Source organism: Mycoplasmatota bacterium, assembly GCA_018394295.1.
In the GTDB taxonomy this organism is placed as follows: Bacteria; Bacillota_I; Bacilli_A; order Haloplasmatales; family Haloplasmataceae; genus JAENYC01.
On record CP074573.1, the window covers coordinates 865,070 to 922,740 of the forward strand.

Genomic DNA, 57,671 nt, shown 5'->3' on the forward strand with positions numbered 1-57,671 from the left:
ACACGTGTTCAAGTAGAACATCCAGTTACTGAACTAGTGACTGGAATTGATATTGTCAAAGAACAAATTAAGATTGCTTACAAACAAGAACTATCTTTTCGACAAGAAGATATAAAAATCAAAGGTCACGCGATAGAGTGTCGTATCAACGCAGAAGATCCTACCAATGATTTTCGACCTAGTCCGGGATTAATTAAGGATTTAGTATTACCTGGAGGTAATGGCGTAAGGTTAGATACCCATCTATACAGTAATTATCAAGTGCCTCCTTATTATGATTCGATGTTAGCTAAAGTGATTGTACATGGTCACTCTAGAAAAGAGGCCATTAGAAAAATGCGCTGTGCCTTAGAAGAATTTATTATTGATGGAATTAAAAGTAATATTGAATTTCAATATTTAATTATGCATAATCCTGATTTTGTTAGAGGTATTTATGATACGAGTTTTATCAAACAGTTTATAAAATTAGGTAAGGGTGATTAGGATGGAAAATTTCTTAGAAGATAGAAAATCCAAATTAGATATTTTTAAGAAAAAAATACGAAAAAAAACTTCGAAATTGTCTAAAGTTGATATTCCTGATGGTTTATTTACTAAATGTAGCGAATGTGATGAACTGATTTATATAAATGATTTATTAAAAAATAATCATGTGTGTCCCAAATGTCAATATCATTTTCGTATGAATGCTCGTGATAGACTTAAACTTGTTTGTGATAAACACAGTTTTAAAGAGCTTTTTACAAATATTTACACTGTAAATGTTTTAGATTTTCCTGATTATTTAGAAAAGATAGAAAATTATCAAGCAAAATCAAACGAAACGGATGCCTTTATCTGTGGTGAAGCGAAAATTAACCATATAAAAGTAGCTATTGGGGTATTAGATAGCTATTTTATGATGGGGAGCATGGGGAATGTTGTTGGCGAAAAAGTTACAAGACTCATTGAATATGCTACTTTGAATGAATTACCTTTGATTATTTTTTCAGCATCAGGTGGTGCGAGAATGCAAGAAGGAATTTTTTCATTAATGCAAATGGCTAAAACCAGTGCTGCTTTAAAATACCATCATAATGCAGGTTTATTATATCTTAGTGTCTTGACAAACCCTACAACTGGTGGAGTAGCAGCTAGTTTTGCTTCACTAGGTGATATCATTATTAGTGAGGCAAATGCACTAATTGGTTTTGCTGGACAACGTGTCATTAAACAAACCATAAGACAAGATTTACCAGAAGGATTTCAAACTGCTGAATTTCAACTTAATAAGGGCTTTGTGGACATAGTATGTGAACGAAAATCCTTAAAGAAAACAATACAGAAAATCCTTTCGTTACACAAGAAGGTGGAATAAATATGGAAAGATTAACAGAAGAACAAGTTTGGAATAAAGTGATGCTTGCTCGTCATCCCAAAAGACCGACTGCTAAAACATTAATCGATCTTTTAATTAAAAATTTTATTGAATTACATGGCGATCGATTGTATCGTGATGATTCAAGTATAATAGGTGGAATTGGTTATTTAGGGAAAATGCCTGTAACCATAATCGCACAGGAAAAAGGGGTCACAACAAATGAGAAAATTGAACATAATTTTGGTATGCCCCATCCTGAAGGGTATCGTAAAGCATTACGGTTAATGAAGCAAGCAGAAAAGTTTAATCGCCCCATTATATTTATTATTGATACACCTGGAGCTTATCCTGGAATAGGAGCAGAAGAACGAGGTCAAGCAAGTGCTATCGCCAATAATTTGATGGATATGATTGATTTAAAAGTACCATTAATTTCACTTGTTTTAAGTGAAGGTGGAAGTGGTGGCGCACTAGCTATTGGCGTAAGCGATGAAGTGTGGATGTTTGAAAATGCCATTTATTCAGTTTTATCTCCAGAAGGATTCGCTTCTATTTTGTATAAAGATGCATCACTTGCCAAAAAAGCTGCATTAAAGATGAAGTTAACGAGTGAAGATCTATATCATTATCAAATTATCGATAACATCATACCTGAAGTGAATGAAGGATTACATGAGAATGTAAAATATTCTGTTGAGATATTAAGAAAACAATTAATAAGTAAGATTAAAGATTTACAATCAATTGATAGAGAACAATTATTAGCATCACGTTATCAAAAATACCGTCAAATGAGTGTTTATGAGGAAAAGTGATTTTACGATTAACAGTATTGGTGATTTATTTTTTGAGTTACAATCAAAACTACAATTTTTTGAAAGAAAATTTTTAAAGGAATATGGTATTGTTGATGTGACGCCTAATGAAGTAAAAGTTTTATATATCATTGGGATATCAAATATAAAATCAATGAGTGAAATAGCTGATAAATTGAAGATAACCCATGGGACACTATCGATTACGGTTAATAGTCTCGTTAAAAAAGGGTATGTTATTCGTACAAGAAACAAACAGGATAGAAGAATTATTATTCTATATCTAACTAAAAAAAGTTTAAGTGTAATTAAACATTATGGTATATTTTATTATGAATTGATTAATAAATTAATTCAAACTATCGATAAAGATAAAGCGATGGTATTAAATGAGATTTTAGTAAAACTTAATAATATTATCGAAACAAACTTTTATGAAGGAATTGAGAAATATGAAGAAGATAATGAATAATGTCAAAGTTATTTCAACAGGGAGTTATGCTCCTAGTAAAATAATGTCTAATAAAGATTTTGAAAAAATAGTAGATACAAATGATGAATGGATTGTTCAACGGACAGGAATAAAAAATCGTCATTTTTCTACTGGTGAAAACACTTCTGATTTAGCTTATCAAGCAGCTTTAAATGCGATACAAAAAGTAGATTATGATACAAAAAAGATTGATTTAATTATTGTAGCTACTTTTACACCGGATTATTTAAGTCCAGGTGTTGCTAATTTAGTTCAAGCTAAATTAGGTTTAAGTGAACAAGACATTACTTGTTTTGATTTAAATTCAGGTTGTACAGGGTTAATTTATGCATTGAATGTTGCTGGATCTATGTTAAATAGTGGAAAGTATCAAAGTGCTTTAATTATTGGGGCAGAAGTGATTACTAAAGTAATTGATTTTAATGATCGAAATACTTGTGTCTTATTTGGTGATGGCGCAGGATGTTTAATTTTAGAAAATACAGTAGAAGATAAGTTAGCTTATTTCTATTCAACTAGTCAAGGTGAGTTAAACAAAACTTTATATGTTGATGAATTTATTCATATGGATGGTAAAAGAGTTTATCAATTTGCTGTTGGTGCTGTAGAAAAAGCAATTAATAAAGTTTTAGATGATAGTGGTATATCATTGGATGAGGTAACAAGAATTATCCCACATCAAGCAAACATACGAATTATTCAGAGTGTTGCAAAAAGTTTAAAAATTGACATGGATAAGTTCTTCCTTAATATTGATCAATATGGAAACACATCTGCAGCTTCTATTGCGATTGCTTTAGATGAATATATAAATAGTAAAAAAAGTGTAGAAAATGAAAAATTATTACTCGTAGGTTTTGGCTCAGGCTTTACCTATGGAGCAGCTTTAATAACATTATAGGAGGAGTTTATGAAAAATATTTGTGAGTTACTAAACATTAAGTATCCAATCATTCAAGGAGGAATGGCTAATATTGCAACTCATGTTTTAGCATCAGCAGTATCAAATGCTGGGGGATTAGGATTGATTGGGGCTGGTGGAAATGATGCAGAAACAGTACGCCAAGAAATCATTAAATGTAAACAACTAACTGATAAACCATTTGGTGTAAATATTATGTTAATGTCACCTCATGCGAAAGACATTGCCCAAATGGTAATTGAAGAAGGGGTTCAAGTTGTTACAACTGGTGCAGGAAACCCTGGACCTTATATGGAAAATTGGAAACAGGCTGGAATCGTTGTTATTCCTGTTGTACCAAGTGTAGCGTTAGCGAAGCGAATGGAAAGAGCAGGAGCTGATGCGGTAATTGCTGAGGGTACAGAATCAGGAGGACATGTAGGAGAATTAACAACGATGGCTCTTGTACCTCAAGTAGTAGATGCTATTTCTATACCAGTTATTGCAGCTGGAGGAATTGCTGATCAAAGACAAGTTCTAGCAGCATTTGCATTAGGTGCTAAAGGTATACAAGTAGGAACAATCCTTCTAGCAAGTAATGAATGTCCTATTCATGACAATTATAAAATGAAAGTAATAGATGCAAATGATACGAGTACAGTTGTAACAGGTCGCAAGGCAGGGGCTCCTGTACGTGTTTTAAAAAATAGAATGGCAAGAGAATATTTGCGCATGACCGATAAAGGGGCTACCTTAGAAGATTTAGAAAAATTGACATTAGGGTCATTAAGACGAGCTGTTTTTGATGGTGATGTTGATAAAGGATCATTCATGGCAGGACAAGTGGCAGGGATGATTAAAGAAGTGAAATCAATTAAACAAATTATTGAAGATTTATTTTTAGAGGTAGATAATTATAAAAATAAATTAGAAATCTTATAGGTGAAGATATGAAAACGTTAGCGATTTTGTTTTCTGGTCAAGGATCTCAATATATTGGTATGGGACAAGACTTTTATGAAAAATACGATGAAGTAAAAGATTTATATAAAAAAGCTAATCAAGTTTTAGGTTATGATTTAACCAAAATTTGTTTTGAAGAAAATAAGTTAATAAACCAAACACAATATACTCAACCAAGTGTATTAGTAACATCACTTGGAATTTATACTGCCATATTAAAAGAGATGAAGATAAATCCCAAGGTTTTAGCAGGATTTAGTTTAGGAGAATATAGTGCCTTATATGCATCAGGAATTTTTGATTTTGAGAAGATTGTGTATCTCGTAAAACAAAGAGCGAATTACATGGAAAAATGTGCAACCGCATATCCAGGTAAAATGGCAGCGATTATTGGTATGAAACAAGATGTTTTAACAAATATTTGTGAGGAAGTTGCCAAAACACATGGCATAGTTCAAATCGCAAATTATAATTGTCCTAATCAATTAGTCATTGGAGGAAAAAAAGAAGCAGTTGAAATGGTATGTGCACAAGCAAAAGAAAAAGGTGCAAGACGTGCCGTTGTTTTAAATGTAAGTGGTGGTTTTCATACATCACTCATGAGTGATGCAGCTAATGAAATGTATGAAGAAGTGATTAAGACTCCTTACAATAAACCAGCTATTGATATCATCATGAATGCAACTGCTGATTATCTACCGTTTAATCAATTACCACAATTAATGAAAAGACAAATTGAATCCTCAGTTTATTTTGAGGATACCATAAAAAAAATGATTGCTGATGGGATCGATACCTTTATTGAAATTGGTCCTGGGAATGTCTTAAGTGGATTTGTTCGAAAAATAGATCGGACTAAAACCGTTATTTCAATTGATAAATTAAGTGATTTAGAAAGGGTGAAATCATGGATTTAACTAACAAAATTGCGATTGTCACAGGTGGCGCAACCGGTATTGGTCGTGAAATCAGTTTGAAATTAGCATCTTATGGTGCTACAGTTGTTGTCAATTATAATTCAAGTAGTAATGCTTCAGAATCTTTAGTTGAAGAAATAAAACAAATGGGAAAAGAAGCATATGCGATAAAAGCCAATATCTCTAATTATGATGAGGCACAGATGCTCATTAATTCAACTATTGAAAAATATGGTAAAGTAGATATTTTAGTAAATAATGCAGGAATTACAGCAGATTCTTTACTATTACGGATGAAAGAAAATGATTTTGATAAAGTCATAGATGTGAATTTAAAAGGTACATGGAATTGTTGTAAACATATAGCAAAGCATATGTCAAAACAACGTAGTGGTAAAATTATTAATATTTCAAGTGTTGTTGGAATTATGGGGAATATCGGTCAAACAAATTATTGTGCTTCAAAAGCAGGGATTATTGGTTTAACAAAATCACTTGCTAGAGAACTAGCTAAACGCAATATTTGTTGTAACGCTGTTGCACCTGGATTCATTGAAACTAAAATGACAGAAAGTTTAAGTGAAGAAATAAGAAAAGAATATACACGAAATATTCCATTAGATAGATTAGGAAAAGCAAGTGATGTGGCTAATTTAGTTGCTTTCTTAAGTAGCCATTTATCAGATTATATAACTGGGCAAGTCATCAATTGTGATGGTGGACTTGTAATGTATTAAAAGGATAGGTGATAAAAATGAAAAGACGTGTTGTTGTGACTGGTTTAGGAGCTGTTACTCCTGTTGGCAATAATGTTCATGATATGTGGAATTCAATTAAAAGTGGTAAAAATGGAATCACTCCGATTACTCAATTTGATACATCTAATATGAAAGTAAAAATTGCTGGTGAAGTTAAAAATTTAGAAATTGAAAAATATCTTGATAAACGATCTGCTAAACGTTTAGACCGTGCGATTGTTTTGGGTTTAATAGCAGCAGGTGAAGCATATCAAGATGCAAATTTAGAAAATGCTGAAATTGATCCTTACCGTTTTGGGACATTTGTATCAAGTGGTATTGGAGGATTAGGTACAATTAATGATGAATCAAAAAAAGCACATGAGAAAGGTGGAGACAGGTTATCGCCATTTTTTATCCCAAATTCAATTGTGAATTTAATTGGAGGAAATATTGCGATAAAATATGGTGCTAAAGGACCTGCTATACCTGTTGTTACAGCTTGTTCAGCAGCAACAAATTCAATTGGTGAAGCATTCCGTTATATACGTGATGGGTATTGTGATATCACTTTTGCTGGTGGAGCTGAGGCAGCAATTAATGAGTTAGGTGTCGGTGGATTTACGACAATGAAAGCACTAAATACATCAAATGATGTTAATAATGCCTCTATTCCATTTGATAATAGACGTAGTGGATTTGTGATTGCTGAGGGAGCAGGTGTGATTATATTAGAAGAATATGAACACGCTAAAAAAAGAGGGGCAAAGATTTACGGTGAAATGGTTGGTTATGGAACAACTTGTGATGCCTTCCATATTACAGCTCCAGATGAAACTGCTTTAGGAATAGCAAATTGTATTAAAATCGCATTAGATGATGCTAATATTAGCCCAGAACAAGTTGATTATATTAACGCACATGGGACATCAACACCACATAATGATAGATTAGAAACACTAGGAATAAAAAAAGCATTAGGTGAGGCTGCTTATCAAATAAATGTTAGTTCAACCAAATCAATGACAGGGCATGCTTTAGGAGCAATTGGTGGAATAGAAGCTATAATAACGGTTAAAGCAATTGAGAATAATCTTGTACCACCAACTATTAATTATCAAGAAAAAGATGAAAATTGTGATTTAAATTATACTCCAAATCAAGCAGTTAATAGAGATATTAATTATGCTTTTAGTAATAGTGCTGGTTTTGGTGGACAAAATGCTTGTATTGTTTTCAAAAAATTTGAAGATTAAGGTCGTGAAATGATGGTATTAAATAGTAAAGAAATTCAAGAAATAATTCCTCATCGTTACCCATTCTTACTTGTTGACCGAATTATTGAACTAGAATCAGGAAAAAAAGCGATTGGGATAAAATGTGTATCAAATAATGAAATGCATTATTTAGGACATTTTCCAGAAGAACCAGTAATGCCAGGGGTTTTAATTATTGAATCATTGGCACAGGTTGGAGCTGTTGCGATTTTATCATTACCTGAAAATAAAGGGAAAATTGCCTATTTTGCTGGAATAAGATCAGCTAAATTTAGATATAAAGTTACCCCAGGCGATGTTTTAAGATTAGAAACAGAATTAATTAAGGTTCGTGGAAGTATGGGAATCGGAAAAGCGATTGCTTATGTAGGAGATAAAGTTGCTTGTGAGGCAGAATTAACATTTGCGATTGGTAAATAAAGATGAGAATAGAATTTTTACAGTATTTAATTGAATTTGAAATAATTGACTCTACGAATGAATATTTAAAACACAATTATCAAAAATTGCCTAACTTTACGACAGTTAAAGCAAATTATCAGACAAAGGGTCATGGTCAATTCGGACGAAATTGGGAGTCTAATTATAATGAAAACTTAATTTTTTCACTCCTAATTAAAAAGGATTTACCTTTTATGTCGGATGATATTAATCCAATTATCGTAAGTGCGATTTTTAATACACTAGATGAATTTGATATAGATGCTCGTTACAAAGAACCAAATGATATATATATTGGAAATAAAAAAATTGCTGGTATCTTAATTGAAACAAAATATGATAATAAACAATTAGAATATATGATTATTGGTGTCGGTTTAAATGTTAACCAAGAAAAATTTGAAACCCCAACTGCCATCTCATTAAAACAGATTTTAAATAAAGATATAAATATTGACCATGTCTTTAGCAGATTGTTAAAACATTTATCTAATAATGTTTTATTAGCGAATTTAATGAAAATAGGTGATTAAGATGACTGTTAGGAGATTGACCACTATACCGCTATTTACTGCATTGATGATTGTATTTACCATTGTATTCTACATCCCAGTACCTATATTAAATATAAATGTGACGTTACAAACCTTTGTAGTTATACTCGCTGGGTTGCTCTTACGTCCAATAGATGCTTTTATAAGTATACTTTTATATGTATTGATAGGTGCTTTAGGATTCCCGGTTTTTACTGGGTATAGAGGAGGACTTGAAGCAATATTTGGTCCTACTGGTGGATTTATTCTTTCTTTTCCCATTGCTGCTTATTTAATTAGTTTGTTTCATTTTGGGAAGCATACATTTTCTAAAAATTTGATAATATCAACAATCTTTGGGATCATTCTAATCTATTTTATAGCAATCATGTGGTTAGATTATTACACGAATAGATCACTTGGGAAAATTCTGTATGGAATGTTAATCTATATACCATTTGATATTGTAAAAGTTGTATTGGCTTCAATCATTAGTTTACGAATTGAGTCAGTTCAGATGTCTATGACAGAAACTAGTATTAATAGAGCTATCTAATCAAGATAGCTCTTTTTTACTCTATTAAGGGATTACTTTAAATTTATTTACATATAAATTACCTTTTTGACGTTTGTTTAATCACTAATCAATAATGTAATTTTTATGTTTGTATATTTTCAAAAAAAATCTAAAAAATCTTTACTTTTTAAAAGAAAGCGTATAAAATTTAAATGAAAATAATATTCATTTTTTAGTAAAAAATGAAATAAAGTTTCGAAGTGTAAGTAAATTTTATGGTTAAAAAAAAGAGATGATTTCGATTAGATGTTAGATAAAATTTATCTAATTGCAATTACAAACATTACCACATATTAAATAACTAATATAAAATTGTTGAGGTGTTTAGGATGAAGAAAATTATTTTTATACCATTAGACGAAAGACCATGTAATTATCATTTTCCTTCAAAATTGTTTGACCAAGAGGAATTAAATATTGTAAAACCTGATATATCAATGATGGGAAATAAAAAGGAAAGTGGTGATACAGATAAAATAGCACAATGGCTTTTAAATGAAGTAAAGGAAGCAGATGGATTAGTACTTTCAATAGATACGTTACTTTATGGTGGAATTGTACCATCACGCTTACATCATTTATCTGTGGATGAAATTAAATCTAAATTATCAATTTTAGAAGATATAAAAAAAGTTAATCCCAAATTAATAATATATGCATTCCATCTCATTATGAGATGTCCACGTTATTCAAGTGATGATGAAGAACCAAGTTATTATGAAACTTATGGAAAAGAGATTTTTTCATTAGGATATCTAAATCATAGAATCTCTCTAGGACTTGAAAAAGATGAGTCAGCAAAACAGAAAGTAATAGAATTAGAAAATTCAATTGATAAAGATGCTTTAGATGATTATTTAACACGTCGTAAAATAAATCTTTTTGCGAATAAAATGAGTATAGATTACTTAAAAAATAATGTAATAGATTTCTTAATTGTTCCACAAGATGATTCAGCACCATATGGTTACACAGCAATTGATCAAGAAGAGATAAGAAAATATATTTTTGAAACAAAACAACAATTAAATGCCTATATGTATCCAGGAGCAGATGAAGTTGGAATGACTTTAATTATGCGTTTACTTAACCAACTCAATCAAAGAAAACCATTAATCTATGTTAAATATTCAAGTACTTTAGCAGATGTAGTGATACCGAATTATGAAGATCGTATTTTAAATGAAAGTGTTAAGTATCAAATATTAGCAAGTGGTGGCTTATTGATTGATAATATTGAGATGGCTGATATAATATTAATGATAAATGCCCCAGCAGATTACATAATAGGTGCTAATCAATTTTTCCAGAGACATCAGGGATATACTGTCAAAAGAAATTTAGTTGAATTTGTTGAGTTTATTGATTATGCTATTCATGTGTTGAAAAAACCAGTCGCAATTGGTGATGTAGCTTTTGGAAATGGATCTGACATAGAATTGATTCAATTATTAAATGATAGAGAGTTATTAATGAAGTTGGCTAGTTATGCAGCTTGGAATACTTCATCAAATACATTAGGAACAAGTATACCGCAAGCGATGTACTATTTATTAACTCAAAAAATAAATAAATCATTTTTAGCACTCCGCTATGTTGAAGATGCAGGTTATTGTGGTTTTGTTCGACAATACGTTTGTGATCATGACTTAGAACCATTAGGTTTTAATTATTTTGATGTTAAAGAAAAGAGTGGGATAGCATCAAAGATAGTCCAAAAAAGGTTAGAAACTTTTGTACAAGAACATTTATCAACCATCGAGAAAAACATTAAGATTAAAAGATGTTATATGCCTTGGAGTCGTATGTTTGAGGTTGGTTTGGACGTTGATTATATTGAAAATGAACGGTAAAGTAATTAATTAAATACAAATAAAGATTAGGAAGTGATTATTATTAAAGTTATAGGAATTGATATAGGTGGTACACAGATAAAAGGAGCTATCATCGATAATAGCGGGAATTGCAATTATATTACCAAAGTAGATACAAATACATCTCAAGGTAGAGAAGGACTATTAAATGGATTGAATCAAGTTATAGAAACCTTACTATCTAAAAACGAATTAGTAGAAGGTATTGGGATAGGTTCTGCTGGTAGAATTGATTATATAAACGGTGTTGTGTATTATGCAACAGATAATTTACCAGGATGGAGTGGATTTCATTTACAGGAATATGTTGAAGAGACTTACCATCTACCAACAGTTGTTGAAAATGACGCTAATGCAGCTTTAATTGGTGAAAAGTGGCAAGGAGTAGGTAAAGGTTATAAGGATATCATCATGATCACTTTAGGGACTGGTGTTGGTGGAGCAAGTATTTTAAATGATCAATTATATCAAGGATCACATTTTAGTGCGACTGAATATGGTCATGTAATATTGTATCCAAATGGATATCCATGTAATTGTGGGCAATCAGGGTGTGTTGAACAATATATATCAGGAACTGCTTTAGTTAAACGTGTAAAGAAAGCTGGTATTTCAATTAACCATGGTAAAGAACTATTCGATCATATTAAACAGGGTAATGAAAAAGCAAAAGATGTTCTAAATGAGTATGTTAATGATATAGCAATAACTATTCATAATATTAATTTAAGTTATGACCCTAAATTAGTTATCATTGGTGGAGGGGTTGTTGATTCAAAGGATGAATGGTGGCATCTATTACAAGAAAAACTATCATTAAATCCTCAAATACAATCAGATGTAAAACCAGCCATTTTAGGAAATAAAGCTGGTTTATACGGTGCTAGTAAACTAGCAATTGACCGATTAACTGAAGGTAAATAACCTTAGATTAGGAATATTATGATGAAAGTATGGTGGTGAAATGGTTAATAGTATAGCTAGTAGAATAGATGCAGTACAAGATAAAATGACTAAAACAGATAAAATATTTTTAGAATATTTGAAAAGCAGCAATTATAGTGACATTGTTTATCTATCTATAACGGAACTATCAGAATTATCTGGTGTGGGAGAGGCGACTATTTTACGTTTTTGCCGTAAATTAGGATTAAAGGGTTATCAAGAATTTAAGTTGGTTTTAGCACAAGAATTACCAAAAAATCGCTCCACTGAAAGTGAAGGATTTTTTGGAATAATAGCTGATAATATGATTTCTGTGATAACAGAAACAAAGGATATTATTGATGAAAAATATATAAATGAGGCTGTTGAAATGTTGGTGAATAGTAGAAGAAAATATTTCTTCGGACTTGGGAATTCAAGAATTGTAGCAATGGAAGCAAAAGCAAGACTTATGAGAATAGGTTTTCATGTAGATGCACTTTTGGATTCGCATTTTATGTCTATGACTACATCAACCTTAACCTCTGAAGATGTAATTGTTTTAGTAAGTTTATCTGGAAGTACAAAAGATATTTTAGAAGTCGCAGAAATCGCAAAAGAAAATGGTGTTAAGATTATCGTTATTACTAATTATTCTAAATCACCAGTCATTCGATATGCAGACATTATTTTATACACAGTTAGAAAAGAGGGACCTTTAGAAGGTGGGTCTTTAATTTCAAAGATTTCACAACTATATCTAATTGATGTTCTGTGTACAGGTATTACTTTATATATTAATAGTGATGCTAACAACATGCTTGAGAAAACAGCAAGAGCTGTAGTCAATAAAATACTATAGAAATAAAGAACTCTTGTTAGAACAGCTCTACCATATTTATATATATTTAAAAAGTTGGAATTTTCATTAAGAAAGTTCTAACTTTTTTTTAAAACAGGAATAAATTAAAAGAGTATTCTTTTGTGAATAGTTGATTTTTACTATGGAGATTATATCCATTATTTTGGAAATAATTAAGAAATTATTTCCAAAATGATTGACTAAATGGATGAAAACCTTTACAATTTAAGTATGTTTCTTATTTAATGTATTTTTATAGGTTTCAGATGAGTGGTAGGTAATATCTGAAATTAATAAATTATTATGATTAGAGGGGATAAACCCTCATCTTTGTTGAGATACTTTGGGAGGTATAAGAATGAAATATTTTAAAATTTGTATTATTTTTGTTGCATTATTTCTTTTAAACATCATGATTGTTTCTGCTAGGCCTTTTGATTTAGGCGATCTATTAAATAAAGAAACAAAGGATGTAAATGGTATTACTTATAAAAGTATAGAGCTAGTAGATTCGAATAATTACCCACAAAAAATATTTTATGCGGATTTTTTATCAGGACTTAGCAGTAAATATAAAATGGTTATTCATCACGTTGAAAATAATAATGATAATTTTGTAGGTTCTACAGTCGTGGATATCGCAAATGATTATGAAACCAAAACTGGTAATAAGGTAATGGCTGCGGTAAACGGTGACTTTTTTATGGGTGACCATACACCATGTGGGTATTATATCAAAGATGGTGTTATCATAAGAGATGCACCAAATTCTTATATGCATGAAATTGGGTTTGATAATTTAGGAAATGTAGTGGTTGGAAATATTGAAGGTTTTGAATATCAAATCAAAGTATATACAGAAGATGGCGTTGAAAATTTTGTAGTTGATAAGTATAATGAGATTCCAGAGGATGGAGAAATTGCCCTTATGGAACCTTCTAAATTTTCTTCAATGGATGAGCCTAATTCAGCGAAGTATCTAATTCAGTTTGAAGATCAACAAGCAACTGAATTTTCATATCCAATGAATGGGATTGCATATCGTTTAGCACGAGGTAAAGTTGTTAGTGATGAATCATTACCATTACCAGCAGGTCATTTAGGAATTAACATTAAAGGTGATAATGAAATTTCTCAATTCTTTTTTAATAATTTCAAATATAACACTCAAATTGAAGTAGTCAAAGTTCCAAAAGGTGATTTTAATATGCCATGGGTAATTGGTGGTCGTCATATATTAATGCAAAAAGGAACTCTATTACCAAAAGGAGCACCTTCAGCAGATCAATTAGCACCACGTACAACAATTGGTATCACTACCGAAGGAAAATACTTTGTAATGGTTATTGATGGAAGACAACCTGAATATAGTAAAGGAATTACTATCGCTCAACAAGGCCAATTAGCTAAAGATTTAGGCGCATATACTGCGATAGAGATTGATGGAGGCGGTTCATCTACGTTCTTATTACGACTTGATGATGTATTAACTGTAATGAATAAACCTTCAGATGGTCATTTGAGAAATGTGTCTAATGCGGTATTGATTGTTGAAAAAGATGAAGATGAAATTATTACAACGACAACAACAGAAGAAACAACGACAACAGAAGAAACGACAACAACAGAAGAAACAACGACAACAGAAGAAACAACAACTGAAGAAATAACAACAACAGAAGAATCGACAACAACAGAAGAAACCACGACAACTGAAGAAACGACCACAACAGAATTGTTGACAACGACAGACAGTACTAATTTAAATGATGATACTAATGATAAAGATTTTAATGTATTATATATTATCATCCCTCTTGTTGTATTAGGTGGGGTATCACTAACAGTTGGTGTTATTCGTCATAAACGTGTATAATGCTAGAAGGTAAAATTTTCTTTTCTAAATAGTTTTATAAATAATAATATAAATAATCCAATCGCTTGAATACGATTGGGTTATTTATTTTGATGTAATCTCTATACAAATCTATAAAAGATATATTTTAAATATATTTGGATAATGGTAGAATTAAGGTAGGGCCACAATAAAATAATAAATAAATATGAGATGAACAATTTTATGAGTATTAATAAATTATAGTAGATTTGAATACCGGTTCTTTTTTATAGTGTGTGTGATATATTGAATATATAAGATTCTATTTTATGGTTATAAAATTGTCGATAGATTAAGTCTGTAGATTTTTCTAATCTACTTTTTTTTACTAAAATATGTTATAATAATTATCATAAGAGTATATATAGGTGACCAAAAGTAATAGGGATGATAAGATGAATAAATTAAAAACAATAAGGATTGAACAGATTAAAGGAATAAGTAAAAGAATGATTGAACATTTACATAATCAAGGGATAGATTCGGTTTATGATTTATTATATTATTTTCCTTATCGATATGAAAACTATGAAGTTATTAATCTGCACCAAGCTGAAGATAATGAAAAGGTGACGGTAGTTGGTCAAGTGGTGACAGAACCTGTTTTTTATACCTATAAGAGAAATCATAGTCGTTTGACTTTTTGTATATTAGTAAATGATTTAGTAATCAAAATCGTTGCATTTAATCGTGATTTTTTACGAAATAAAATAAGTAAAAGTATGTTTGTAACTGTTACTGGTAAATATGAGCAAAAAAAAGCACAGATTATTGCCCAAAAATTATCGTTAAAATCACTTGATAGTGATCGAATCGAACCAGTTTACTCACTAAAAAATTTACATAAAACTTATTTTCTAAATATCATGAAGAAAGCTTTACAACAATATCATCATTTAATAGATGAAGATTTACCCTTATCTTTGATGGATAAGTATCGTTTAATTGGTAATCAAGACATGATTTCTTTTGTTCATTTTCCGATAAACCATGAGCAAATTAGACAGGTATATAGACGCGTAAAATATGAGGAGTTATTAAAGTTTCAATTAAAAATCCTATATTTAAAGAATCGAGAACATAAAAATCAACAAAAAAAGCCCAAATCATTTAAAGAGGAATTAATTAAACAGTTCATTAGTCTTTTACCATTTGATTTAACAAATGATCAACATAATGTTACAAAAGAAATATTAAACGATATGAAAGAAACTTATCAGATGAATCGTTTAATTCAAGGAGATGTAGGTAGTGGTAAAACTGTGGTTGCTGTGATTAGTTTATATGCTAATTATTTAAGTGGCTATCAGGGTTGTTTAATGGCTCCTACTGAAATCCTGGCAGAACAACACTATCATTATTTAAATGAAACATTTAAAGATTATTCCCTCAAAATTGAACTTCTAACAAGTTCTATTACAGGTAAGAATAGAAAACAATTACTAAATGCATTAGCGATGGGTTCCATTGATATTTTAGTAGGAACTCACGCCTTAATTAGTGAGGGTGTTAACTTTAACCATTTAGGTTTAATAATTATAGACGAGCAACATCGTTTTGGTGTTAATCAACGTAAAATATTACGTGAAAAAGGACAAACACTCGATGCATTATTTTTAAGTGCAACACCGATTCCTAGAACACTTGCTTTAACTGCTTTTGGTGATATGGAAGTATCAAGTATTAAAGAAATGCCAAAAGGAAGAAAGCAGATTAAAACTTATTTAATTAAAAGTCAGTTAGAAGAACGGTTGGTACAATTTATCGATAAAATTATTCAAGAAAACCAACAAGTCTATATTATTACACCACTTATTGAAGAATCAGAAAAAATTGATTTAGAGAATGCAATAGATATTTATGAAAAATATAAAACTTATTTTAAAGATAAATATAAGGTAGGATTGCTACATGGAAAAATGATTAGTAGTGATAAAGAACAAGTGATGAATGATTTTATGGAGAACAAGACACAAATTCTTGTGTCAACTACTGTTGTTGAAGTTGGTGTCAATGTACTAAATGCAACCTTAATGATTATTGTAGATGCTCATCGTTTTGGACTTGCACAACTTCATCAATTACGAGGACGGGTCGGAAGAAGTGACAAACAATCTTATTGTATTCTAGTCAGTGATTATGAAAATGATAAAACAAAAGAACGTCTTGATATTTTAACAAAAACAAATAATGGATTTGAAATTGCGGATGAAGATCTACGATTACGTGGCCCGGGTGATTTTTTTGGCTCAAGACAGTCAGGATTACCTGAGTTTAAAATGGCGGATTTAGTAAATGATTATCATATATTAGATGTAGCTAGAGAGGATGCTAAAATGATAATTGAAACCAATGAATTATTCACAAATCCTGAATATTTTGCCTTAAAATATTATATTGAAAATGAATTAATTGATAATAATGAATTATTTGATTAAAATTGTTAAAAAATATTAAATATTAAGCCTAAGTTGTGTATAATGAATCTAGGGTAGAAATAGGTGATGTTATGAAATTTATTGTTCGAGAAATAATACGAGCAGATTTACCAATTTTATATAAATATGTTTCAGATCGAGAGATTGCCTATCTAACGAATAATTATTTATTTGAAACATTTGAAGATTTTAAATCCACTTATGATTTATATTTAAATGGTAATAGTGAAGATTTAAAGATTTTTTCAATCCTTTTAGGAGATACTGTTATTGGAAAAATGGAAATTGGTTATGATTTGAGAGATAAAATGGGTTCATTTGATATAATGATTGGCAAGAAAGAACTTTGGAGACGTGGATTTGGGGTAAAGGCCCTTAATGTATTATTTAGTTATGGATTTAATAATTTAGGATTAAACCGATTATCGTGTGAAGTTTATCGATTTAATGAGAGTTCAATACACTTAATGCGTAAGATGAATATGCATGTTGACGGAATGCTTCGTGAGGCACAGTTTGTACATGGAAAATTCGTTGATATATTTATTTTTAGTTTACTGAGAAAAGAATATGAAGGAGATGTTTATCATGATTAAAATCGCAGTAGATGCTATGGGAGGAGATAATGCTCCTAAAATAACTGTTGAAGGCGCAATGCAAGCTATTAGTAAATTTAGCGATATAGAAATCGTTTTATTTGGTGATGAAAATCAAATCAGACCATTATTAACCGATAGTACAAGAATAACAATCGAGCATTGTGAAGATTATTTCAGAATGGATGAAAAGGACTTAGCTGCTGGTGTACGGAAAAGAAAGGAAGCCTCTATGATTAAAGCAATGAAAGCTTGCTTTGATAAGCAATGTGATGCAATTGTTACAGCAGGGCCAACTGGTGCTGTTATATCAGGTGGAACTTTAATTGTTAAAAGAATTCCTGGATTTTCACGTCCTGCCTTAGGACCTACTATTCCTCAAATTAATGGGGAATATATGATTTTACTTGATTCAGGTGCTAATGTTGAGTGTAAACCTGAATGGTTACTCCAATTTGCGCAAATCGCTTCTATTTATAGTGAAAAAGTATTAGGGAAAAAACAACCACGTATTGGTTTATTAAATAATGGTGAAGAAGAAAAGAAGGGTAGAGAATTTGAAAAACAAACCTATGACTTACTAAAGGACTCTGATTTGAATTTTGTTGGTAATATCGAAGGAAAAGAAATATTAATGAATGCTTGCGATATATTGGTTACTGATGGTTTTTCAGGAAATATCGCATTAAAGACGATAGAAGGTACCGCTAAAGCATTTGGTGCAATCCTAAAAAAAGAATTAATGGCTAACTTTACTGGGAAGTTAGGGGCAATCATTGCCAAAAGAAATTTAAAAAATATTAAGAAGAACTTCGATGCAAGTGAAGTTGGTGGTGCTGTATTATTTGGTTGTAATTCTGTTGTTGTTAAAGCACATGGGTCTAGTGATGGATATGCTTATATGAATGCTATCCGTCAAGCAAGAAAAACAGTAAAGGAAAATGTGATTCCTAAAATTAGAGAAGTACTAATGGAAACACAAGAAAAAAATAAAAATTAGTGGGTGAAAATATGAATAACCGTCAATCATTACAACAATTTTGTAGACAATATCACCTTCATTTTAGTGATTATCGTTTACTTGAGACTGCTTTAACTCATTCTTCTTACGTAAATGAGCATAAGACAGATGATTTTGAAGATAATGAACGACTTGAATTTTTGGGTGATGCAGTTTTAGAACTGGCAATGTCAGAGTTTCTGTTTAAAAATTATGCACATTTTGCTGAAGGAGAAATGACAAAAATGCGTGCTCAGCATGTGTGTGAAACAGCGCTTGAAACTTATGCGTTAAATATTAATCTTGGTGACTATCTTCGATTAGGAAAAGGAGAAGAAATTAGTGGTGGACGAAATCGACCTGCCCTTTTAGCGGATGCATTTGAAGCAGTATTAGGAGCTATTTATTTAGAGTTAGGTTATGATAGTGTCTATCAATTTCTTAGTCAAGTTATCTTTCCGTTAGTAATAGATGGTTATTTTAGTAATGTTGATTATAAAAGTAAATTACAAGAATTAGTTCAAACCGATAATAACCGTTCAATTCGTTATGAAATAGTTAGTGAAATAGGACCTGCTCATAATAAAACATTTATATCAGAAGTTTATATGGATGACATCAATATGGGAACAGGGGAAGGTCGCTCTAAAAAAGAGGCAGAACAAAACGCTGCTAAAGTTGCACTAGATAAAATGGCCTACGAAACTGTTAAAATTGATAAATAAAATTATACCTATAAAATGGATTGGTAATCATTCCGTATATCCATTTTATAGGTTTTTTTATAAGAACTGTATTTCTTTTTTTCCTTGACCTTTTCTTATGGTGTCAAATATTGTATAATTTAATAGTATGAAAATGAAATAGGTGGTAAATATGTTATTAAAAAGAATTGAGGCAATTGGTTTTAAATCGTTTGCGGAAAAAACAAAAATTGAATTTGAGGCAGGAATTACAGCGGTTGTTGGTCCGAATGGTTCTGGAAAATCAAATATTTCTGACGCTATTAAGTGGGTACTTGGTGAACAATCTAGTAAAAGTTTACGTGGAAGTACAATGGCTGATGTAATATTTAATGGAACCACTGAAAGATCCCCTCTTAATATCGCTGAAGTTACCATTGTATTAGATAATAGTGATAAAGCATTACCAGTTGATTACGAAGAAGTATCGATAACAAGACGCTTGTTTCGTTCTGGGGAAAGTAACTATTATATTAATAAGCAAAAGGTTCGTTTGAAAGATATTAGAGAAATGATTTTAGACTCTGGAATTGGAGCTGATTCATTATCAATTATTTCTCAGGATAAAGTTCGTGCAGTAATTGAAGGAAAAAGTGATGATAGAAGATCAATTATTGAAGAAGCAGCGGGTGTTTTAAAATATAAAAATCGCAAAAAAGAAACTGTTCGTAATTTAGAACATACGGAAAATAATTTACTACGTGCAGCTGATATTTTGAACGAATTAGAATCTCAATATCAACATTTGGAAAAACAAAGCGTTGTTGCTAAGGAATATCTTCAAATTAAAGGACAGTTAGAGAATATTGAAGTGGCATTATATGTAAGAGACATTGAAATAGCCTTAACAAAAATTAAGGAATTAGAAAAATCAATGAAAGAACAATCCATTCAAATCTTTAATTATGAACAAATGGAAAAGAAAAATAGTCAAAAAATTGAAGAATTAGAAACTTTGAAAAAAACACTAGATGAAGATATAACAAATGAGCAAAATTCATTGATTGAAGTTACTTCAAAGATTAGTTATACAGAGGGACAACGACGTGCACTAGTTGGAGATAATGAAGAATATCTACCTTTTGAAGAAATATTTAAAGAAAATTTAAATGAACTTAAGCAACTTGAGGGAAAATATCAGAATTTAAAAAATAAGGTTACAGAGAATCAACAAGTTTTGGCTTCTAATAGAAGTGAATTGACGAGATTACAAAATTTGTATTATAATAAAAATTCACAAAAACATGCGCTAATCTCAAAAATACAAATGTTAAATGACTTTTCTAATAGTTATTATGGTGGCGTTAAAAATGTATTAAATGAACGTTTATTAAAAGGTATTCAAGGCACCGTTGAATCTTTAATTAATACCGAAGAGAAGTATGTCAATGCGATTGAAATTGCCTTAGGTGCTGCGATGCAACATATTGTTGTTGATAAGGTAGAACATGCAAAAGCTGCAATTGAATTTTTAAAACGAGGAAATTTAGGACGAGCTACTTTCCTACCAATTGAAGCAATGAAATCTCGTTTAATTGATCAAAAAATGCTCAGTTTTTTAAACGGACAAACTGGATTTATTAACTTAGGAGTTAATTTAATTCAGTTTGATGATAAGTACTCACGAGTAATGAATAATTTATTAGGAAATGTGTTAATTTGTGATAATCTAAATCATGCTACTGAGATTTCTCGAAAAATTAATAATGCTTATAGGATAATTACTTTAGATGGAGATGTCATTCATGTAGGGGGTAGTATGACCGGGGGACGTCAAAAAAATAAGGCTCCAAGATTACTACAACAACGTATAGCCCTAGAGGAAGCTAATGATAAACTATCTAAGTTAGAGATTGAAGTTAAAGATTTATCAAAACAAATTGATCAAAGAGAAACAGAGGTTAAGGACATAGATCAATTATTTTATAGTCAAAGAATTGAACTCACTCGTTTAGAGGAATATTTGCGTTCAAAACAGCAAGTAATTAATCAATTAAAACAAAGTTTAGACCAAGAAAATATACAAGAATTATATCATGAACGTGAAAATATAAATGAGGTATTGCGTGAACTTAGATCGAAAAACCTTGATTATTTAGAACAAATACAACATTTAGAACGTGAAAATAATGAAATCAAGCGTTTCGTTCGTACGACAACTAATAATTTACATGAAGTAGATGTTGAAAAGAATCGTATTGATGTTCGCTATAGTAATTTGATGGATTTCTTAATTGATGAATATCATGTAACGTTTGATTATGCAAAAGAAAACTTTTCATTAACCATGGATTATGAAGTGGCTAAGATTAGAGTAAGAAACTTGCGACGTCATATGGATAGTTTAGGAAACGTAAATGTGAATGCAATTGAGGAATTTGAACAAGTAAAAGAACGTTATGAAACGTTAAAATCGAATTATGAAGATTTAATAAAAGCAAAAGAAAACATCCTATCTTCTATTAAAGAATTAGATGAAGTCATGGTTGAAAGATTTAAAGAGACATTTGAAAAAATAAATATTGAATTTAACCAAGTTTTTCAACAATTATTTAATGGTGGCTGTGCTGAACTAATCTTAGAAGATGAAACAGATTTATTAAACACTGGAATTGAAATAAATGCTCAACCTCCAGGAACGCGATTATCAAATTCTAATTTATTATCAGGTGGACAAAAAACTTTAACATCCATTTCTTTATTATTTGCGATTTTAAGAGTTAGAACAGTTCCATTCTGTGTATTAGATGAGTGTGAGGCAGCACTTGATGAAGCGAATGTTTTACGTTATGCTGAGTATCTACGTAAATTTAGTCCCCAAACTCAATTTATAGTAATAACCCATCGAAAAGGAACAATGGAACAGGCTGATATTTTATATGGTGTTACCATGCAAGAACGTGGGGTAACAACGATTGTTTCAGTTCGTTTAGAAGATACTGATCAGTATATTGAAAATACACCTGATGGATATGAATCTTTAGATTAAGGCACTTAAATTGTGCCTTTTTTAAATCTATTAAATAGCTTTTGTATATTAATATGTTATATGGTATAATATAAAAGTTATAGAGTTATAATTAGGAGTGTGCCAAATGGGATTATTTAATAATATTAAAAATATATTTAATAAAAATAAAAATCAAATGTCAAATGAAGAAATACAAGTATTAGAAAAAGCAGAAAAATATAAAAAGGGAATGGAAAAATCACGTGGTACAATGATGTCACGATTAAAAGCATTATTTGAATCTTATGATGTTATTAACGATGACTTATTTGACGAATTAGAAGAAATTTTTATTATGGCTGATATTGGGGTTAATACTGTTTTAGAAGTGGTTGATCAATTAAAATCAGATGTCAGACTACGTAATATAGAAGATATGAAGACCTTTCAAAGTATTATCATAGATAAGATGTTTGAAATATATGTTAAAGATGAAATCGTTAATACTAATTTAAATCTAAATGAAGAAGGGTTAACTGTTTTACTCTTTGTAGGAGTTAATGGTGTTGGTAAGACGACATCTATTGGAAAAATAGCTCATAAATTACAATTAGAAGGAAAAAAAGTTATGATGGCAGCTGGCGATACATTTAGAGCTGGGGCTATTAATCAATTAAAGGTTTGGGCTGAACGTGTCGGATGTACTTGTATCTCTAAACCAGCTGGAAGTGATCCTGCCTCTGTTATGTATGAAGCAATTCAAGAAGCAAAAAAAGAAAAAGTAGATGTGCTATTATGTGACACCGCAGGAAGGTTACAAACAAAACTTAATTTAATGAAAGAACTTGAAAAAGTATATCGTGTTATTAATCGTGAGGTACCAAATGCTCCACATGAAACATTATTAGTAATTGATGCAACAACTGGTCAAAATGGCATGAATCAAGCGAAGGCCTTTGCTGAAGCCACCAATGTAACTGGGATTGTATTAACAAAATTAGATGGTACTGCTAAAGGTGGAATTGTCCTCGCAATTCGTAATGAATTAGGATTACCAATCAAATTTGTTACAATGGGTGAAGCAATAACTGATTTAGAATATTTTGATATTGAACAATATATATATGGATTATTTTCCGATATGTTTGAATAGATGGTGATTCCATGATTGATTTTGATAAAACCATTCGAATTAATATGTTACTTGATTTTTATTCAGCATTACTAACAAAAAAACAACTTGATTATATGCTGTTGTATTTTAAGGATGATTTAAGTTTACAAGAAATTGCTAATTTATATCAAGTTAGTCGTAATGCGATTTATGATAATATTCAAAGAACAATCAAACAATTAAATAAATATGAAGAAAAACTTCAATTATTTAATAAGTTTACTAGAAAACAAGAAATTTTAGATCAAATGAAAATTGACTTCTCATCGAATAGTCAATTAATTCAATATATTTATCAATTAGAAGAATTAGAATAGAGAGGAGATTCCCTATGGCATTTGATAGTTTATCAGATAGATTGCAATCAGCACTAAAAAAAGTAACCAGACGAGGTGCATTAACTGAAAACGACATTGAGACCATGATGCGCGAAGTCCGATTATCACTACTTGAGGCAGATGTTAATTATCGAGTTGTTAAAGAGTTTACAAATGAGGTAAAACAAAAAGCTTTAGGAGAAAAAGTATTAAAATCAATTACTCCAGGACAACAAGTAGTGAAGATTGTTCATGAAGAATTGAAAAAAGTTATGGGAAATGTTAGTGAAAATTTAACTTTTAAAATTCATGGAATTACTGTTTTTATGATGGTTGGTTTAAATGGTGCTGGGAAAACGACCCATTCAGGAAAGCTAGCATTATACTGTCGTAAAAAATTGAATAAAAAACCATTACTTGTTGCTGCTGATGTGTATCGCCCTGCTGCAGTTGACCAATTAGTGACAATTGGTAAACAACTCAATGTACCAACTTTTGAAATGGGTACTACAGTGACGCCAATGGAGATAGTAAATAAAGCATTAGATTATGCAAAAGATAATCAGTTTGATGTTGTGATTATCGATACGGCTGGTCGTTTTCATATTAATGAAGAATTAATGCTTGAATTAGAAAAGATAAAAGAAATCGCAAAACCTGATGAAATATTATTAACTGTTGATGCGATGACTGGTCAAGACGCTGTGAATGTTGCACAGTCTTTTCATGAACAATTAGATGTAACAGGTGTTGTATTAACAAAGCTTGATGGAGATACGCGTGGTGGTGCTGCCCTATCTATCAGAAAAGTTACTGGTGTTCCAATTAAATTTATGGGACTTGGTGAAAAATTAGATCAATTAGAAATATTTCATCCTGAACGTATGGCAGATCGTATATTAGGGATGGGAGATGTGCTTACTTTAATAGAAAAAGCACAAGATGCTATTGATGAAGAAGAAGCAGAATTAATGGCTAAGAAGTTTAAAAATGCTACTTTTGACTATAATGATTTCTTGAAACAAATTAAACAGATAAAAAAATTAGGAAATATAAAAGGAATTCTTAAATTGATCCCTGGTTTAGGTTCTCAACTTAAGAATATTGATATAGATGAAAATCAATTTAATTACATCAGTGCAATTATTAATTCAATGACAGAAAAAGAAAGAAAAAATCCAGATTTAATTAACTCGGCAAGAAAGCATCGTATCTCAAAAGGGTCAGGTAGAGACATTTCTGAGGTTAATCGTATGACTAAACAATTTGAAGAAATGCGAAAAATGATGCGACAAATGATGAACATGAATCCTAGAGATATGGAAAGAATGATGAATAATATGAATCGACCAGGTGGTATGAGTTCAAGTGGAAATGTAGGTTATTCAAAAGGAAAAGGGAAAGGAAAAAATCGTGGGAATAGAGCCCCATGGCATTAATTTAATAATAAAATAAATAAATGCTTTTCAGTTATGAAAAGCATTTATTGTATTTTACTTGTAATATTAAGTTAATTTGGCTCTTTGTCAAGTAGTGTGGGTAGAGAATATCCAATAAACTGACATTAAATCAATTACGAGGATTAAGCTGAATGACTTAGTCCTCTTTTCATTGTTCCCATTCCATGAGAAATGAGAATTCGTAGTTTAAAATGATGATAGCTTCTATAACCAAAAGCTATACGCTTGATAACTTTTATTTTATTATTTATACCTTCAATTACACCATTTGTATAATTAGTAGACATTAGATTTAGAATATAGGATTTATTCTTACGAATAGATTTAACTGATGTTTTCATATAAGCTGATATGTTTGGGTATTCTTGTTCAATTTGATCAAGAGTAGTTGTAAAGAGTTCTGGATTTTTGTTTTTAATACTATGTAAAAGGTCCTGATATAGTTCATATGTATCTCTAAGTTCATTACTTTGATCTAGTAAATAATTTATAATATCTTCTTCACACATCATTTGTTTAAAACAATAAACTTTTCTATAATTTTTGATGTCTAATTTAGCCCGATCTTTCAATATAAGCTTCCAATAACGTTTAAACTTATTGTAGTTCTTTTTATCTTGATTCATAATTCTAACTCTAGTTTTATTTAATGAGCGAGAGATTAATTGAATAATATGGAATTTATCCATAACTATTTTAGCGTTAGGAAAGAGCATCTTTATAAGTTGAATGTAGGGCTTGTACATGTCGATAACGATTAATTTTACACTTCTCCTTGCTTTTTAGTGTATCGTTGGAAATATTTGATTAATGAATTTAAGCGTCTATCTTCAACGATATCAATTATGCTTCCATTATGAGCATCACAAAAAGAAAAGACATAGCCCCTACTGATGATTTAACTGATTTAAATTCATCAAAACAAAGTTGTTCAGGTAAATAATTATAATTAGGCTTATGCACTTCATAGAAACTGTTTATAACACGATTTACAGTGGAATGTGATACATTATGTTCTTTGGCTAAATCACACTCAGAAATCTTATTAGAAGCTGCAAGAGCAACAGCTACTTTAGTATTATTAGATATATAACAATGCTGATTAACAATAGATGTCTTGAGAGTAAAGGTACTATTACAATGATGACATTTATAACGTTGTTTTCTAAGTTTTAAATAAGCATTCATATTAGATACTTTAGGTAAAGTTATTGTAGATGTCTTAAAGCCATGCTTTTCAAACTGGTTATCAAATACACAACCACATGAATAACAATATTGAGGCTGATATGTGAGAGTTCCATAATAGATTTGTGATCTAACACCCTTAATAATTTCTTCTGAGTAAAAGTTTTCATTAAAAGAAATATTTTCATCTTTTAAATTTAGTACTTTTACGATACAATTGTATTGAGACATATTTCCAATCCTTTCATTAGTGATTTCGTCGTTATTAATTGTATCAGGATATTGGAAATCTGTCTCATTTTTTTATGCAAATTAAATGGTGTGAGTTTATTACCCACACCAAATATTATAGAACCGTTAATTTTTTATCTTCTATGACTACCGCTGTTCCATAAGCAATCATTTCTGTAGCTCCTTGCATAATTTGTGATGTTTGCAATCGAACACAGATGATCGCATTTGCGCCTAATTTACTTGCTTCATCAGTCATCCTTTGTATCGCAATATCTCTTGCCTCATCTAGTGCTTGTTTATAAACTTTAATTTCTCCCCCAACTATCGTTTTAAGCCCAGCTAATAAATCTTTTCCAATATGTTTAGCACGAATAGTTGCGCCTTTTACAAATCCTTTATGCTCCATAATGTCTTTGCCTGGTATAAAATCTGTTGTACTTAAAAACATTTTACCTACCTCCTTCTAACTTAATTATAATAAGATAGAAGTAAAAATATTATCAAAAAAAGTGGATTCAAAAAAAAGTGACCATCTTTCGATGGTCTTGAAGTGATAGGATGTGACATAAGTCACTAAGTAAGTATATGTGAAAGGGAGAGGAGAAGTATGATAGAAGAATAGGGGGGGATTCATTATGAAATTGTGCAACTTTTTCGTTGCAGTAATATTATGAGTTGAAAGGTTATCCTTTATGCAAAAAATGTTAATTTTTTTTGAAAAATTGATATTTAACAAAAATATTAAAGATTATGTTCATCTATTTTAAATACATAAAGAATAAATTCATGAAATAATTGTATAATGATGAAGAATCATGTAAAATAGTAGGAGGATTAATATAAAAACTATTGGATAAAACAATATACAAGAGGGATGAATATGTTAGAATACTTTAATGAAGAAGACCAACAATACTATAATCAATTTATTAGTGAACGTGTAGTAGAAATAAAACATAATAAAGAAGAGTTGCTACAAGTATGTGACTCTATTATTCAAGTTTTTAGTAATGATAAAGATAAATCTAAGTACTTCAAATACATATTAGGAGATAATCATTTAAAATTTATTAAATTAGATGATATAAAATTAATACAGAAATTATCTTTAGAATTATTAATTGTTTTAGTTAAAGAAATGAATGATAATGATTATAATGACATTGTTATGAAACTTATAGAAAATGAAGTTGATCAAGAAATAATCTCTCATATTGAAAAATGTAGAGCTAAACAAATAAAAGATGAGAGTATCATTTATTTTATTTTAAATATGATATCAATTATTGGTGCATTTTTATTATATTATTTAGATTATTATAAAATAGATTTTATCCCTATATTGACTCAAATTATTGTGATTGTAGCGTCTTTACGACTCAATCGAGTGAATGCGATAAAATCAGGATTACTTCTAACACTTTTGAATTTCACTTTAGTTCTTCCTTTAAAAGATGTCATTTATAGGTATGATTATCAATTAACTAGCTTTTTATTTATCGGGTTTATTTTACTTGGATTAATTAGTTCGATTTTACCCAATTATTTAAATAAACGATTTACTATTATAAAAAGTACCTATAGACGATTCTTTTCTGTTTTTATAACATCATTTTTGTTTACCTTTATCTTACTATTAGGAAATATTTATTATACAAAAAGCATGAATTTATCATATCATTTTAATCCTCTTTATAAACTAATTGAGCCATTATTTATTGCTATAATTAGTATTCAAATAGTTGATTCTTTGAAAAAATAAAGATAATAAGGAATTTATAAATTTAATATGTGTTAAATGAGTATATTTGATTCTATTGTTTCAAATATACTTTTTTTTTACAGATGTTTTTTAGTTATTAAAAATAATTAATAAAAACTTTAAAATATTGTAAAACTATTAATTTATAATTTAATTTAAAAAAAGTATTGCCTAATGGACGAAATGATAGTATAATATTAGTGTAACAAAACAATGTTCTATTAAAGGAGTATGATATATATGGAGAAGAACAGAGGGACAATAAAAATTATTCATTCATTATTTAAGATGTTACCTAAAAGGCAGTGGTTTATATTAGCAATCATTTTTATTTTAGCTGTATCTACAACAGAAATAGCGTCAGCTTATTTTATACAAGTGATGACAGACTCAGCTATATCAAAAGATCTTAGTCAATTTTATTACACGTTAATTTTTCTATTAATATTAACTGTTTTTGAAATTTCTTTTATTTATTTTAGAACGAAATTATTAGGCAATTATTCAGAGTCAGGGTTAAAATTTATAAGAGAAAAATTATCTAATCAATATAACCAGTTAGATATGGAAACATTTACCACAAATCATACAGGAGATTATGTATCAAGAGCAACTAATGATGTCAATAAAGTAAAAAACTTTTTAAACGATACATTTGCTGGTTTAATTTGGTATCCACTTACCGGAATAGGTGCATTTGTCTATTTATTAATTTTTAGTTGGAAATTAACATTAGTTTCATTAGCTGTTATTCCAATCGTTTTTATCGGTGTTAATTTGTTAAGTAAGCCATTAACATTAGTTAGTAAAAAATTACAAGAAAAATTAGGTGTGGCTAATTCACACATTCAGGATTATATTAAAGGCGTTGAGGTAAGTAAGGCTTATCAGCTAGAGGGGGTTTTAGGAGAAAACTATTATGAGATAATTGATGAAAGTGTAGGACAGGGTAAAAAAATTGCGAAAAAAAGAGCTTTGATCAATTCATTTTCGAATCTATTTTCACTTATACCTTTCTTTATTACCTTTTCTTTTGGAGGATATTTAGTTATTAATGGAGAAATGTCAGTTGGAGACTTGCTAGCTTTTATAAATTTATTAAACTATGTGACGAATCCGATTATAGTCCTTCCAAGATTATTTACAACGGCAAAAGTTGATTTAGCAGCTTGTAGTCGAATATTTGATATGTTAGATAGTAAAACAGAACGAACAGATGGGCAAATCCACAAAATAAATAATCATTCGCCAATCATTGAATTTAAAAATGTAGATTTTAAGTATTCAGATCAAACCGATTTAGTATTAAAAGATATAAATCTTAGTATAAACAGGGGTGAATCAATCGCTTTAGTAGGACCAAGTGGGGGAGGGAAATCAACCATTATGCGAATGCTTTTAGGCTACTATAACCATTATGAGGGATCAATTAATATCTATGGAGAAGAATTAAAAACGTGGAATTTAACTGAATTAAGAAGACGATTATCACTAGTATCTCAAGATACATACCTCTTTCCTGATAGTATAGAAGAAAATATAAGTTATGGAAAATTAAATGAAGAAATTTCATTTGATGAGATACAAAACGCAGCTAAAATAGCTAATGCGCATCATTTCATTGAATCACTGCCAAATCAATATCTAACACCTATTGGAGAGTTAGGAAACCGATTATCAGGCGGAGAGCGTCAAAGACTATCCATTGCACGAGCGGTTATAAAAAATTCAGAAATTTTACTTCTAGATGAAGCAACCTCAAGTTTAGATAACGAATCAGAAAGTTTAGTTCAGGAAGCACTAGAACGATTAATGAAAAATACAACAAGTATCGTTATCGCACACCGTTTATCAACTATTAAAAATGTTGATCGTATTTTAGTGATTGATGATGGTAAAATTGTAGAAGTGGGTACACACCAACAACTATTATCTAAAGATGGAATATATAAAGGTCTTTATCAAAAGCAAATGAAAATTGAAAATGAAGAAGAGGGGAAGGTCGCATAATGAAAAGAAATTGTTTTATAAGAATTTTATCATACATGAAAAAAAACATATTTATTTATTTGATCAGTTTATTAATCCTCGGGCTATGTGGCTTCGCGGTTCAAGCATTTCTTGCAACACTATTTAATGAAATGTTTGATGCAATCGAGAGAGGAAATATAAATCAAATGTTACAATCGGTTAAATTTTATGCGCTCCTTATTGTTGGTATTTTTCTTATCTTCCCAATATTTGCATATATCGTTAATAAAATAATTTATATAACAACAGGAAATATTAGAAAAGCTGTTTTTCAAAAGTTAGAAAAATTACCTGTATCATTTTTTAAAAATAACCATAGTGGTGATATTGTTTCAAGAATGACAAATGATATATCTGAAACTGAAAAAGTATATGATACTATTTTTACAGAAGTGGTGGTTACATTAATAATTGCAATAGGTGGAATCTTTTATTCATTCTATCTAGATTGGCGCTTAGCCATAATTTCTATTATTGGTGCAGGACTTACCTTATTTGTGAACTTATATTATGTTAAAATATTGCGGGTTTTAGGTAAAAAAGTTCAAGAAAACTTAGCTTTATTAAATAAAACTTTAACAAATTTGTTAGATGGAGTCCATGTTATTCGCGTGTTTAATTTACAAAAATTAATGATGAAGAAAATTGGCAATAATAATCAAGATGTTTATGATGTTTCTGTTAAAAGAGTTAATACTCAAGCTGTGATATCAGCATTAAATGCACTTAGTGGATTTATTAGTTTTGGTGGGTTAATGTGTGTCGGCGTTTATTTATCAATACAAGGTAGTACGACTATTGGAGCAATTGTTGCGATTGCCCAACTACAGAATGGGATTAGAAATCTTGCAAGATTATTAGGGACATTTATAACGAATATGCAATCATCACTAGCTGCTTCTGAGCGTGTTTTTGAAGTACTCGATGAAGAAGAAGAACCAGTTAGTTATACATTAGAAACAGAAAATAACAAGACAAATCACATTATAGATATGGAGAATTTGTCATTTAAATATGATGATAATCTTGTATTGGAAAAATTATCTTTAAGCATTCCTAAAGGGAAAGTATATGCTTTAGTTGGTCCGAGTGGTGGGGGGAAATCTACAGTATTTAAGTTGATTCTTAATTTCTACAAGCCTAGTAGTGGAGATTTATTAATAAATGGTGAATCAATAAGTCAACAGAAAATTACTGATATTAGAAAACAAATGGCTTATGTTCCACAAGATGCCTATCTATTTACAGGGTCAATAGAAGATAATATTCGTCATGGTAATAAAGACGCCACACAAGAGGAAATAATACAAGCAGCAAAAGCAGCTAATGCACATGAGTTTATAATAGAAATGGAAAATGGATATAATACTAAAGTAGGAGAACGTGGTACACAATTATCAGGAGGCCAGCGTCAAAGAATTGCGATTGCTCGAGCAATTTTAAAGAATGCGCCTATTCTACTGTTAGATGAAGCCACATCAGCCCTTGATACAGAATCAGAATGTCTTGTACAAGAAGCTTTAAATCAATTAATGATAGGTAAAACAACACTTGTTGTTGCCCATAGGTTACAAACAATACAGAATGCAGATCAAATACTCGTTCTAAAAGATGGTCACATTGTAGAACAGGGTACACACGATGAGTTATTAACACTTGGGAACGTTTATAAGAATTTATATAATAAACAATTTAAAGTTGCATAAAGTGAGTCATATGACTCACTTTTTATTTGTATAACCAAGAGAGGATTCTTTGTTTATCTTTCTAAAAATGATATAATAGTGTTATGATTTTTAAAGGAGCAGATTATGAAATTAGTTAAATTCCATTCAATCATGAGTTTTTATGGACTAACCTTAGTGATTATGTTTTTATCTATCGGTTCAACTGTTTACGATCTAATTCAAACTCACTCATATTGTTTTTGGTTGATAATAATACTTGAAATTGGAATCTCCATAAAGTTAATTATTCAAATTTTTAAGTATGACTATTTTCCATATTCAGATTTACTTAATCAATTTATCATATTTATTGTCATGATTTATGCATTTGAGTATAAAGGATTTTACTTTTATTTTTTTATTTTGTTGACAATACTTTTATTATATTTATTAAATAGGTTGCATCGAAAAATATTAGTTAGAAGTGGTACTAAATATTTTTATCAATTAGAAATTAGAAATAATTTCTTACTAACTGTCATATATATTGGATATGGGGCCTTTTGTTATGGTACATTTATTCTTACTCATCATGACTATATGGAGATTTTAAATCAGATTGAAAATGCACTCTATTATGTTATTTATCCCTATTTAATTATTATCCTTATTTTATTTAAACTACAATATGATAATAAAACGGATAAATATAACACAAAGCAAAAATATAGTAAAGATCATTTAAAATCGATATTGAAAAGAAATATATTCTTAAATGGGCTTAGTTTATTATTGTTATTTTTGTAAATAAGTTGCGTAAGGTGAGACTATTGAAAAATATTAAAATGAAGTTATCCCGAATTGAAAAAGATTTATCACAGGAAGATTTATCAATTATTGTTGGAGTGACGAGACAAACAATTGGTATGGTTGAAAATGGAAAGTATAACCCTACACTAAAATTATGTCTTAAAATATGTAAGGCACTAGATAAATCTTTAAATGACTTGTTCTGGTCTGAATAAGTCTTTATTATAAAAAAGAAAAAAATAGGAAGCGGATTAAGTATGCTTCCTATTATTATTTTTGGTTATATTCACCTTTTATTTCCTACTATAAGCCCATGTGAACTGTATCCTAAAATCGATTTATCTTCACAAGTTCTTAAGTGATAGTAAAACCAATTATTAAATGTCCTATCATTAAAGTTATTTATGCTATCTTTTAGTGTATAATTTAATCCATCCACTGCAATATGGTGCTTAATCACAAATGGAAAGTCATTTAGGAGTAATTCTATTTTATCTGGATTTAGAAAACAGAAATGTCCGCCGATTGAGAAGTTATCTAACATATTGTCAATATTTTCAATCGTAAGGAAACGGTTGTCATATAACGCCTCATTAATGAAAGCCATATAATTATTAATATAACTAAATGCAACCAATCCATTGGGTTTTACTACCTTTAAACATTCATTTATACATTGTTTTTTATGTTTATCACTATGAAGATGATAAAGTGGTCCTAAACACAAAACTACATCAAAATGATTCTCTTTAAAAATAGATAGATCACGGGCATCTCCTTGAATAATTTCAATAGGTGCGTTATATTGAAGTTTTTCATTCAATATATTAATGTTTTTATCTACTAATTCAAAGGCAGTTACTTGAACGCCTTTATTTGCATAATAGTAAGAATAAATACCAGTACCAGCACCTACCTCTAGAACACGCATATTAGGTTTTATGAACTGATCTAGATAGTGAACGGTTGTTAAAAATTCTATTTTATGTGCATTATCCCTAAATAAACGTTTGTCTTCTTCGTATTCCTGATAATAATCAATAACAAGTTTTAAATCATCCATCTTATCCTCCCATTGGTTAAATATATCTTTATTATACACTATTTATTTGATTTTTTGCCCACATATGGTAAAATATAGAAAATTGTAGGTGAAGGAGTCAAATATGAAAATTAAAGTATATGATACCTTAACAGAGTATATGAATGAAACCTTTTCATTTTTAGCTCAGTATGAACTTCAAAATAATTTGATAATTGGAAATTGTATTCGTGCGAAAGAATATCATCAAGATACAAGAAACTTTTTTTTAGCAACAGTTAAAAATGAAAATGATGACATAAAAACCATTGTTATGCAAACGCCACCCTTTCCACTTTTAATCTTTGAAGTGGGAAATAAAGCTTGTAATGAGGGATTAGAATGTTTAATCGATTATCTATTACAACAAAAAATAGATATACCTGGGATTGTTACTGAAAAACAATTATCAAAAAGATTTCTTGATCGCTACATAAAAAAAACAAATATTAGTACCAAGGTAAATATGAATATGCGTATCTATCGTTTAGATAAAGTTCAATATAGAGAAAATGATAAAGGTTATTTACGAAAAGCAACAATGGATGATTTATACTATATTCCTTACTGGAATGATGCGTTTGCACATGAATGTGACATTGAAATTAGAACATCTGATTTTTTATTAAGAGTTGATAAATTTAAAAAACAAATTGAATTTGGTTATTTATATGTTTATGAAGATAACATACCAGTTAGCATGATAGCTGCAGGTCGGAAGACTTTAAACGGGATTATCTTAAATAATGTATATACACCACCCCACTATAGAAAAAAGGGATATGCCACTAATATGGTATCAGATGTTTGTACGCAATTGTTAGACGATGGCTATCAATTTTGCGGTTTGTTTACTGATTTAAAAAATCCAATATCTAATAGTATCTATCAAAAAGTTGGTTTTTATCCTGTATGTGATTATGATGAAATAGCTTTTATAAGAAAATAATATCTAATTTTATGATAAAGTTATTAAAAAATGACAATTTTAAAAGAATTCTATTGAAGTTTCAATAGGATTTTTTGTTTTTAAATTTTATCGGTTTATTTGTAGGTTGAAAATTAAAAAAATAACTTATATATTAATAAAAACATGAATATATATTTATAAGATTAGTAATATTTGAAAGCGTGATGATATGAATACACATCAAATATATGAAATACTTCCCGAACATTTTTTTAGTGTATTGGCTTGTACAAATCAAGTAGAATATGCTGATTGTTTATTTTTGATGTTTCATTATTTAGGAAAAGGAAATTCATTTGGTGGAAAGAAAGAATCAATCATAGAATTATTATCTACTTATTTTAATCAATCGAATAATGATAATAAGCAAATACCACGTGAAAAAGCAATTGGTGTATTGAGGAGACTTAGACAATGTGGATGGATTTTTGAAGAAGAAGATGCAAACTATGAAGTAATTGTTAATTTCACATCTTATGCAATTCCTTTACTTAAAACATTAAGTGATTTGAAAAAGAGTGAAGCCCTTGAATATTTAGGATATATTTTTATCATTTATTCAGCCGTCAAAAATATGGAAATAGATTCTTTAAGTGATATATTAGATCAAATTTATTATAATACCACAATTGTGATGAACAAACTAAAGTCATTAAATGCAAATATAAAAAAATATATTCAAGATTTATTAAATAAAAAGGATGTTAATGATCTTAAGAGTATCGTAAGTAATCTATTTGTTGACTATAAAAAAAATATTATAGACAAGCATTACCAACGATTAAAGACATCTGAAAATATTAGTAAATATCGCCCCTTTATAATTAGTAAATTAAATGAAATTAGTATGAATGAGTCGATTATAAAAAAAGTAAGTTATGATTTAGTTAAAAAAGAGAAATATTCTGAATTGTCAAAAGCAAAGTCTCATATTTATGATCAGATTGACTATATCATTTCTAGTTTTGAGAATTTTGAACACATTATGTCAGAAATTGATAAAAAAAATTCAAAGTATATTCACACATCAATTTCTAAAATTTTATTTATCGTTAATAATAGTCAAGATTTACAAGGGAAAATTAATCTAATCTTACGACATTATGTGAAACAGAAAAAAATGAATCAAGGTGTTAAAGAAGAATGTGTATTTAATTTATTTCCACAGAAATATTTAGCACCAAATTCATTATATACAATGCCGGATAAAACTTATGTGAATTCTGTACAGACAATTGAATCTGAAATATCTTTATCATTTGAAGAAAAACAAAAAAAGTTTAAAAACTTTTTTGAAAGTAATGTTTATAACTTAAAACATATTAATTCCTATGTAAAACAATTATTAAATAAAAAGGAAAGAATATTGGCTTCTTCTTTGCCATTAAATAATTATGTGGATTATACGAAATTGATTTTAATATATATGTATTCAGGAAGTGATGTAGATTATAGCGTTGATAAACTTAATCAGATATATCAAAATCAAGGGTATCTTTTTTATGACTTTGAAATAAGGAGAAAGTGATATGGATAATGGACAAGTTTTATGCTTTTATAATAACTATATTGGGTTACATGAAAAAGATAAAACAAACTTTTCGCGTATCGTTAATAAATTACTATATGTCAATTATTTAACGAATCAAAAAGAAAGTGATATCAACGATTACTATTTTATTACAAGTCATTTTGATTTATTTAAATTATATTTTATGTTGATGGAATGTGAATTATTATTTGATACGACAAATCGTCTTATTTCTTTATTTAATAAACAAGGACGTAATCGGCTAAATTTAAAATTAAATGAAAGTATCGTATTATTAATATTAAGGTTATTATATGATGAAAAAATGCGAGAAGTATCATTAATGAATCAAGTAATTATTCATCTAGAAGAAATACATGATAAATATTTATCAATCGGTTTACAAGATAGACGGATTAGTAAAACTGAATTAAAACAAATTTTAGGATTATTTAGTCGCTATAACTTACTTAACATTCTTGATCATCAAATCAAGGATGATAGTAGTCGGATAATGTTATATCCATCACTTCTATATGCAGTGCATATTAAAGATATCAATGAAATATTTGATAAATTAACATCTTATCAAAAAGTAGGTGCAATTTGTGAAGAAATTAGTTCGAATTAAACTAATTAATTGGCATCTTTTTACTAATCAAACCGTTAATATTCATGATAATTGTTTGCTTTCAGGAGAGAACGGAGCTGGTAAATCAACATTTTTAGATGCAATACAATATGTGTTAACTGGAGGAAAGGCAAAATTTAACTCTGCCGCAAATTTACAAGCTAAACGAAACTTAGAAGGTTATTTAAGATGTAAATTAGGAATAGAAAATAAAACATATTTACGTAATAAAGATGTGATAAGTCATATTGCTTTAGAATTTTTTGATGATAATTCTTCTAAAGTTTTTATTATTGGGGCTATTTTAGAAATCAATAAATCGGGGAGAATTTATGAGCGGTTTTATGTATTAAAAAATAATGAAATTCAAGATACATTATTTGTTGAAGATAATATGATTAGAGGGTATGCTTTATTCAAAAAGAATTTATTAAAAGAAAATGAAGAGGTTGTTTTCTGTGATACGAAGGAGCAAACCAGAAAACTATTCTTAGATACATTAGGCATTAAAAATGACAAATATATTGAATTAATTCCAAAAGCACTTGCCTTTAGACCAATTGATGAATTAAATAAATTTGTATTTGATTTTTTATTGAATGAAAAAAACGTTTCTATTGATGAATTAAGACAAAATGTAAGAAGTTATCGTGAGTTTGAAAACTTAATAGAATCTTTAAGTCAAAAAGAAGCGATATTAACTGATATTGCCAGTATATACAAAAATTATAGAAATTACGAGGATAAGGAAGGGTTACTAAATCAATTAATGGAATATAGTGGCTATAAACAGCTAGTCGATAAAGAAAATAGAATTGAAAATGAATTAGAAAGGATTAAAAAAAATATTAATAAGACACAACAAGAAGAATTATTATTAGAAAAACAGCTACTAGTCATTCAGGAAGAGATTGAAAAAATAAATCACGGATTAAATAAAAATACTTCCTATCAGTATTATCAAGAATTAGAACGTTTGATAAAAGCTAAGGAGAATGAGAAAAAACAATTTTTAAGTGTTGTGAATGATTTAAATATTATAGTGAATCATGAAAAGAAATTGGCAATGTATGTTTTTCAGCATATTAAAAAAGAGGACTGTTTTTTACATCATTTCAATATTAATCAAGCATTTGAAGAAGAAAATATGAAAAATCAAATGAAAGAGATAAAGAAAAGTTATGAAAAGATAAAAGAAAAGTTATTGATAGAAATCAATGATTTAAAAAAAGAAAAATCCGATTATGATAGCGAATTAGATAAAGTAAACGATACAATTTATCATTTAGAAAAAAATCAAATGAAGTTTGATCATCGTGTGACACGGTTGAAAACATTGATTGAAGCTGAAACAAGAAAAATCGGAGATAAGAATTGCCGTGTATATGCCTTATGTGAATTAATTGAAGTTAAAGATGAAGCATGGCGTTATGCTTTAGAAGGATATTTAAATACGCAACGTTTTGATTTAATCGTAGACCCAATTTATTTTGATCAAGCACTATATATTTATGAAAAATATAAAAATAAAGAACATTTATATGGGGTAGGATTGGTGAATACAAAGGAGTTAGAGCGTTATAAAGAAACAAAAGAAAAATCTTTAGCTTCAAAAGTTATCTCGAAGCACAGTGATGCAAGATGCTATGTCAATATGTTACTTAATCGTATGATATGTTGTGAGCATGTAAGTGAATTAAAACAATATAAATCAGCAATTACAAAAACATGTATGGTATATAAAAATTATACAGCAAGACAAATTAATCAAGAGATATATAGTAAACCATATATAGGAATGGAAGCAGTAAAGTTACAGTTAATTAATCAAAAAAAGTTAAACAAAGAATTAGTAAATAAGCGTAATTTTTGTGTAAAAACAATCTCTTTAAAAGAATTTTATTTAGAACGTCTTAAAGCAAGTCAATTAGATTATGTGATTCAAAATTTGAAATCAGTTACGATATTACATCGAATAAATAATGAATTAAAAGTTATGAGAGATAAATGTCAACATTTTAAAATTAATCCAGAGGTACATAATTTATATAATGAATTAAAACAGAAAAAAGAAGCATATATTAAAATTGAAGAAAAGAAGAAAAATTGTTTTTTAAATGAAGGGAAATTGTCTAGTGATTTAGAAAATAAAAAGAATGAGTTAACAATAATTCATGAAGAAAAATTAAAACATCATAAGGAAGTTGATTCATTGATTAAAGATTATTTTGATGATTTAATGAAACAATTACACAATAGTATTACTAAAGTAGTTACTTATTGTCAAAGTGAGATAAAAAGTAACGAAGAAAAAATGAAAGAGTCACGAGTAAATCTCATGTCAAAAATGAATCAGTTTAATATCAAATATCATGTTGGTTTTAGTCCTACGATAGATGGAATTAATAATTATTTAGATGAATTAAACAAAATTAGAAACTACGAATTAATAAAATATCAAGAGCAAGCTAAGGAAGCACGATTAAATTGTGAAATTGCCTTTAAAGAACAATTTATTTACAAACTAAGGGAGAATATTATAATAGCACATGAAGAATTAAATTATCTTAATCTTGCATTAAAAAATAAAAGGTTTGGTGGAGATGAATATGAATTTATTTATAAAGCAAGTCCTCATCATGAATATGGTCGATATTATCAGTTAATTATGAAAGAGGGAGAATGTTATGAGGATACATTATTTACAGAGTCAATAAGCGATCAAAACAAATTAATTCTTAAAGAGTTATTTGATAAACTAGTCATTGATCGTAATGACCAAGAGGCGTATACAACACTTGCCAAATTCTGTGACTATCGTAATTATATGAGTTATGATATTAAAATTAATCATCAAAATGGAGAATCTACTTATTTTTCAAAAGTAAGTAGAGAAAAGAGTGGTGGAGAAACCCAAACACCTTTTTATGTGGTTATCGCAGCTAGTTTTGAACAACTTATGAATGATAAAAAACGGGATTCACCTGCTTGTTTTGTGTTGTTTGATGAAGCATTTAACAATATGGATGATTCTAGAATAAACGCAATGATGGAATTCTATCATCAATTAAATATACAATTGATGATTTCTGTACCACCTCAGCGTGTTGAAACCATTATTGAACATGTAAACACAACATTAGTGGTTATGAAAGATGAAGATAAGTCCTTTATTGAATCATTTTCATATTATGAGTTAGGAAATGATTAGTATAAATTTATATGTATTATAAAACGCTCTCGATGATAGAGAGCGTTTGTTTATATAATACAATAAAAGATTTTTAGTACCTTTTTACAAATTCACATCGACAATTTCATCTAGATTGATTACTTCAAATTCATCGTGATCATATTCTGGTAATTCATAAAAACGTTGATTTGTTTTCTCATCATCTGTTGAATGAAACAAATAACAATCTAATTCATGGTCAATTTTCTCTAACATGTCTGAAAATATATCTATCACTTCATCAAATGGTATCAAACTTGTTTTATGTTTTTTAAGACCTAAAAATCCTTTGTAGGTTCTTGTAATGAATACATAGTCACATTTAGGAATGAGGCTTCCTTTTAGATTATCCCATGAAAATACAGTATAAATTGATTGATTATTTATATTTTTGATAAAAGAAATATCAGGGACATCTATATTAAAGATTTGGTTTAGTTTTTTCTTTTCAAGTGAATAAAAATAATAATAATTCGATTTTTCTTTAGTAGTTGACAGTAATGGATATTGTTTATTAAATTCAATACATGTTAATTCATTATTTTTAATATACGAGTCGATTAATTCTTCTGTAGTATATAATTTTATGGTATTCTTTTCTTCTGTTAAACTTTGAATATCGTTTATGTACAAATCAAAAGTTTTTGATAAGTTTTCAATAATTGGCATAGCTTCTAGGGCATAAAAAGAAGGACGTAAATAATTAATGGAGAAATAAGTGTAACAAAATTCATAAGCATCATCAAAAGAAATATCCGTAAACAATTCATTTTTTTCATTATAAATGATAGAAAAAGAAACACTTGTTTCATTATTTTTGTACACAAATTGATATAAATCAACATCTAGGGGTTTAATTGTAAAGTTTTTTTGCTTGGTAAAAAATGAAACAACATTGTCTAAAGTAATTTTTGAATTTTTATTTTTAAAAAATATTAAATCAAATGACATAATTATTCTCCTTATGTTTTTATTTATTTTACCATAAAATTTTTAATAAAAGTTAATAAATATCTACTTTTTTATAAAATTAGTTAGTTTATATGGTATTAGTTGCGGGCATGATGGATAATTATACAAATTTACATTAATTTGGTTCAGTGGTATAATTGAAGACGAAATTTTAGTAATTTTCTTTTAAAGTAATGGAGGAAATATCATGAATAAAAAAAATATTTTTTTAGTGAGTATCATTATCTTATTATTCGCTGCAATAGTTGGTATAATTAATATTCAAATTAAAAAGAATAAAGAGGATAGTAATTATCAACCATTTACTTATTTACCAACATTAAATTTTAATCAATTTAAAACATTATATGATAATAAAGATGAATTCTATGTTTATATAGGGCGACCTGATTGTGGTGATTCTCGTCAATTCGAAAATGAATTCGCAAAGTATTTTGTTGATTTTGATAAAGAAGGTAATTTTGTACAGTTAAGATATGACTTAGGAGATAATCCGTTTTATTATTTTGATGTATCAGAAATCATTGAATCAACGAAGTCTATAGAACAAAGAAAGACATATAAATCTTATGGTTTTTATTATACCCCATCACTTATCCATTACAAGGAGGGTAAAGTTGTCAATATAGCTGAATGGGATCCTGTTTTCGGATTTGATGTAACTGATTATTTAAAGTGGTTTTATGATAATCAATTAATTGCTTCTAAAGATGAAGTTTATCATAAGGGACCTACAGATAGAAATGATTAAAAGAAGCTATAGTCTCACCTATAGCTTCTTTAATCTTCTTAATTTGTAAAATTTATAAGTGTTTTTTGAGGTTTTTCTGAACCTGGCATTTTATCTATAATGTATTTTCCTTCTGATACTTTTTTAATGTAAATAACTGTAGGGGTAGCTTTAAGTCCAATATCGCTAGCTAATTGACCACCTTCTGTTTCGTTAACGTTAATTTTATACATTCTAATTTTAGGATTTTTAATGAAGTTTTGATAAGCAGCACTTTGCATTAACACTTGACAATGTCCGCAATTAGGGGAATAGAAGTAAACAAAATATTCTTCTTCATTTTCACTATTACCATATCTCATTGATGCGGCATGATTTACATTCGTTTCTTCTAGTGCTGTAGGAAGACTTCGAGGTTTAATTTTAGAGTCTTTAACTGTTAAAGAAATTATTCCGACAATTAGTAAGGTAGCAACTATTAATATACCTATAATAAAATATTTAAACGTGTTATCTCCACTTGTATATTTAATCATTGTTTTACTCCTTTGTTATTAAGTCTATTATGTATTATAACCCAATATTTATAGAAAGTAAATAATTTATATTTACCAGGTATTTTATTTAAAAACTTGTTAATATATAGAATATACAATATAATAATAAATAGAAAAAACATAAGGAGTCAATTATGCAAATTAGATTAAATCGTATTATTATTTTAGTTATAGTTCTTGTAGGGTTATTAGGATGTACAAAGGATGAAAAAATAGAAGTTAAACTGAATTCTTCTGAGGAAGCAATACAGAAATTTGAAAATAAAGATTCTTTTATTATCGTGATTGGTGAAAGTTTATGTGGAGGATGTCAAGAATATAAAGAGGGTACCATCACAAAATATGTTAATAAACATACACAAGATGATTTAATCTACATATATTCTGATAAAAGTTTTGCTAATACAACAGAATTTTATAATTTTTTAACAACATATGAAATAGATTATAATTCTTCTCCTACAACTTATTTTATCAAAAATGGTGAATATATTAAGACTAATGAAAATTCAGATGTTCAAACAAAATCTGAAGATATTATGACATTAAAACAATTAGAAGAATTTATTTCAAAAAATGAAGCATCAGAGTGATGCTTTTTTTATCCAAACAAAATCATTACAATTTAGAATCAATAATTTACGCAAATAAAAAATATGATTTATTTAAACTTAACTTAAATTATAAAACATTCCTAAATGGTGTAAAGTGAAAAATTAATCATTAAAGAAAATTTACAAAACTGTAGAATTATTTAAATTCATCTTATACAGAAAAGAAATTAAGGATTATCAAAAAAAATATTTAAATATGTAAAGAAAAAATGGTATAATCAACTTAGAACAAGGAGGGAATACATGGGAAAAATATTAATCTATTTATATAATCAAATGGCTGATTTTGAAATGACTTTTGCGACAACAACGATGATATGGTTAAAAAAAGAAGTGATAACTATTAGTAATGAAAATAAGACAGTAAAAGCTTATTCAGGACTTCAGTACCAACCGCATATGACAGTTTCTGAGGCGTTATCTTTAGAAGATATCGATGGTTTAATTATCCCAGGTGGTTGGGAGCGAGAATTAACACCAAATCTTAAAACGTTAATTGAAAAGTTAAATACAGAAAAGAAACTTTTATGTGCAATATGCGCAGGACCGCAATTTTTAGCAAATGCAGGTGTATTAAATGAGGTACAATTTACAACAACTCTTACAAAAGAATCTTTAGCAAATGATAATCTAGAAGATTTCTTTAATTGGGACCACTTCATTAGAGAAAAAGTAGTAAGAGATCAAAACATTATTACCGCATTAGGGAATGCATTTATAGATTTTGCGATTGAAATTCTTGACTATTTTAATGCATTTGAAGATGCTAATCAAAAAGAATTTTACCGTAAACAATATTAATAATAAAAGGAGCAATTGAACTTACACCTGTCAAGTAGACAGAAATAAAAAAAGTAAAAATTTCATTAAGCTGCTTTAAGATGGTTTCTATATTGAGTAGGGGCCATCTTATTTAATGTCCATTGATATCTCTTACAGTTATAATATCTCATATAGTTATCAACAATTTTATATAACTCATAAAAGTCTTTAGCCTGTTGATAATCACATTCATCTTTGAAATGACCAAAGAATGTTTCCATTTTAGCGTTATCCAGGCAATTACCTCTTCTAGACATAGATTGTATTATATTTAATTCTTTCAATTTATTTACATATGACGGATTTGTATAATGAACACCTTGGTCTGAATGAATCATGGTGTTTTTCAACTTTTTCTTTCCGTATTTTTTAACAAGTTGATCAATTATTTCAAGTGATAAATTTAAACTTAATCCTCTAGATAGCTTCCAAGCCACTATTTCTCTCGTACAAAGCTCTTTAACGACAGATAAATAATATCTTTGGTTACCATAGATTAAATAAGTTATGTCGGTCACAAATACAGTATCTGGCTCTTTAACATCAAACTGTCTATCTAATTTGTTTTCAAAATAATTGTGTTCCTTATTTGCCTGCATAATCCCTAAATAAGGGTTTACCTTACGTATTTCAGCTCGTATTCCATATTTCTTCATTAGTCTATAAATCTTCTTAGGATTCATGACAATGCCTTCATCGTTTTTTAAATCCATATTTATTCTTAAGTATCCATGCTTCTTATTATGTTTTAACCATGTTTTTTATAACTACAAAATCAGCGTAATCCTGTTCTTCTCTTTTTTGTCTATTAGGTATTGTTTTAACCCACTTATAATAACCTGATCGAGATACTTCATAATATTTACATAATAACTCAATGGATATTTTAACTTGATCTTTTAATTTATGTATATAACGGAAAATATCTTGAGTAGGCTTAATTTTAAACTCATTTCCGCTTTGTTTCACTTCCTTTCCTAGCCTGTATTCTTTTTTTAATTCTTCATTTTCTTTTCTTAGGACTTCTATTAATTTCTCTTGGATCAGTACTTTTTCATCACTAGATAATTCTATTTCTTTCTTTGGTCGTCCTGATTTGCCATTTTTATTACGACCTCTATTTTTCTTATAGAAGGATTCTTTTCCTTGTTCATCATATTGCTTTATCCACTTTAGTACATACATATCATTTTTATCTTTATTAAATGGTAGTTTATTTAGTTCGAATATTTCCCTCATTGGATATCCTTGTTTTCTCATCTCTACAGCCTTAATCTTAAATTTAGGGGTATATTGAAGTATCTTACCTACCTTAAGCACATTAGGATTCTGTTCCAATTCTTGACGATGTTCTTTAATATATTCTTTAATACTTATTTTACTCATTATTATTACTCCCGTCTTCAACTTTCTCTATTATAAAATAAAATACCTACATAACCAACACTTTTTTATTTCGTGTCTACTATATAGGTATAATATCAAATGCTCCTTTTATTTTCTCTAAAGGATTATAAATTATCAAAATGATGGGCATTCATGGTGAATTATGGTAAAATAGATAATAATAAAAGCGTGGTGATTTTATGAGAATTGTATCCGGTACATTACGTGGAAGGACTGTCAAAGCAGTTCCGGGAAAGAAAACTAGACCAACACTAGATAAAGTAAAAGAATCAGTTTTCAATGCATTGGGTCAGTATTTTACAGGAGGCATTGGTCTTGATTTATATGCAGGTAGTGGAAATTTAGGGATTGAAGCAATCAGTCGGGGTCTAGATTCTTGTGTATTTATTGATAGAGATTTTTTAGCTCATCAAGTAATCAAAGATAACATTAAAACATTAAATATTGAATCACAATGTGAAATATTTAAAATGGATTCCTTTAAAGCACTCACGATGTTATCTAATAAAAAATATCAATTTGATTATGTTTTTCTAGATCCACCTTATCAAAAACAAAAAATAAATGAAGTATTAACTAAATTAGAAGATTATGATTTATTAAACGATGAAGCGACGATAATAGTAGAATGTTTGAAAGAATCAGAACTTTTAGTTAAGTATAAAGGATTACAATTAGAAAAAGAGTATATTTATGGGATAACCAAAATATCAATATATAAAAAGTGTGGTGATAGAATTGAATAAAATTGGAATGTATCCAGGATCATTTGATCCTTTAACTTATGGACATTTAGATTTAATTGAAAGAGGAAGTAAAATATTTGATACTTTATTAATTGCGATTTCTAAAAATATCTCAAAAGATAGTTTATTTTCTATTGATGAAAGAAAAGCTATGTTAGAAAAAGCAACGGTTAATTATCAGAATGTTAAAGTGGTTGTTTGTGATCAATTGATTTCATCTTTCGCTAAAGAAATGAAAGCAACTTCTTTATTAAGAGGGTTAAGAGCTGTCACTGATTTTGAATATGAATTACAAATGGCATCAACAAATTTACTATTAAATCCTGAGGTAGATACAGTATTTATGATGACTAAAACTGAGTATTCCTATTTTTCATCTAGTATGGTAAAAGAAATTGCTCGGTTTAACGGTGATATATCTAAGTTTGTTCCACCGTTTGTTGCTAATCAAGTGTATCAAAAATTAAATAAATAGTTAAAAATCCAATCTATAAATTTAATAGATTGGATTTTTATTATTATACTTTTTTTATATTTTTCTTTAGTGTAATTAAAACAAAATATGTTATTAATAATAATAATATTGAGAGTAAAAGTATATTTTTTTCTTCAATATGTAAATGATATATATAGAAAGTACTGATAATTTTCTCTTGATAGAAATATGGAAATAAATAATAAGCAATAACCCCACTAAATATCATTTGAGCTAATCGTGATATAAAGAATGGAAGATACTTTAACTTGATTTTTAATAATATACTTTGAATTTGTGAATGTATCGATAAACCACCAAAGGAGATTAACATTGTGATAAAGGTTGTTGCAATTCGAGTAGGAAATGAACTTTTTATCACATTATCAACCCCTAATACCATTTCAAAAATACCGATAAAAAAAGCATTATATGTTTTATATTGAATATCAAATAAATGAAAAATATACTGATAAGAATATTTAATAAATTGTGATGAGGTAATCATTACAATGATGAGGTTATAAAATATCATGAATCCTCCGATTAAAAACATGGTGTTCATTCCACTTTGCAAAATAGTAGTAATCGTTTCACCAAAACTTGTTTTATGTTTATTTTTATGTTTTACCATTTTAGCATAGGCTTCTTTTAGAGAATATTCATCTTGATAATTTGTTTTTATATTATAACGCATGAGAATTCCAATTAAAATATTAGCAGCTATATGGCTTATTAAAATAACATATCCAATCGTTACATTATGAAAATAAGCATATCCAATCGTACCAATGCAAAAAATAGGATTGACAAAGACACAAAAAGATAATAAATGTTGTGCTTCTGTTTTTGTTATCGAACCATCCTCATAAACTTGAGAAATAATAATCGCACTAGAGGGATTACCTGATAATAAAGACATGAAAAAAATAAAACCGCTAATTGATGATGTTTTAAATAATCTCCTTGTAATAGGTTTGATTAAATCGCCTATCAAATGTGCAACACCATAGCGAACAGCTAAAGAACTAAATATATAAAATGGAAAAAGAATAGGGAATACCCGTGTTGCCCATAACATTATCGCAGTTTTAACACCAATCATAACATATTCTGTTTCAATAATCATAAATATAATAGAAAGAATTATAAACAATGCAACCGTTAAGTTTTTAAGGATTTTTATCATATTATCACCATATTTTATTAATCTTATATTAATGTATATAAGAAAAAGATTTGCCTCATGCATTTAATATAGAAAATTTCTGATATTGTTTGACATTAAGGGAAATAATCACTATAATATAGTAGTAAATGATAACCATTATCAGTTAGAGGTGGTAGAATGAACCAATATAAATCAATTTTTAATATGTCAATCGGTGAAACAGGGATAATAATTGATATGGAAACGATCGATAAATCAACTCGCCATCGTTTTATGGATTTGGGTATAGCACCTTATGCGAAAATTAAATTACTTAATAAAGTAAATTTTAATCAATTATATATTATTGAAGTTGATGATGTAGAAATATGCATACGACAAAAATATGCAAGGATGATTATAGTTCAAAATAATAATTAAAAAAGGTGATGTTATGCAGTATTTATTAATTGGAAACCCTAATGTCGGAAAATCATCAGTATTTAATTTAATGAGTGATACCTATGCCCATGTAGGGAATTATGGTGGAATTACAGTTGACAAAAAAATTGGAAAATTTAAATATGGTCAGTTAATTGATTTACCTGGAACATATAGTGTTTCTCCAAATAGTGAAGATGAGGGAATCGTCACCTATTCATTATTAAACGATACATATGATGGAATTGTTAATATTGTAGATTCAACCCATTTAAAAAGGAACCTTCATTTAACAATTCAGTTGTTAGAATTAGGAAGCCCAGTTGTTATTGGACTTAATATGATAGATGAATTAAAACAATCTGGAAAAAAAATTGATCATTTAAAATTAAGTGAAAAATTAAAATGTCATGTATTTAGTTTATCAGCAAGAACAAAAGAGGGTGTTGATAATCTAGTAAATCACTTAGAAGAAATAGAAAAACAAGAACCATTTCAATTATACTATGGAAAAACGATTGAAAATGCGATTTCAGAATTAATGGATCTTATGAAAAAACAAGATAATAAAATATTAAATCGGTGGTTAGCGATTCAAATATTAGAGGGAAATCAAGGGATATTAGAAAATATTGAAGGTATAAACCCACTTCAAGTTGAATTGATTACAAAAAATTGTGAAGAAGAGATTATTAGTAATAAAGATGCTTTTTCATTAAAAGGTGCTATTTTTAACTATCGTCGCGAATTTATTAATAAAGTAGTTCAACAAAGTTTAATGACTGTAAATGATATAAATCAAAAGAAAATGATTAATCATCGTATAGATGATTGGGTAACACATCCCATCTTAGGTTTTTTCTTTTTTCTTTTTGTAATGTTCAGTATATATTTTCTAACATTTGATTTTTTTGGAACTTATTTAAGTGATGGAATTGACTACCTAATATCTAATCACTTATCACCACTCATCTCCAATTTACTTCTTATTATGGGTGCTAAAGAAGATGGAATGGTTATGAGTCTAGTTTTAGATGGAGTTATTAGTGGCGTGGGTGGCGTTCTAGTATTTGTTCCTCAAATTGGAATTTTATTCTTTCTATTAGCTATTTTAGAAAGTACTGGATACATGACGCGGGTAGCAATAATGCTTGATACCCTATTATCTAAATTTGGTTTAAATGGGAAATCAATTGTTCCTTTAGTAACAGGGATTGGATGTAATGTTCCTGCGATTATGGCGACTAGAACAATTTCTGATAAAAAAGAAAGATTGCTTACCATCTTAATTATCCCTTTTATGAGTTGTTCAGCAAGAATTCCTGTCTATGCATTACTTGCCTCAATTTTTTTCAAACAACATAAAGCGTTAGTGATATTAAGTATGTATGTAATTGGAACCCTAGTTGCACTTATTTCTGCTAAACTATTATCACTTTCAATATTCAAAAATTCTACAAATCAATTTATTATAGAAATCCCACCTTATCGTCTTCCTAGTGGTCGTAATGTCTATCGTCAAACAAAGTTAATGATTATGGATTTTATAAAGAAGGCTGGTAAATTTATATTATTAGGAACCATCATGTTATGGTTTTTACAATACATTGGACCCTCAGGTGTTGCCCATACGCAAGATAGTAGTTTTTTAGCGTATTTAGGTAATTTTTTTGCACCATTATTTATCCCAATTGGGTTTGGTTCTTGGGAGGCAACTAGTAGTCTAATTGTTGGCTTTTTAGCGAAGGAATTAATTTTCTCTTCTATGATAGTTATTTATGGAGGAGAAGCAGCTGTATCTACTGCGTTTACAGGATTAAGTGCGTTTAGTTTTATGGTATTTAGTTTATTATATTTACCATGTCTAGCAACAGTCGGAACCATTCACCAAGAGACAAAATCTTTACGATTTACTCTATACTCTTTGTTATTTACTTTTTCGATTGCTTATTTTGTCAGTTTCTTGGTTTACCAAATCGGCTTACTATTTATCTAGTGTTTTTATAAATTGTTTAAATAGTCTATTGATATCTCTATTATTTTATGATTGAATATTGTAAAATAGAGATATCATAGACTTTTTTTCATATAGATTGATAAAATTGAGAATAATAATAAGGTGGGGAAATATGAAATTATTGAGTAACTTTGACTTAAAAATTTTTGCGTTATTATTCATGACTATTGACCATATTGGATTAATTTTTGAATTTGGAGATATTTTTAGAATTATTGGTAGACTTGCTTTTCCTATATTCGCTTTTCTCATCTATCAAGGATACAATTATACAAAGAGTAAGATACATTACTTTTTGAGATTATTAATATTTGGATTATTAATAGAAGGTGCCATGCAAGGTATATCTTTATTTGTTGAAATAGATGCTTCTAGAAATATTTTTTTTACACTAAGTTTTGGTTTGTTAGTATTGCTTATTTCTGATAGTAAATTCCATTTTATCATAAGAGTTTTATCGATTTCAATAGTACTTTTAATTGCATCTCTATTAAATTTTGATTATGGTTGGTATGGCATTTTATTTATTTTCAGTTTTCATTTTTATCGACATGGTTTTTATATTCCAATTATTTTACAAGTGATACTTTCTTTTATATATAATTATATTTATGATTCACCAATACAATATTATGCTTTATTAAGTTGGATTTTAATCATTCTTTATAATAATCGAAGAGGATATCGTATTAAGTACTTATTTTATATATACTATCCCCTTCATCTAGTTGTTTTATATATTGTGTTTCTAATACTCTATCAGTAAAAATTGATTAAATTATTCTAAAAAAGAAGGAAGTTAATATGAAAAAAAGATTCTTATTACTCTTTTCATTCTTGAGTATATTTATTTTAGTCTCATGTTATCCTCGTACAACTGTTCAATCACATGAAGGTAGAGTATATTATGAAATTTTTGTTCGATCATTCGCTGACTCTAATAGTGATGGGATAGGAGATTTTAATGGAATTACACAAAAATTAGATTATCTAAAAGACTTAGGGATAAGAGGTATATGGTTAATGCCAATTTTTCCTTCTCCTAGTTATCACGGATATGATGTAACTGATTATAAAAATGTTAATAGTCAATATGGTTCAATGAGTGATTTTGAAAATTTAATTAAGGAAGCACATAATAGAGATATAAAAATTATTATTGATTTTGTGATTAACCATACTAGTAGTAAGCATCCATGGTTTATACAGGCAAAAAATACTAACAGTTCATTTCGTGATTTTTATCGTTTTAAATCAAAAACAGAAACAAAAACAGGACCATGGTATTCTAATCGTATAAATGCTGGCTTAACCGATGATTATTACTATGCTTATTTTTGGGATCAGATGCCAGATTTAAATTTTGATAACCCTGAAGTACTAAAAGAAATGGTAGAGAGTGCGAAATTTTGGTTAGACAAAGGTGTCGATGGATTCCGCTTTGATGCTGCATTACATCTATTTACAAGAGATGAACTATACAATAAGAGTGAAGATTTATTAAGTGCGAATATTAATTTTTGGAAAGAATATCGAAATGAGTTACGTAAAATTAAAAAAGATGTTTATCTAGTAGGAGAGGTTTGGACATCTCAATCAACTGTTGCTGCGTTCTATCAAGGAATTGATTCTAATTTTAATTTCGATTTAGCTGAAAAAATAATCAGTACGACCAAAAAGTCTGGTGATTTGTATTATGCTAAACAGATTCAACAAATGCTTGAGGCGATAGAGAATTTTTCAGACCAAGGAATTGACGCACCATTTTTAACCAATCACGATCAAACAAGACTCATGACAAAACTTAATAGTATAACATTAGTTAAATTAGCATCAGAAATGTTATTTACTTTAAAAGGTAATCCCTTCATATATTATGGAGAGGAAATCGGTATGAAGGGTGATAAGCCTGATGAATATATTCGATTACCATTTAAATGGACTGATAAAGAAACAGGATATAATACCCATTGGATTAGTAGTGAGATTAATCAAGATATTCCAAGTGCTAATGAGCAAATAAAAGATTCAGATTCTATTTATAATCATTATAAAACCTTAATAGAAATGCGAAATGATCATAAAGCTTTATCAAAGGGTGACTTTTTCGCTGTAAAATCTAGTAGTGCGAATATGGTTATGTTTTTAAGAGTCAGTGAAGAAGATAAAGAAGCCTTACTAATTGTTCATAATTTAGCTACTAAGGATGACACAGCTACAATTGATACTAAAAATTTAAAATTACTTTATCAATCAAAGACAAACGAGGGGAAAGAAAAAGATGTATTCTCCCGTAAATCGACAAAAATATTTGAGGTACCGTTTAAACAATATCAATCATTTCTAAAATAGAAAAATAAAAAAACCTATAGATGACACAATGGTATACCATTTGAATCTATAGGTTTTTATAATGTAGTTTATATTGTTTTTTACATTTGAATCTATATTATATGAATAAGTTGTGCTAAAATATAAACAATTTTTGTTGGTGGTTCTGTCTGAAGTAATGGATATAAGAGAATAATAATGACTGAAAAACTATTTTGAATAAAATGCATTAGCATAGGTACAAATATATTATTAGTTAGATAATATACAAGGGTTAATACAAAACCAGCTGCAGCATAGGATATTCCTAGAAGTAACTCAGATGAGTCACCGGTTGATAAATAAGCGCTAAAAACATGAATTAAACCAAATAGAGTAGAACTAAGAATAAACGCTAAAATAATATTTATTTTATAAGGAAGTTTTAAATTTCTTGCAAAGTTGAAGATGACACCTCTAAAAATGGTTTCTTCAACAATAGGAGCACCAAAAATAATCATTGGGATTGCTAGTAAAGGATATTTAAAAGATTCAATAATCGCTTCTTGATTTTGTGATGCTCTTGATTTAAAATTCAATAATTCCATTATTTGTTCAATAACAACATTTAGGAATAGACTACATATCCAACTTGCGATAGCTATAGCAAGGAAAAAAGCAAATTTCTTTTTAAATGCTTGAAACTGATTTGAATAGTAATTTTTTAAAATAAATATAAAAATGAATGACATGATGGCATAAACCAACAAATTAGTTAAAGTAAGCATCAATGTTTTATTATTAGGATTATTAGGATATAGGGTTCTTAATGTAAAAAATGTTATGGTTCCAATAACAATGGCTAAAATATACATTGAAAAAAAGTAGGTAAGTATTAGTAAAAGTTTATTTGGAACATCATTTGTTTTTAATTCGTTATTCATAATTACCTCCGTTAAATAATTATATTATAACATATTATATAATTATTTGTACATTCTCTTTTTTAAAAAGACTATAATTTTAATTGAACATTTAGTATAATATAAAATAGGTATTTATTATCTATTCTGACAGAATTTTACAGAATTTGATGTTATAATAGACAATAAAGTGTCAAATGGTAGCATAATATTGGAGGGGTTGTTATGCGTAGTATTCATAAGCATTTAAATAGAACAATGTTTATACAGATTGTCATTATTTATACTGTATTTTTAATATCCTTTTTTATCATTAACTGCTTCAATGAATTAGATAATGCAAAACGTAAATTACAACAACAAAATCAAGTTGCTCAAAATATTATTGATAAACATATCGACCATTTTAGCTCATATAATACACAAGTTCATGAATTAATCGGATTTAAACTTAGTGTAGTCATTCCAGGAAAAAACACTCCTTTTTTAACAGAAACCGACGAACAGTTATTAGACATTTTTTTCAAAGAAAATCATTATTTTAATAATTTCCTTATAGTGAATTCTCAAGAAAAACTTGAATATGCCTACATTAAAGATACCTCAATCGAAAATTATAATTTTGATATTTTAAATAATTTAAATTTACAGAATCAAAATATTCTTACCAATCAATTAGATAAGAATTATTTAACGATTATTAATAAATATAATTCAAATGAGTACTTTATTTATTTTATTTCTCAAGGTAGTATGGATGATCTACTTGATAATCAATTCATTATTCAAGGGGTAAGTGAAAACAATCTTATACATATTTCTAATAACGTAGACATTCCTGAAAATAAAGAAGCAGGATTTACTCCATTTTTTAAAGGTGAGTGTTTTAATTATTATAATAAAGTGGATTATTTTAATCAATCCTACTATTTTATTACACAAATGTCACAAAATGAAGTATTTAATAACGTTATTTCTAGTTCTATTATTCCCATCGTAATTTCTTTAGTTACTCTAGTTATTTTATTTTTCTTATATTATTTTAAAAGTATTCAAATTATTAGGAAACCATATGAGCGTTTTATCTATGAAGTTGAGAGCTTAGAAGATAAAGATCATAATTATATAAGTTCTATTAATGAATCTCAGGCAGATTATATGGAATTTGCGGCAATCTTAGTTGAGTTTAAAAAAATATTCTCATATAATAAAAAGAATTATGAAAACATAATTCAAGGAATGAAAAATGATTTAAAACAAGCACAAGAAAGTAATAAATCTAAATCCTTATTTTTAGCGAATATGTCACATGAAATGAGAACTCCATTAAATTCAATTATTGGATATGCTCAATTAACAAAGAAAATAGGATTCAATAATCAAAAAAAAGTTGAAGAATATTTTGATTGTATTAATAATTCTTCAGATATACTATTACAAAAGGTTAATGATATATTAGATTTATCAAAAATTGAATCTAAACAATTTGAGCTACATGAAAAGCCAACACAAATTGTTCAAGTTATTAAAGAAATGTATGATTTATTAAGCATACAAGCTGAAAAGAAGAATATTGAATTTACCTATTCAATTGATCCTCAAATTCCACACTATTTAGAGATTGATAGTACAAGATTAAAACAAATCTTAATTAATTTATGTAGTAACGCGATTAAATTTACCAATAAAGGTAGTGTTAAATTAGAAGTTGAGGCGTTTGGTTATACAAATGATTCAATTTTACTTGACTATATCATCACTGATACTGGAGTTGGAATTCCAAAAGATAAAATAGATACAATTTTTATACCTTTTGTTCAAGTAGATAATCATAATAGTAAACAAATTGGAACTGGTTTAGGTCTAACAATTGCCCGTGACTTAATTCGTTTAATGGGTGGAGATATCAATGTAACAAGTAAAGAAAATGTAGGTTCTATTTTCTCATTTATTACGAAATTTAAAATCAGTAATCAAGAAAAAACAAATATAACAAGTATTGTAGATGTCGATAATGAAGAATTTATTGAAAAAATTAGAGATAAACGAATTCTTGTAGCTGAGGATAATTTGATTAACCAAATCTTTATGAAAGAAATCTTTTCTGTATTCAATAAGAAAGATATCGATATAGCCTCTGATGGACAAGAAGCGGTTAATATGTGTAGAGATGGAGAATATGATCTTATTCTGATGGACATTCAAATGCCAAATATGAATGGTATTAAAGCAACAAAAATTATTAAATCGATGAGTAGATATAAAGATATTCCTATTATTGCATTAACAGCTAATGCATTTTCTGAACAAATTGATGAATATTTATTTATTGGGATGAAAGATTATTTACCAAAACCCGTTGATATTAAACGTTTTAAAAGCGTAATTGTTAATAATATATAATCGAAAATTTTCTTATTTTTTTCCATGTAATTTTGATTTTAGTAAATTTAGTTTAGTATATATATTATGATAATATCAAATTAACTAAGAGGTGATTGTATGAAAGTTGCAAAAGAAAGCACAATAGAGATTATCGATTTTCTTAAAGAATATCATCATGATTTCGATAAAGAATTAATTGAAGTAATTGATTGTAGTGATAATGGTGTTTATTTCGTTAATGAACAATCTATTTCATTTTCTGAACAAGCAAAGAGACTATTATGTGTCAATCAATGTATTTCTTTAGATAATTTTTATCAACAGATTAATTTACAAGACCGTAAAAAAATGATTCAAGTACTAGAAAATAAACGTAAGGATAACAAAACTTATGAAGTAATTTATCGGTTCAAAGTAAAAAATAAATTAATCTGGGTGAAAGAGTATGGTATTTTTAGTTTTAGAAATAAAAATATGCGTTTGGCCCTAATTAGGAATATTACAAAACAAGTAGAACTTGATAAAAAATTACATCTCTTAGCTTATTATGATAGTACCACTCATTTGAAAAATAGGAATTATTATGAGAAAGATATTCAATTTTTAATTAGTTATCAAGTCCCCTTTTCTTTATTTTTAATGGACCTTAATAGTTTTAAAATCATCAATGATAATTTTGGACATTTATTCGGTGATTACATCCTAAAAGAATTTTCACAAAGAATTAAGAATGAGTTAGAAAGGCTTTATGATTTTGATTTTTATCGCTTATCCGGGGATGAATTTGCGTTGATTTTTCCATACTTAACAACTATTAAAGAAACTGATAAAGTGATTAATTTAATTTTTGAATGTTTGGAACCGCCTTTTAATCATGATAATTACCAGATTATAATTACCCCAAGTATTGGGATAGCATTTTATCCTAAAGATAGTAAAAATAAAACAACTTTATTAAAACGTGCGGATATTAGTATGTATAGAGCGAAAAATGATAATTTTCTAAACTATAGTTATTTTGATAAAAATTATTATAAAATTCTTTTAGATGAAAAGAAAATTGAGAATTATCTCGAAAAAATAATTAAAGAAGATTTAGTCCCTTTAAGATTTCAACCAATTTATGATATCACAAAAAATGAAATCGTTTCTTTAGAAGCGTTAATTTATACTGAAAAGTTTCCATTAGATAAAATATTTGAAACTGCGCTTAAATCAAAGTTAATTATCTTATTAGAAAGAAAAATTATTGAAAAAGTTATTTACTATATAAATAAATATCAAGATAGGATTCCTTCTTCTATCAGATTTACAATAAACTTAACCCCGAAAACAATTGAGTATATTGATGTTTATGCAGAAATTAAATCATTATTAATAAAATATGACATTAGCGGGAATCAAATTGGTATAGAAATCACAGAGCAATATTTTATTAAAAATGAATCTAAAATAAATAAATTGATTGAAAATTTACAAGCACTAGGGATTGAAATATACTTAGATGATTTTGGAATGGGGTTTTCTTCAGTTCGTAATTTAACCTATCTTTCTTATGATCATATTAAATTAGATAAGCGATTTATTTCAAGTGCATTTAATAATCAAAAATGTCAGTTGTTTATTAAAAGTATTCTTCAATTTTCTAAAGACATAGGATGTGATGTAATTGTTGAAGGAGTTGAAACCAAAGAGCAATTGGATTATCTTCAACAATTAGGTGCTATGTATAT

52 protein-coding genes and 1 pseudogene (2 of these 53 running past the window's edge) are annotated in these 57,671 nt (G+C 28.4%); 44 read left to right on the forward strand and 9 right to left on the reverse strand.

Annotation, left to right across the window (positions count from 1 at the left end):
* From accC to ffh, 24 genes are all read left to right on the forward strand, one after another.
* Window positions 1–486, forward strand: partial view of an acetyl-CoA carboxylase biotin carboxylase subunit gene (accC, locus tag KHQ81_03835; protein ID QVK18855.1) — the 3' portion only. 870 nt of this gene lie to the left of the window's left edge; 486 of the gene's 1,356 nt are visible here — the last part of the coding sequence; the start codon falls outside the window, past its left edge; its stop codon occupies window positions 484–486.
* Window position 487: 1 nt separating this feature from the next.
* Window positions 488–1,360 (forward strand): acetyl-CoA carboxylase, carboxyltransferase subunit beta, encoded by an 873-nt coding sequence (accD, locus tag KHQ81_03840; GenBank protein ID QVK18856.1) that lies wholly within the window; start codon window positions 488–490, stop codon window positions 1,358–1,360.
* Between the two features lie 2 nt (window positions 1,361–1,362).
* Complete coding sequence (locus KHQ81_03845) at window positions 1,363–2,178, forward strand: acetyl-CoA carboxylase carboxyltransferase subunit alpha (protein QVK18857.1); 816 nt, start codon at window positions 1,363–1,365, stop codon at window positions 2,176–2,178.
* On the forward strand, window positions 2,165–2,650 hold the full coding sequence (locus KHQ81_03850; protein QVK18858.1) for a MarR family transcriptional regulator: 486 nt from the start codon (window positions 2,165–2,167) through the stop codon (window positions 2,648–2,650). Before KHQ81_03845 ends, KHQ81_03850 begins: the two co-directional genes overlap by 14 nt.
* The gene (locus KHQ81_03855; protein QVK19542.1) at window positions 2,643–3,572 is read left to right on the forward strand and encodes a ketoacyl-ACP synthase III; all 930 of its coding nucleotides are present in this window, start codon (window positions 2,643–2,645) and stop codon (window positions 3,570–3,572) included. Before KHQ81_03850 ends, KHQ81_03855 begins: the two co-directional genes overlap by 8 nt.
* A 9-nt stretch (window positions 3,573–3,581) precedes the next feature.
* The gene (gene fabK, locus KHQ81_03860) at window positions 3,582–4,514 is read left to right on the forward strand and encodes an enoyl-[acyl-carrier-protein] reductase FabK (GenBank protein QVK18859.1); all 933 of its coding nucleotides are present in this window, start codon (window positions 3,582–3,584) and stop codon (window positions 4,512–4,514) included.
* An 8-nt stretch (window positions 4,515–4,522) separates the two neighbouring features.
* Window positions 4,523–5,452: an ACP S-malonyltransferase gene (gene fabD, locus KHQ81_03865; protein ID QVK18860.1), complete on the forward strand. Its 930-nt coding sequence runs from the start codon at window positions 4,523–4,525 to the stop codon at window positions 5,450–5,452.
* Window positions 5,443–6,189 carry a 3-oxoacyl-[acyl-carrier-protein] reductase gene (gene fabG / locus KHQ81_03870; protein ID QVK18861.1) on the forward strand — a complete coding sequence of 249 codons (747 nt, stop codon included), beginning with the start codon at window positions 5,443–5,445 and terminating at the stop codon, window positions 6,187–6,189. The genes fabD and fabG overlap by 10 nt, the downstream gene beginning before the upstream one ends.
* A gap of 17 nt (window positions 6,190–6,206) precedes the next feature.
* Complete coding sequence (fabF, locus tag KHQ81_03875) at window positions 6,207–7,445, forward strand: beta-ketoacyl-ACP synthase II (protein QVK18862.1); 1,239 nt, start codon at window positions 6,207–6,209, stop codon at window positions 7,443–7,445.
* A 12-nt stretch (window positions 7,446–7,457) separates the two neighbouring features.
* Window positions 7,458–7,886 (forward strand): 3-hydroxyacyl-ACP dehydratase FabZ, encoded by a 429-nt coding sequence (fabZ, locus tag KHQ81_03880; protein QVK19543.1) that lies wholly within the window; start codon window positions 7,458–7,460, stop codon window positions 7,884–7,886.
* 2 nt (window positions 7,887–7,888) lie between these two features.
* Window positions 7,889–8,440: a biotin--[acetyl-CoA-carboxylase] ligase gene (locus KHQ81_03885; GenBank protein ID QVK18863.1), complete on the forward strand. Its 552-nt coding sequence runs from the start codon at window positions 7,889–7,891 to the stop codon at window positions 8,438–8,440.
* A gap of 1 nt (window position 8,441) precedes the next feature.
* Window positions 8,442–8,996, forward strand: coding sequence for a biotin transporter BioY (locus tag KHQ81_03890; protein ID QVK18864.1), 555 nt, complete (start codon window positions 8,442–8,444; stop codon window positions 8,994–8,996).
* 350 nt (window positions 8,997–9,346) lie between these two features.
* Complete coding sequence (locus KHQ81_03895) at window positions 9,347–10,870, forward strand: DUF4127 family protein (GenBank protein ID QVK18865.1); 1,524 nt, start codon at window positions 9,347–9,349, stop codon at window positions 10,868–10,870.
* Between the two features lie 39 nt (window positions 10,871–10,909).
* On the forward strand, window positions 10,910–11,815 hold the full coding sequence (locus KHQ81_03900; GenBank protein QVK19544.1) for an ROK family protein: 906 nt from the start codon (window positions 10,910–10,912) through the stop codon (window positions 11,813–11,815).
* Between the two features lie 40 nt (window positions 11,816–11,855).
* Window positions 11,856–12,677 (forward strand): MurR/RpiR family transcriptional regulator, encoded by an 822-nt coding sequence (locus tag KHQ81_03905; protein QVK18866.1) that lies wholly within the window; start codon window positions 11,856–11,858, stop codon window positions 12,675–12,677.
* Between the two features lie 358 nt (window positions 12,678–13,035).
* Window positions 13,036–14,553, forward strand: coding sequence for a phosphodiester glycosidase family protein (locus KHQ81_03910; GenBank protein QVK18867.1), 1,518 nt, complete (start codon window positions 13,036–13,038; stop codon window positions 14,551–14,553).
* Window positions 14,554–14,969: 416 nt separating this feature from the next.
* On the forward strand, window positions 14,970–17,012 hold the full coding sequence (gene recG, locus KHQ81_03915; GenBank protein ID QVK18868.1) for an ATP-dependent DNA helicase RecG: 2,043 nt from the start codon (window positions 14,970–14,972) through the stop codon (window positions 17,010–17,012).
* A 71-nt stretch (window positions 17,013–17,083) separates the two neighbouring features.
* Window positions 17,084–17,608 carry a GNAT family N-acetyltransferase gene (locus KHQ81_03920; protein ID QVK18869.1) on the forward strand — a complete coding sequence of 175 codons (525 nt, stop codon included), beginning with the start codon at window positions 17,084–17,086 and terminating at the stop codon, window positions 17,606–17,608.
* Window positions 17,604–18,608 carry a phosphate acyltransferase PlsX gene (plsX, locus tag KHQ81_03925; protein QVK19545.1) on the forward strand — a complete coding sequence of 335 codons (1,005 nt, stop codon included), beginning with the start codon at window positions 17,604–17,606 and terminating at the stop codon, window positions 18,606–18,608. The genes KHQ81_03920 and plsX overlap by 5 nt, the downstream gene beginning before the upstream one ends.
* An 11-nt stretch (window positions 18,609–18,619) precedes the next feature.
* Entirely contained in the window at window positions 18,620–19,333 is a 714-nt protein-coding gene (locus tag KHQ81_03930; GenBank protein QVK18870.1) for a ribonuclease III, read from the forward strand.
* 151 nt (window positions 19,334–19,484) lie between these two features.
* Window positions 19,485–22,340 carry an AAA family ATPase gene (locus KHQ81_03935; protein ID QVK18871.1) on the forward strand — a complete coding sequence of 952 codons (2,856 nt, stop codon included), beginning with the start codon at window positions 19,485–19,487 and terminating at the stop codon, window positions 22,338–22,340.
* A 106-nt stretch (window positions 22,341–22,446) separates the two neighbouring features.
* A complete protein-coding gene (gene ftsY / locus KHQ81_03940) occupies window positions 22,447–23,454 on the forward strand; it encodes a signal recognition particle-docking protein FtsY (protein ID QVK18872.1) in 1,008 nt (335 codons plus the stop codon).
* An 11-nt stretch (window positions 23,455–23,465) separates the two neighbouring features.
* Window positions 23,466–23,792 carry a YlxM family DNA-binding protein gene (locus KHQ81_03945; protein ID QVK18873.1) on the forward strand — a complete coding sequence of 109 codons (327 nt, stop codon included), beginning with the start codon at window positions 23,466–23,468 and terminating at the stop codon, window positions 23,790–23,792.
* Window positions 23,793–23,806: 14 nt separating this feature from the next.
* Window positions 23,807–25,231 (forward strand): signal recognition particle protein, encoded by a 1,425-nt coding sequence (gene ffh, locus KHQ81_03950; GenBank protein QVK18874.1) that lies wholly within the window; start codon window positions 23,807–23,809, stop codon window positions 25,229–25,231.
* Window positions 25,232–25,374: 143 nt separating this feature from the next.
* On the opposite strand, the pseudogene KHQ81_03955 reads toward ffh, so the two are convergent.
* Window positions 25,375–26,671: pseudogene (locus KHQ81_03955) on the reverse strand (ISL3 family transposase).
* Between the two features lie 115 nt (window positions 26,672–26,786).
* Window positions 26,787–27,122 carry a YbjQ family protein gene (locus KHQ81_03960; GenBank protein ID QVK18875.1) on the reverse strand — a complete coding sequence of 112 codons (336 nt, stop codon included), beginning with the start codon at window positions 27,120–27,122 and terminating at the stop codon, window positions 26,787–26,789.
* 432 nt (window positions 27,123–27,554) lie between these two features.
* On the opposite strand from KHQ81_03960, the gene KHQ81_03965 reads away from it, so the two are divergent.
* From KHQ81_03965 to KHQ81_03985, 5 genes are all read left to right on the forward strand, one after another.
* Window positions 27,555–28,436, forward strand: a complete 882-nt coding sequence (locus KHQ81_03965) for a hypothetical protein (GenBank protein ID QVK18876.1) — start codon at window positions 27,555–27,557, stop codon at window positions 28,434–28,436.
* 240 nt (window positions 28,437–28,676) lie between these two features.
* Window positions 28,677–30,446, forward strand: coding sequence for an ABC transporter ATP-binding protein (locus tag KHQ81_03970; protein ID QVK18877.1), 1,770 nt, complete (start codon window positions 28,677–28,679; stop codon window positions 30,444–30,446).
* The gene (locus KHQ81_03975) at window positions 30,446–32,173 is read left to right on the forward strand and encodes an ABC transporter ATP-binding protein (protein ID QVK18878.1); all 1,728 of its coding nucleotides are present in this window, start codon (window positions 30,446–30,448) and stop codon (window positions 32,171–32,173) included. Before KHQ81_03970 ends, KHQ81_03975 begins: the two co-directional genes overlap by 1 nt.
* Before the next feature lie 105 nt (window positions 32,174–32,278).
* Window positions 32,279–32,941: a hypothetical protein gene (locus KHQ81_03980; GenBank protein QVK18879.1), complete on the forward strand. Its 663-nt coding sequence runs from the start codon at window positions 32,279–32,281 to the stop codon at window positions 32,939–32,941.
* Between the two features lie 23 nt (window positions 32,942–32,964).
* Window positions 32,965–33,159, forward strand: a complete 195-nt coding sequence (locus tag KHQ81_03985) for a helix-turn-helix transcriptional regulator (protein QVK18880.1) — start codon at window positions 32,965–32,967, stop codon at window positions 33,157–33,159.
* 71 nt (window positions 33,160–33,230) lie between these two features.
* On the opposite strand, the gene KHQ81_03990 is transcribed toward KHQ81_03985, so the two are convergent.
* Window positions 33,231–34,007 carry a methyltransferase domain-containing protein gene (locus KHQ81_03990; GenBank protein QVK18881.1) on the reverse strand — a complete coding sequence of 259 codons (777 nt, stop codon included), beginning with the start codon at window positions 34,005–34,007 and terminating at the stop codon, window positions 33,231–33,233.
* Between the two features lie 103 nt (window positions 34,008–34,110).
* On the opposite strand from KHQ81_03990, the gene KHQ81_03995 reads away from it, so the two are divergent.
* The 4 genes from KHQ81_03995 to KHQ81_04010 all read left to right on the forward strand — a co-directional run bounded on the left by KHQ81_03995 (window position 34,111) and on the right by KHQ81_04010 (window position 40,368).
* Window positions 34,111–34,974, forward strand: coding sequence for a GNAT family N-acetyltransferase (locus KHQ81_03995; protein QVK18882.1), 864 nt, complete (start codon window positions 34,111–34,113; stop codon window positions 34,972–34,974).
* A gap of 190 nt (window positions 34,975–35,164) precedes the next feature.
* Window positions 35,165–36,523 carry a hypothetical protein gene (locus tag KHQ81_04000; protein QVK18883.1) on the forward strand — a complete coding sequence of 453 codons (1,359 nt, stop codon included), beginning with the start codon at window positions 35,165–35,167 and terminating at the stop codon, window positions 36,521–36,523.
* 1 nt (window position 36,524) lies between these two features.
* Window positions 36,525–37,157, forward strand: coding sequence for a DUF4194 domain-containing protein (locus KHQ81_04005; GenBank protein QVK18884.1), 633 nt, complete (start codon window positions 36,525–36,527; stop codon window positions 37,155–37,157).
* Window positions 37,135–40,368, forward strand: a complete 3,234-nt coding sequence (locus KHQ81_04010; GenBank protein QVK18885.1) for an AAA family ATPase — start codon at window positions 37,135–37,137, stop codon at window positions 40,366–40,368. The genes KHQ81_04005 and KHQ81_04010 overlap by 23 nt, the downstream gene beginning before the upstream one ends.
* Before the next feature lie 84 nt (window positions 40,369–40,452).
* Here KHQ81_04010 and KHQ81_04015 read toward each other — a convergent pair whose 3' ends face one another.
* Entirely contained in the window at window positions 40,453–41,340 is an 888-nt protein-coding gene (locus KHQ81_04015; GenBank protein QVK18886.1) for a hypothetical protein, read from the reverse strand.
* A 208-nt stretch (window positions 41,341–41,548) separates the two neighbouring features.
* Between KHQ81_04015 and KHQ81_04020 the strand changes: the two genes are divergently transcribed.
* On the forward strand, window positions 41,549–42,112 hold the full coding sequence (locus KHQ81_04020) for a thiol-disulfide isomerase (GenBank protein ID QVK18887.1): 564 nt from the start codon (window positions 41,549–41,551) through the stop codon (window positions 42,110–42,112).
* A 38-nt stretch (window positions 42,113–42,150) separates the two neighbouring features.
* On the opposite strand, the gene KHQ81_04025 is transcribed toward KHQ81_04020, so the two are convergent.
* Complete coding sequence (locus KHQ81_04025; protein ID QVK18888.1) at window positions 42,151–42,627, reverse strand: thioredoxin family protein; 477 nt, start codon at window positions 42,625–42,627, stop codon at window positions 42,151–42,153.
* A gap of 155 nt (window positions 42,628–42,782) precedes the next feature.
* Between KHQ81_04025 and KHQ81_04030 the strand changes: the two genes are divergently transcribed.
* On the forward strand, window positions 42,783–43,241 hold the full coding sequence (locus KHQ81_04030) for a hypothetical protein (GenBank protein QVK18889.1): 459 nt from the start codon (window positions 42,783–42,785) through the stop codon (window positions 43,239–43,241).
* A 264-nt stretch (window positions 43,242–43,505) separates the two neighbouring features.
* The gene (locus KHQ81_04035) at window positions 43,506–44,063 is read left to right on the forward strand and encodes a DJ-1/PfpI family protein (protein ID QVK18890.1); all 558 of its coding nucleotides are present in this window, start codon (window positions 43,506–43,508) and stop codon (window positions 44,061–44,063) included.
* A 65-nt stretch (window positions 44,064–44,128) separates the two neighbouring features.
* Here KHQ81_04035 and KHQ81_04040 read toward each other — a convergent pair whose 3' ends face one another.
* Entirely contained in the window at window positions 44,129–44,797 is a 669-nt protein-coding gene (locus KHQ81_04040; GenBank protein QVK19546.1) for an IS3 family transposase, read from the reverse strand.
* Between the two features lie 28 nt (window positions 44,798–44,825).
* The gene (locus KHQ81_04045; protein ID QVK18891.1) at window positions 44,826–45,470 is read right to left on the reverse strand and encodes a hypothetical protein; all 645 of its coding nucleotides are present in this window, start codon (window positions 45,468–45,470) and stop codon (window positions 44,826–44,828) included.
* 200 nt (window positions 45,471–45,670) lie between these two features.
* On the opposite strand from KHQ81_04045, the gene rsmD reads away from it, so the two are divergent.
* Entirely contained in the window at window positions 45,671–46,237 is a 567-nt protein-coding gene (gene rsmD, locus KHQ81_04050; GenBank protein ID QVK18892.1) for a 16S rRNA (guanine(966)-N(2))-methyltransferase RsmD, read from the forward strand.
* Window positions 46,238–46,244: 7 nt separating this feature from the next.
* Complete coding sequence (gene coaD / locus KHQ81_04055; GenBank protein QVK19547.1) at window positions 46,245–46,712, forward strand: pantetheine-phosphate adenylyltransferase; 468 nt, start codon at window positions 46,245–46,247, stop codon at window positions 46,710–46,712.
* A gap of 43 nt (window positions 46,713–46,755) precedes the next feature.
* Here coaD and KHQ81_04060 read toward each other — a convergent pair whose 3' ends face one another.
* Window positions 46,756–47,901 carry a hypothetical protein gene (locus KHQ81_04060; protein ID QVK18893.1) on the reverse strand — a complete coding sequence of 382 codons (1,146 nt, stop codon included), beginning with the start codon at window positions 47,899–47,901 and terminating at the stop codon, window positions 46,756–46,758.
* 159 nt (window positions 47,902–48,060) lie between these two features.
* On the opposite strand from KHQ81_04060, the gene KHQ81_04065 reads away from it, so the two are divergent.
* From KHQ81_04065 to KHQ81_04080, 4 genes are all read left to right on the forward strand, one after another.
* Window positions 48,061–48,303 (forward strand): ferrous iron transport protein A, encoded by a 243-nt coding sequence (locus KHQ81_04065; protein ID QVK18894.1) that lies wholly within the window; start codon window positions 48,061–48,063, stop codon window positions 48,301–48,303.
* Between the two features lie 13 nt (window positions 48,304–48,316).
* Complete coding sequence (feoB, locus tag KHQ81_04070; protein QVK18895.1) at window positions 48,317–50,299, forward strand: ferrous iron transport protein B; 1,983 nt, start codon at window positions 48,317–48,319, stop codon at window positions 50,297–50,299.
* A gap of 133 nt (window positions 50,300–50,432) precedes the next feature.
* Entirely contained in the window at window positions 50,433–51,086 is a 654-nt protein-coding gene (locus tag KHQ81_04075; protein ID QVK18896.1) for a hypothetical protein, read from the forward strand.
* Between the two features lie 38 nt (window positions 51,087–51,124).
* Entirely contained in the window at window positions 51,125–52,672 is a 1,548-nt protein-coding gene (locus tag KHQ81_04080) for an alpha-amylase (GenBank protein ID QVK18897.1), read from the forward strand.
* Between the two features lie 92 nt (window positions 52,673–52,764).
* Here the strand turns inward: KHQ81_04080 and KHQ81_04085 are convergent, their stop codons facing one another.
* Window positions 52,765–53,574, reverse strand: coding sequence for a CPBP family intramembrane metalloprotease (locus KHQ81_04085; protein QVK18898.1), 810 nt, complete (start codon window positions 53,572–53,574; stop codon window positions 52,765–52,767).
* Window positions 53,575–53,778: 204 nt separating this feature from the next.
* Between KHQ81_04085 and KHQ81_04090 the strand changes: the two genes are divergently transcribed.
* Together KHQ81_04090 and KHQ81_04095 are read left to right on the forward strand one after the other, a co-directional pair.
* Window positions 53,779–55,956, forward strand: coding sequence for a response regulator (locus tag KHQ81_04090; protein QVK18899.1), 2,178 nt, complete (start codon window positions 53,779–53,781; stop codon window positions 55,954–55,956).
* A 99-nt stretch (window positions 55,957–56,055) separates the two neighbouring features.
* Window positions 56,056–57,671 carry the 5' portion of an EAL domain-containing protein gene (locus KHQ81_04095; GenBank protein ID QVK18900.1) on the forward strand. It continues 91 nt past the right edge of the window, so only the first 1,616 of its 1,707 coding nucleotides appear in the window; its start codon is at window positions 56,056–56,058; the stop codon falls past the right edge of the window.

Bases quoted from the DNA above. Each gene is read 5' to 3' on its own strand.
- KHQ81_03845 (QVK18857.1), top strand. From the start codon at position 1,363: ATGGAAAGATTAACAGAAGAACAAGTTTGGAATAAAGTGATGCTTGCT.
- KHQ81_04090 (QVK18899.1), top strand. From the start codon at position 53,779: ATGCGTAGTATTCATAAGCATTTAAATAGAACAATGTTTATACAGATT.
- KHQ81_03910 (QVK18867.1), top strand. From the start codon at position 13,036: ATGAAATATTTTAAAATTTGTATTATTTTTGTTGCATTATTTCTTTTA.
- KHQ81_03975 (QVK18878.1), top strand. From the start codon at position 30,446: ATGAAAAGAAATTGTTTTATAAGAATTTTATCATACATGAAAAAAAAC.
- KHQ81_04030 (QVK18889.1), top strand. From the start codon at position 42,783: ATGCAAATTAGATTAAATCGTATTATTATTTTAGTTATAGTTCTTGTA.
- fabZ (QVK19543.1), top strand. From the start codon at position 7,458: ATGGTATTAAATAGTAAAGAAATTCAAGAAATAATTCCTCATCGTTAC.
- KHQ81_03905 (QVK18866.1), top strand. From the start codon at position 11,856: ATGGTTAATAGTATAGCTAGTAGAATAGATGCAGTACAAGATAAAATG.
- KHQ81_03935 (QVK18871.1), top strand. From the start codon at position 19,485: ATGTTATTAAAAAGAATTGAGGCAATTGGTTTTAAATCGTTTGCGGAA.
- rsmD (QVK18892.1), top strand. From the start codon at position 45,671: ATGAGAATTGTATCCGGTACATTACGTGGAAGGACTGTCAAAGCAGTT.
- ffh (QVK18874.1), top strand. From the start codon at position 23,807: ATGGCATTTGATAGTTTATCAGATAGATTGCAATCAGCACTAAAAAAA.
- KHQ81_03920 (QVK18869.1), top strand. From the start codon at position 17,084: ATGAAATTTATTGTTCGAGAAATAATACGAGCAGATTTACCAATTTTA.
- accD (QVK18856.1), top strand. From the start codon at position 488: ATGGAAAATTTCTTAGAAGATAGAAAATCCAAATTAGATATTTTTAAG.
- KHQ81_04040 (QVK19546.1), bottom strand. From the start codon at position 44,797: ATGGATTTAAAAAACGATGAAGGCATTGTCATGAATCCTAAGAAGATT.
- fabD (QVK18860.1), top strand. From the start codon at position 4,523: ATGAAAACGTTAGCGATTTTGTTTTCTGGTCAAGGATCTCAATATATT.
- KHQ81_03890 (QVK18864.1), top strand. From the start codon at position 8,442: ATGACTGTTAGGAGATTGACCACTATACCGCTATTTACTGCATTGATG.
- KHQ81_03850 (QVK18858.1), top strand. From the start codon at position 2,165: ATGAGGAAAAGTGATTTTACGATTAACAGTATTGGTGATTTATTTTTT.
- recG (QVK18868.1), top strand. From the start codon at position 14,970: ATGAATAAATTAAAAACAATAAGGATTGAACAGATTAAAGGAATAAGT.
- KHQ81_04025 (QVK18888.1), bottom strand. From the start codon at position 42,627: ATGATTAAATATACAAGTGGAGATAACACGTTTAAATATTTTATTATA.
- ftsY (QVK18872.1), top strand. From the start codon at position 22,447: ATGGGATTATTTAATAATATTAAAAATATATTTAATAAAAATAAAAAT.
- KHQ81_04020 (QVK18887.1), top strand. From the start codon at position 41,549: ATGAATAAAAAAAATATTTTTTTAGTGAGTATCATTATCTTATTATTC.
- KHQ81_03980 (QVK18879.1), top strand. From the start codon at position 32,279: ATGAAATTAGTTAAATTCCATTCAATCATGAGTTTTTATGGACTAACC.
- KHQ81_04005 (QVK18884.1), top strand. From the start codon at position 36,525: ATGGATAATGGACAAGTTTTATGCTTTTATAATAACTATATTGGGTTA.
- KHQ81_03930 (QVK18870.1), top strand. From the start codon at position 18,620: ATGAATAACCGTCAATCATTACAACAATTTTGTAGACAATATCACCTT.
- KHQ81_03995 (QVK18882.1), top strand. From the start codon at position 34,111: ATGAAAATTAAAGTATATGATACCTTAACAGAGTATATGAATGAAACC.
- KHQ81_04065 (QVK18894.1), top strand. From the start codon at position 48,061: ATGAACCAATATAAATCAATTTTTAATATGTCAATCGGTGAAACAGGG.
- KHQ81_03895 (QVK18865.1), top strand. From the start codon at position 9,347: ATGAAGAAAATTATTTTTATACCATTAGACGAAAGACCATGTAATTAT.
- fabG (QVK18861.1), top strand. From the start codon at position 5,443: ATGGATTTAACTAACAAAATTGCGATTGTCACAGGTGGCGCAACCGGT.
- KHQ81_04045 (QVK18891.1), bottom strand. From the start codon at position 45,470: ATGAGTAAAATAAGTATTAAAGAATATATTAAAGAACATCGTCAAGAA.
- fabK (QVK18859.1), top strand. From the start codon at position 3,582: ATGAAAAATATTTGTGAGTTACTAAACATTAAGTATCCAATCATTCAA.
- KHQ81_03885 (QVK18863.1), top strand. From the start codon at position 7,889: ATGAGAATAGAATTTTTACAGTATTTAATTGAATTTGAAATAATTGAC.
- KHQ81_04085 (QVK18898.1), bottom strand. From the start codon at position 53,574: ATGAATAACGAATTAAAAACAAATGATGTTCCAAATAAACTTTTACTA.
- fabF (QVK18862.1), top strand. From the start codon at position 6,207: ATGAAAAGACGTGTTGTTGTGACTGGTTTAGGAGCTGTTACTCCTGTT.
- KHQ81_03970 (QVK18877.1), top strand. From the start codon at position 28,677: ATGGAGAAGAACAGAGGGACAATAAAAATTATTCATTCATTATTTAAG.
- KHQ81_04015 (QVK18886.1), bottom strand. From the start codon at position 41,340: ATGTCATTTGATTTAATATTTTTTAAAAATAAAAATTCAAAAATTACT.
- coaD (QVK19547.1), top strand. From the start codon at position 46,245: ATGTATCCAGGATCATTTGATCCTTTAACTTATGGACATTTAGATTTA.
- KHQ81_03965 (QVK18876.1), top strand. From the start codon at position 27,555: ATGTTAGAATACTTTAATGAAGAAGACCAACAATACTATAATCAATTT.
- KHQ81_04075 (QVK18896.1), top strand. From the start codon at position 50,433: ATGAAATTATTGAGTAACTTTGACTTAAAAATTTTTGCGTTATTATTC.
- KHQ81_03960 (QVK18875.1), bottom strand. From the start codon at position 27,122: ATGTTTTTAAGTACAACAGATTTTATACCAGGCAAAGACATTATGGAG.
- feoB (QVK18895.1), top strand. From the start codon at position 48,317: ATGCAGTATTTATTAATTGGAAACCCTAATGTCGGAAAATCATCAGTA.
- KHQ81_04080 (QVK18897.1), top strand. From the start codon at position 51,125: ATGAAAAAAAGATTCTTATTACTCTTTTCATTCTTGAGTATATTTATT.
- KHQ81_04060 (QVK18893.1), bottom strand. From the start codon at position 47,901: ATGATAAAAATCCTTAAAAACTTAACGGTTGCATTGTTTATAATTCTT.
- KHQ81_04035 (QVK18890.1), top strand. From the start codon at position 43,506: ATGGGAAAAATATTAATCTATTTATATAATCAAATGGCTGATTTTGAA.
- KHQ81_03855 (QVK19542.1), top strand. From the start codon at position 2,643: ATGAATAATGTCAAAGTTATTTCAACAGGGAGTTATGCTCCTAGTAAA.
- KHQ81_04000 (QVK18883.1), top strand. From the start codon at position 35,165: ATGAATACACATCAAATATATGAAATACTTCCCGAACATTTTTTTAGT.
- KHQ81_03990 (QVK18881.1), bottom strand. From the start codon at position 34,007: ATGGATGATTTAAAACTTGTTATTGATTATTATCAGGAATACGAAGAA.
- KHQ81_03945 (QVK18873.1), top strand. From the start codon at position 23,466: ATGATTGATTTTGATAAAACCATTCGAATTAATATGTTACTTGATTTT.